Source organism: Calorimonas adulescens (genome assembly GCF_008274215.1).
Classification (GTDB): Bacteria; Bacillota; Thermoanaerobacteria; order Thermoanaerobacterales; family UBA4877; genus Calorimonas; species Calorimonas adulescens.
Genome location: NZ_VTPS01000005.1, coordinates 57,672 through 115,049, shown reverse-complemented (window position 1 = coordinate 115,049; position 57,378 = coordinate 57,672). Strand labels below are relative to the sequence as shown.

General features: G+C 41.5%; 63 protein-coding genes, 1 pseudogene and 1 riboswitch (2 of these 65 running past the window's edge). Of the genes and pseudogenes, 54 read left to right on the top strand and 10 right to left on the bottom strand.

Annotated elements, in window-relative coordinates; all coding sequences use genetic code 11:
• Both mobA and FWJ32_RS04870 read left to right on the top strand, forming a co-directional pair.
• Positions 1–448, top strand: partial view of a molybdenum cofactor guanylyltransferase gene (gene mobA / locus FWJ32_RS04875; RefSeq protein WP_149544851.1) — the 3' portion only. Its footprint begins 116 nt before the window's first position; 448 of the gene's 564 nt are visible here — the last part of the coding sequence; the start codon falls outside the window, past its left edge; its stop codon occupies positions 446–448.
• A gap of 6 nt (positions 449–454) precedes the next feature.
• A complete protein-coding gene (locus tag FWJ32_RS04870; RefSeq protein ID WP_149544850.1) occupies positions 455–1,267 on the top strand; it encodes a hypothetical protein in 813 nt (270 codons plus the stop codon).
• Here the strand turns inward: FWJ32_RS04870 and FWJ32_RS04865 are convergent.
• The gene (locus tag FWJ32_RS04865; protein WP_162523511.1) at positions 1,260–1,985 is read right to left on the bottom strand and encodes a lysophospholipid acyltransferase family protein; all 726 of its coding nucleotides are present in this window, start codon (positions 1,983–1,985) and stop codon (positions 1,260–1,262) included. The genes FWJ32_RS04870 and FWJ32_RS04865 overlap by 8 nt on opposite strands.
• A gap of 171 nt (positions 1,986–2,156) precedes the next feature.
• Between FWJ32_RS04865 and FWJ32_RS04860 the strand changes: the two genes are divergently transcribed.
• Genes FWJ32_RS04860 through FWJ32_RS04850 form a run of 3 tightly spaced genes read left to right on the top strand, consistent with a single transcriptional unit; the run spans position 2,157 to position 5,962 of the window.
• On the top strand, positions 2,157–3,713 hold the full coding sequence (locus FWJ32_RS04860) for a spore germination protein (protein WP_149544848.1): 1,557 nt from the start codon (positions 2,157–2,159) through the stop codon (positions 3,711–3,713).
• Entirely contained in the window at positions 3,714–4,823 is a 1,110-nt protein-coding gene (locus tag FWJ32_RS04855; RefSeq protein WP_149544847.1) for a GerAB/ArcD/ProY family transporter, read from the top strand.
• Positions 4,730–5,962, top strand: coding sequence for a Ger(x)C family spore germination protein (locus FWJ32_RS04850; RefSeq protein ID WP_149544846.1), 1,233 nt, complete (start codon positions 4,730–4,732; stop codon positions 5,960–5,962). Before FWJ32_RS04855 ends, FWJ32_RS04850 begins: the two co-directional genes overlap by 94 nt.
• A gap of 15 nt (positions 5,963–5,977) precedes the next feature.
• Here the strand turns inward: FWJ32_RS04850 and FWJ32_RS04845 are convergent, their stop codons facing one another.
• From FWJ32_RS04845 to FWJ32_RS04835, 3 genes are all read right to left on the bottom strand, one after another.
• Entirely contained in the window at positions 5,978–7,078 is a 1,101-nt protein-coding gene (locus tag FWJ32_RS04845) for a GerAB/ArcD/ProY family transporter (RefSeq protein ID WP_162523509.1), read from the bottom strand.
• Between the two features lie 25 nt (positions 7,079–7,103).
• Positions 7,104–8,198 (bottom strand): Ger(x)C family spore germination protein, encoded by a 1,095-nt coding sequence (locus FWJ32_RS04840; protein WP_162523508.1) that lies wholly within the window; start codon positions 8,196–8,198, stop codon positions 7,104–7,106.
• A gap of 99 nt (positions 8,199–8,297) precedes the next feature.
• Positions 8,298–9,782 carry a spore germination protein gene (locus FWJ32_RS04835; RefSeq protein WP_149544843.1) on the bottom strand — a complete coding sequence of 495 codons (1,485 nt, stop codon included), beginning with the start codon at positions 9,780–9,782 and terminating at the stop codon, positions 8,298–8,300.
• A 135-nt stretch (positions 9,783–9,917) separates the two neighbouring features.
• On the opposite strand from FWJ32_RS04835, the gene FWJ32_RS04830 reads away from it, so the two are divergent.
• The 7 genes from FWJ32_RS04830 (at position 9,918) to FWJ32_RS04800 (ending at position 14,526) form a co-directional block, all read left to right on the top strand.
• Positions 9,918–10,847: a dipeptidase gene (locus tag FWJ32_RS04830; RefSeq protein ID WP_149544842.1), complete on the top strand. Its 930-nt coding sequence runs from the start codon at positions 9,918–9,920 to the stop codon at positions 10,845–10,847.
• A gap of 273 nt (positions 10,848–11,120) precedes the next feature.
• Entirely contained in the window at positions 11,121–11,402 is a 282-nt protein-coding gene (locus tag FWJ32_RS04825) for a hypothetical protein (RefSeq protein WP_149544841.1), read from the top strand.
• Positions 11,387–11,896 (top strand): CRISPR-associated protein Cas4, encoded by a 510-nt coding sequence (gene cas4 / locus FWJ32_RS04820; RefSeq protein ID WP_162523507.1) that lies wholly within the window; start codon positions 11,387–11,389, stop codon positions 11,894–11,896. Before FWJ32_RS04825 ends, cas4 begins: the two co-directional genes overlap by 16 nt.
• Before the next feature lie 13 nt (positions 11,897–11,909).
• Positions 11,910–12,896, top strand: a complete 987-nt coding sequence (gene pdaA / locus FWJ32_RS04815) for a delta-lactam-biosynthetic de-N-acetylase (protein WP_203227582.1) — start codon at positions 11,910–11,912, stop codon at positions 12,894–12,896.
• 3 nt (positions 12,897–12,899) lie between these two features.
• Positions 12,900–13,193 (top strand): DUF7990 family protein, encoded by a 294-nt coding sequence (locus tag FWJ32_RS04810; RefSeq protein WP_149544839.1) that lies wholly within the window; start codon positions 12,900–12,902, stop codon positions 13,191–13,193.
• The gene (locus FWJ32_RS04805; RefSeq protein WP_149544838.1) at positions 13,193–14,131 is read left to right on the top strand and encodes an ArsA family ATPase; all 939 of its coding nucleotides are present in this window, start codon (positions 13,193–13,195) and stop codon (positions 14,129–14,131) included. The genes FWJ32_RS04810 and FWJ32_RS04805 overlap by 1 nt, the downstream gene beginning before the upstream one ends.
• 32 nt (positions 14,132–14,163) lie before the next feature.
• A complete protein-coding gene (locus FWJ32_RS04800; RefSeq protein WP_149544837.1) occupies positions 14,164–14,526 on the top strand; it encodes an ArsR/SmtB family transcription factor in 363 nt (120 codons plus the stop codon).
• On the opposite strand, the gene FWJ32_RS04795 is transcribed toward FWJ32_RS04800, so the two are convergent.
• Positions 14,527–14,916 carry a helix-turn-helix domain-containing protein gene (locus FWJ32_RS04795; protein ID WP_149544836.1) on the bottom strand — a complete coding sequence of 130 codons (390 nt, stop codon included), beginning with the start codon at positions 14,914–14,916 and terminating at the stop codon, positions 14,527–14,529.
• A 455-nt stretch (positions 14,917–15,371) separates the two neighbouring features.
• Between FWJ32_RS04795 and FWJ32_RS04790 the strand changes: the two genes are divergently transcribed.
• The 24 genes from FWJ32_RS04790 (at position 15,372) to FWJ32_RS04675 (ending at position 37,987) form a co-directional block, all read left to right on the top strand.
• The gene (locus FWJ32_RS04790) at positions 15,372–16,406 is read left to right on the top strand and encodes a lysylphosphatidylglycerol synthase transmembrane domain-containing protein (RefSeq protein ID WP_149544835.1); all 1,035 of its coding nucleotides are present in this window, start codon (positions 15,372–15,374) and stop codon (positions 16,404–16,406) included.
• A gap of 103 nt (positions 16,407–16,509) precedes the next feature.
• Positions 16,510–16,710 carry a zinc-ribbon domain-containing protein gene (locus tag FWJ32_RS04785; RefSeq protein WP_149544834.1) on the top strand — a complete coding sequence of 67 codons (201 nt, stop codon included), beginning with the start codon at positions 16,510–16,512 and terminating at the stop codon, positions 16,708–16,710.
• A gap of 445 nt (positions 16,711–17,155) precedes the next feature.
• Positions 17,156–18,028 (top strand): basic amino acid ABC transporter substrate-binding protein, encoded by an 873-nt coding sequence (locus FWJ32_RS04780; protein WP_149544833.1) that lies wholly within the window; start codon positions 17,156–17,158, stop codon positions 18,026–18,028.
• 13 nt (positions 18,029–18,041) lie between these two features.
• A complete protein-coding gene (locus FWJ32_RS04775) occupies positions 18,042–18,707 on the top strand; it encodes an amino acid ABC transporter permease (protein WP_149544832.1) in 666 nt (221 codons plus the stop codon).
• Positions 18,694–19,416, top strand: a complete 723-nt coding sequence (locus tag FWJ32_RS04770; protein ID WP_149544831.1) for an amino acid ABC transporter ATP-binding protein — start codon at positions 18,694–18,696, stop codon at positions 19,414–19,416. The genes FWJ32_RS04775 and FWJ32_RS04770 overlap by 14 nt, the downstream gene beginning before the upstream one ends.
• Positions 19,417–19,502: 86 nt before the next feature.
• Complete coding sequence (hpf, locus tag FWJ32_RS04765) at positions 19,503–20,036, top strand: ribosome hibernation-promoting factor, HPF/YfiA family (protein ID WP_149544830.1); 534 nt, start codon at positions 19,503–19,505, stop codon at positions 20,034–20,036.
• Positions 20,037–20,170: 134 nt separating this feature from the next.
• Positions 20,171–20,809: a hypothetical protein gene (locus FWJ32_RS04760; RefSeq protein ID WP_149544829.1), complete on the top strand. Its 639-nt coding sequence runs from the start codon at positions 20,171–20,173 to the stop codon at positions 20,807–20,809.
• Positions 20,810–21,025: 216 nt separating this feature from the next.
• Positions 21,026–22,312 carry an HD-GYP domain-containing protein gene (locus FWJ32_RS04755; protein ID WP_149544828.1) on the top strand — a complete coding sequence of 429 codons (1,287 nt, stop codon included), beginning with the start codon at positions 21,026–21,028 and terminating at the stop codon, positions 22,310–22,312.
• Positions 22,302–22,880 carry a DUF5317 domain-containing protein gene (locus FWJ32_RS04750; protein ID WP_149544827.1) on the top strand — a complete coding sequence of 193 codons (579 nt, stop codon included), beginning with the start codon at positions 22,302–22,304 and terminating at the stop codon, positions 22,878–22,880. The genes FWJ32_RS04755 and FWJ32_RS04750 overlap by 11 nt, the downstream gene beginning before the upstream one ends.
• Positions 22,846–23,352, top strand: coding sequence for a transcription repressor NadR (locus FWJ32_RS04745; RefSeq protein ID WP_149544880.1), 507 nt, complete (start codon positions 22,846–22,848; stop codon positions 23,350–23,352). Before FWJ32_RS04750 ends, FWJ32_RS04745 begins: the two co-directional genes overlap by 35 nt.
• A gap of 238 nt (positions 23,353–23,590) precedes the next feature.
• Positions 23,591–24,088 (top strand): ECF transporter S component, encoded by a 498-nt coding sequence (locus FWJ32_RS04740; protein ID WP_149544826.1) that lies wholly within the window; start codon positions 23,591–23,593, stop codon positions 24,086–24,088.
• 32 nt (positions 24,089–24,120) lie between these two features.
• On the top strand, positions 24,121–24,552 hold the full coding sequence (locus FWJ32_RS04735; RefSeq protein WP_238988791.1) for a DUF3842 family protein: 432 nt from the start codon (positions 24,121–24,123) through the stop codon (positions 24,550–24,552).
• A 35-nt stretch (positions 24,553–24,587) separates the two neighbouring features.
• Positions 24,588–24,713 carry an energy-coupling factor ABC transporter permease gene (locus FWJ32_RS13835; protein WP_149544878.1) on the top strand — a complete coding sequence of 42 codons (126 nt, stop codon included), beginning with the start codon at positions 24,588–24,590 and terminating at the stop codon, positions 24,711–24,713.
• Between the two features lie 42 nt (positions 24,714–24,755).
• On the top strand, positions 24,756–25,553 hold the full coding sequence (gene larE, locus FWJ32_RS04725; RefSeq protein WP_149544825.1) for an ATP-dependent sacrificial sulfur transferase LarE: 798 nt from the start codon (positions 24,756–24,758) through the stop codon (positions 25,551–25,553).
• Positions 25,553–26,299 carry a nickel pincer cofactor biosynthesis protein LarB gene (gene larB / locus FWJ32_RS04720; protein WP_149544824.1) on the top strand — a complete coding sequence of 249 codons (747 nt, stop codon included), beginning with the start codon at positions 25,553–25,555 and terminating at the stop codon, positions 26,297–26,299. The genes larE and larB overlap by 1 nt, the downstream gene beginning before the upstream one ends.
• Complete coding sequence (gene larC, locus FWJ32_RS04715) at positions 26,296–27,456, top strand: nickel pincer cofactor biosynthesis protein LarC (RefSeq protein WP_149544823.1); 1,161 nt, start codon at positions 26,296–26,298, stop codon at positions 27,454–27,456. Before larB ends, larC begins: the two co-directional genes overlap by 4 nt.
• A gap of 562 nt (positions 27,457–28,018) precedes the next feature.
• Complete coding sequence (gene secA, locus FWJ32_RS04710) at positions 28,019–30,703, top strand: preprotein translocase subunit SecA (RefSeq protein WP_149544822.1); 2,685 nt, start codon at positions 28,019–28,021, stop codon at positions 30,701–30,703.
• A 14-nt stretch (positions 30,704–30,717) separates the two neighbouring features.
• Positions 30,718–31,831, top strand: a protein-coding gene (gene prfB / locus FWJ32_RS04705) for a peptide chain release factor 2 (protein WP_149544821.1) whose coding sequence is annotated in 2 segments (ribosomal slippage) — positions 30,718–30,786 and positions 30,788–31,831 — 1,113 coding nt in all. Because the reading frame shifts where the segments join, the coding sequence is not laid out codon by codon here.
• A gap of 78 nt (positions 31,832–31,909) precedes the next feature.
• Positions 31,910–32,629 carry a gamma-glutamyl-gamma-aminobutyrate hydrolase family protein gene (locus tag FWJ32_RS04700; RefSeq protein ID WP_162523506.1) on the top strand — a complete coding sequence of 240 codons (720 nt, stop codon included), beginning with the start codon at positions 31,910–31,912 and terminating at the stop codon, positions 32,627–32,629.
• The gene (locus FWJ32_RS04695; protein ID WP_162523505.1) at positions 32,629–33,642 is read left to right on the top strand and encodes an asparaginase; all 1,014 of its coding nucleotides are present in this window, start codon (positions 32,629–32,631) and stop codon (positions 33,640–33,642) included. Before FWJ32_RS04700 ends, FWJ32_RS04695 begins: the two co-directional genes overlap by 1 nt.
• Before the next feature lie 371 nt (positions 33,643–34,013).
• Complete coding sequence (locus tag FWJ32_RS04690; protein WP_149544818.1) at positions 34,014–35,165, top strand: amidohydrolase; 1,152 nt, start codon at positions 34,014–34,016, stop codon at positions 35,163–35,165.
• Between the two features lie 69 nt (positions 35,166–35,234).
• A complete protein-coding gene (locus FWJ32_RS04685) occupies positions 35,235–35,579 on the top strand; it encodes an Asp23/Gls24 family envelope stress response protein (RefSeq protein ID WP_162523504.1) in 345 nt (114 codons plus the stop codon).
• 11 nt (positions 35,580–35,590) lie between these two features.
• Positions 35,591–37,141: a DAK2 domain-containing protein gene (locus FWJ32_RS04680; RefSeq protein ID WP_149544816.1), complete on the top strand. Its 1,551-nt coding sequence runs from the start codon at positions 35,591–35,593 to the stop codon at positions 37,139–37,141.
• A gap of 3 nt (positions 37,142–37,144) precedes the next feature.
• Positions 37,145–37,987, top strand: a complete 843-nt coding sequence (locus FWJ32_RS04675) for a DegV family protein (protein ID WP_149544815.1) — start codon at positions 37,145–37,147, stop codon at positions 37,985–37,987.
• A gap of 66 nt (positions 37,988–38,053) precedes the next feature.
• Here the strand turns inward: FWJ32_RS04675 and FWJ32_RS13690 are convergent, their stop codons facing one another.
• Positions 38,054–38,188, bottom strand: coding sequence for a hypothetical protein (locus FWJ32_RS13690; protein ID WP_275266248.1), 135 nt, complete (start codon positions 38,186–38,188; stop codon positions 38,054–38,056).
• A 70-nt stretch (positions 38,189–38,258) separates the two neighbouring features.
• On the opposite strand from FWJ32_RS13690, the gene FWJ32_RS04670 reads away from it, so the two are divergent.
• A complete protein-coding gene (locus FWJ32_RS04670) occupies positions 38,259–38,912 on the top strand; it encodes a nitroreductase family protein (protein ID WP_149544814.1) in 654 nt (217 codons plus the stop codon).
• 21 nt (positions 38,913–38,933) lie between these two features.
• On the opposite strand, the gene FWJ32_RS04665 is transcribed toward FWJ32_RS04670, so the two are convergent.
• The gene (locus FWJ32_RS04665; RefSeq protein ID WP_149544813.1) at positions 38,934–40,082 is read right to left on the bottom strand and encodes a THUMP domain-containing class I SAM-dependent RNA methyltransferase; all 1,149 of its coding nucleotides are present in this window, start codon (positions 40,080–40,082) and stop codon (positions 38,934–38,936) included.
• Positions 40,083–40,461: 379 nt separating this feature from the next.
• Between FWJ32_RS04665 and FWJ32_RS04660 the strand changes: the two genes are divergently transcribed.
• The 11 genes from FWJ32_RS04660 to spoIIID all read left to right on the top strand — a co-directional run bounded on the left by FWJ32_RS04660 (position 40,462) and on the right by spoIIID (position 51,065).
• Positions 40,462–40,839, top strand: a complete 378-nt coding sequence (locus FWJ32_RS04660) for a GntR family transcriptional regulator (protein ID WP_149544812.1) — start codon at positions 40,462–40,464, stop codon at positions 40,837–40,839.
• Positions 40,832–41,530 (top strand): ABC transporter ATP-binding protein, encoded by a 699-nt coding sequence (locus FWJ32_RS04655; RefSeq protein WP_149544811.1) that lies wholly within the window; start codon positions 40,832–40,834, stop codon positions 41,528–41,530. The genes FWJ32_RS04660 and FWJ32_RS04655 overlap by 8 nt, the downstream gene beginning before the upstream one ends.
• Complete coding sequence (locus FWJ32_RS04650) at positions 41,527–42,303, top strand: hypothetical protein (RefSeq protein ID WP_149544810.1); 777 nt, start codon at positions 41,527–41,529, stop codon at positions 42,301–42,303. Before FWJ32_RS04655 ends, FWJ32_RS04650 begins: the two co-directional genes overlap by 4 nt.
• A 117-nt stretch (positions 42,304–42,420) precedes the next feature.
• Positions 42,421–42,534: riboswitch (FMN riboswitch) on the top strand.
• 62 nt (positions 42,535–42,596) lie between these two features.
• Positions 42,597–43,193: an ECF transporter S component gene (locus tag FWJ32_RS04645; RefSeq protein ID WP_338028690.1), complete on the top strand. Its 597-nt coding sequence runs from the start codon at positions 42,597–42,599 to the stop codon at positions 43,191–43,193.
• Between the two features lie 61 nt (positions 43,194–43,254).
• Positions 43,255–44,283, top strand: a complete 1,029-nt coding sequence (gene spoIID / locus FWJ32_RS04640) for a stage II sporulation protein D (RefSeq protein WP_149544809.1) — start codon at positions 43,255–43,257, stop codon at positions 44,281–44,283.
• Positions 44,284–44,332: 49 nt separating this feature from the next.
• Positions 44,333–45,151 (top strand): M23 family metallopeptidase, encoded by an 819-nt coding sequence (locus FWJ32_RS04635; protein WP_162523503.1) that lies wholly within the window; start codon positions 44,333–44,335, stop codon positions 45,149–45,151.
• 297 nt (positions 45,152–45,448) lie between these two features.
• Entirely contained in the window at positions 45,449–48,160 is a 2,712-nt protein-coding gene (locus FWJ32_RS04630) for a sigma-54-dependent transcriptional regulator (protein WP_149544807.1), read from the top strand.
• A 92-nt stretch (positions 48,161–48,252) separates the two neighbouring features.
• Positions 48,253–48,666 carry a PTS sugar transporter subunit IIA gene (locus FWJ32_RS04625; protein WP_162523502.1) on the top strand — a complete coding sequence of 138 codons (414 nt, stop codon included), beginning with the start codon at positions 48,253–48,255 and terminating at the stop codon, positions 48,664–48,666.
• Positions 48,657–49,130, top strand: coding sequence for a PTS sugar transporter subunit IIB (locus FWJ32_RS04620; RefSeq protein ID WP_149544805.1), 474 nt, complete (start codon positions 48,657–48,659; stop codon positions 49,128–49,130). The genes FWJ32_RS04625 and FWJ32_RS04620 overlap by 10 nt, the downstream gene beginning before the upstream one ends.
• A 12-nt stretch (positions 49,131–49,142) precedes the next feature.
• Positions 49,143–50,714, top strand: a complete 1,572-nt coding sequence (manZ, locus tag FWJ32_RS13685; protein ID WP_149544804.1) for a PTS mannose transporter subunit IID — start codon at positions 49,143–49,145, stop codon at positions 50,712–50,714.
• 78 nt (positions 50,715–50,792) lie between these two features.
• Positions 50,793–51,065: a sporulation transcriptional regulator SpoIIID gene (spoIIID, locus tag FWJ32_RS04610; protein ID WP_149544803.1), complete on the top strand. Its 273-nt coding sequence runs from the start codon at positions 50,793–50,795 to the stop codon at positions 51,063–51,065.
• 37 nt (positions 51,066–51,102) lie between these two features.
• Here spoIIID and FWJ32_RS04605 read toward each other — a convergent pair whose 3' ends face one another.
• Positions 51,103–51,366, bottom strand: a complete 264-nt coding sequence (locus tag FWJ32_RS04605; RefSeq protein WP_149544802.1) for a YkuS family protein — start codon at positions 51,364–51,366, stop codon at positions 51,103–51,105.
• A gap of 176 nt (positions 51,367–51,542) precedes the next feature.
• Between FWJ32_RS04605 and FWJ32_RS04600 the strand changes: the two genes are divergently transcribed.
• Positions 51,543–52,427, top strand: coding sequence for a DMT family transporter (locus FWJ32_RS04600; protein WP_149544801.1), 885 nt, complete (start codon positions 51,543–51,545; stop codon positions 52,425–52,427).
• On the opposite strand, the gene FWJ32_RS04595 is transcribed toward FWJ32_RS04600, so the two are convergent.
• Both FWJ32_RS04595 and FWJ32_RS04590 read right to left on the bottom strand, forming a co-directional pair.
• Positions 52,396–54,042 carry a nucleoside kinase gene (locus FWJ32_RS04595; RefSeq protein WP_149544800.1) on the bottom strand — a complete coding sequence of 549 codons (1,647 nt, stop codon included), beginning with the start codon at positions 54,040–54,042 and terminating at the stop codon, positions 52,396–52,398. The two genes, FWJ32_RS04600 and FWJ32_RS04595, sit on opposite strands and share 32 nt — an antisense overlap.
• Positions 54,011–54,406 (bottom strand): DUF4129 domain-containing protein, encoded by a 396-nt coding sequence (locus FWJ32_RS04590; protein ID WP_162523501.1) that lies wholly within the window; start codon positions 54,404–54,406, stop codon positions 54,011–54,013. The genes FWJ32_RS04595 and FWJ32_RS04590 overlap by 32 nt, the downstream gene beginning before the upstream one ends.
• 77 nt (positions 54,407–54,483) lie before the next feature.
• On the opposite strand from FWJ32_RS04590, the pseudogene FWJ32_RS04585 reads away from it, so the two are divergent.
• From FWJ32_RS04585 to FWJ32_RS04570, 5 genes and pseudogenes are all read left to right on the top strand, one after another.
• Positions 54,484–54,570, top strand: a pseudogene (locus FWJ32_RS04585) (IS200/IS605 family transposase); the annotation flags it as partial.
• A gap of 384 nt (positions 54,571–54,954) precedes the next feature.
• Positions 54,955–55,674 (top strand): hypothetical protein, encoded by a 720-nt coding sequence (locus tag FWJ32_RS04580; protein WP_149544798.1) that lies wholly within the window; start codon positions 54,955–54,957, stop codon positions 55,672–55,674.
• Positions 55,675–56,219: 545 nt separating this feature from the next.
• Complete coding sequence (locus FWJ32_RS13285) at positions 56,220–56,357, top strand: hypothetical protein (RefSeq protein WP_162523500.1); 138 nt, start codon at positions 56,220–56,222, stop codon at positions 56,355–56,357.
• A gap of 56 nt (positions 56,358–56,413) precedes the next feature.
• Complete coding sequence (locus tag FWJ32_RS04575) at positions 56,414–56,788, top strand: hypothetical protein (protein WP_149544797.1); 375 nt, start codon at positions 56,414–56,416, stop codon at positions 56,786–56,788.
• Positions 56,789–56,963: 175 nt separating this feature from the next.
• On the top strand, positions 56,964–57,378 hold the 5' portion of the coding sequence (locus FWJ32_RS04570; protein WP_149544796.1) for a hypothetical protein. Its footprint extends 80 nt past the window's final position; only the first 415 of its 495 coding nucleotides appear in the window; the start codon lies at positions 56,964–56,966; its stop codon lies beyond the right edge, outside the window.

The window sequence follows — 57,378 nt, the reverse complement described above, 5'->3', positions numbered from 1 at the left end:
TTTTAATGAGATTATTGTAGTTTCCTCTAAGACATATCCCTATGAAGTAAAATATGTATCAGACATCTATAGTAACACTGGACCTCTGGGTGGTATACTCTCAGGTCTGGTTGCCTCCAATGACCTGTATAACTTTATAACTGCAGTGGACATGCCCTTTATAGATATACGACTGATAAGATACATGCAAAAAATGGCTGAGGGGTATGATATAGTTGTACCAAAAAATGGCGAACTCTTAGAACCGCTCTGCGCAATATACTCAAAGGCCTGTATAGATGAAATTGACTGCATGATAAGGAATGGGCAAAAAAAGATATCCCTGCTCTTTAACAAGGTAAAAACTCTATATATTGGGTATAATGATAATATATGTAACAAATACTGCTTTTTCAACATAAATAATGAAAAAGACTATATTGAAGCTCAAAAAATAAAGGATGGGTGAATCAGAGTGAAGAAAATCCTTTTTACAGTAATTCTGTTGAGTATATTTCTGTCATCATGTGGTTTTCAGCAGTCTGTAGTACCTGAAGATGTCCGAAGTATTACGGTTGGCCTAAGCTATCCCTACAGTGTTATTCTGGAAAAAATAACAGACAGAGAAAAAATATCAACAATTGCAAATATAATAAACAAAGATTCAAGAAACTCGACGAAAACAGCAGTTGAAAACCATGATATGAAGATGATAGTGAGCGGTGCCAATGCAGAAAAAATAGTTATAGAAAGGCTGTCTACCAATACATTTTTACTTAGCGGAAAAAAAGACAATATCTTTAAATCGGAGGCCCTTGAAAAATACTTTACTGAACTCAAGACGGGAGGTATTCAAAAACTAAAAACCAATCCACCAGTTGTAAGGTTTGATATACTCAATTATACAAAGCAGGACGTAGACAATATAAAGATAAATCCTCCTGATGAAATCTCAAAGTTCTCTAGCATATATAACATATCCGACACCATACCTGAAATAAAGAGGGAATGTGAAGAGGTAATAGAGAAAAAAGCCATGGAAGAGGGACTGGATATGGGCAACTCCCTTGAGGTTGTCTCAAATGAAATGGATCTTGACCCTTACCTTCCGGTATACAATGTATATGCAGACTTTGATAATAAAAAAGCCTGGATAATAAGCGTTATATACACAGGATATCCCTCTTCAAACAATAATTTAGAGGATGAGCTGAAAGCAAACTCAAATCTAAAAAAAATAAGGAGTTTTGTTGTAACTCCCGATGGTGAACTTCTCTATTCTAATTAGCATTCTCCTTGCTGTATACACCACGATAACGAGGGGAGACCAATGCAGCAATCCTGTACATGGCATCGTTGGTAATCCTCCTGAGCCACTGGTCTCTGTCCTCGTTCTCGCCCTGCTTATCTATATAGAAAGGTTTTCCTATGGTTATCTTTGCTGTGCCTCTTTTCTTGAAAAATTCCTTTCCTATGTCATTATCGTTTATAGGGAATATGTCATCCACCCCTTCGATTCCTATTGGCACTACCGGCACGTTTGCCTTGCTGGCTATGACAGCGAACCCTGGTTTTGCCTCTATCATGGACCGTACCCGACTCCTTGTACCTTCAGGGAATATAAGTATTGAACCACCTTTTTTCAGATAATCTATAGCCGCCTTAATAGCCCCCACATCTGCTGTATTTGGGGTTATTTTTATGGTCCTCACTGTCTGCATTACCTGGTAGGTGATGATGTTTCTCGTCAGCTTTACCCCCGCTATAAAGGCAACCCTATTCTTCTTGAGGACCTTGTTCAGTAAGATGGCGTCCATGTTGCTCAAATGATTACATATATATAATGCCGGTTTTCCCTTCATTTCTTCCAGTATTTCTTTGTTATAAACCTCAAGCTTGATGTATTTTTTCAAATAAAACTCCAGGATGACCCTTATGATTGGTGTCCTTATAAATGAGGGCATCTTGGAAAATATAAGCATCGGATAATAAATGTATATAGGCATGTTCATCCTCCTCCTATTATTTATTATTTTACCACATTTTTAAAGAATTTGTTATACATATTATAAAAATCGGGCTAATTATGTATCATATATTAAGGCAGTGTTTGAATAATAAATTCTGCAGAATTTGAAAACAATAACATATAGACGAAATCGCATGGAGGTTTATGTATGTCCCTACTTGACAGATTATTTAAAAACAATAATCAAGAAAAACATCCGGAAGAAAAAAATGAGAAGATAGATAAATCTGTTGATAACAACATAAAAGAAGTAAAGAAGACCCTGAATGAAAACTTTGATGTCATAACAAGAAAGTTCTCACTGGGTGGAAAAGCAGATACCTATGCCGCTGTCGCCTATATTGACGGGTTGGTTGATAAGAGGATTATCAACCTTAATGTAATAAGGCCAATTATGCTAAAGGAAGTTGATGAGGAAAAGTTTAATTCTGTTGGAGCTTCCAAATATGTGAGCCAGTTCATGATAACGGCCAATGATGTACGTGAGGTAGACAAGTTTAGTGAATGTATAAACTATATACTAAACGGTTCTACAGTTGTCTTTATAGATGGTTCTGACAGGGCCATTATGTGTGAGACCAGGGGATGGAAGGAACGCAGTATAGACGAGCCTAAAAATGAGGCTATTGCCAAGGGTCCACATTCCGGTTTCACGGAGACCATGCTTACCAATGTCACACTGTTAAGGAGATATATTAAAGACCCAAACCTTCATTTTGAACCGCTTACAATTGGAAGATCCAGCAGGACAAACGTTATTATCGCTTTTATAGACGGAATATCCGACAATAAGATCGTTGAAGAGGTAAAAAAACGTCTCAAGGTGATAGATATAGATGCTATAGTGGACTCCAGCTATATTGCAGAATTTATAAGTGATGCACCCTTATCGCCATTTGCGACAATTATGACGACCGAGAGACCGGACAAGGCTGTTGCCAATCTATTAGAGGGAAAGGTGGCAATAATAGTGGACGGTACACCGGTGGTGCTGATAGTCCCGTTTCTTTTTATGGAGTTTGTACAATCACCGGACGACTATTATGAAAACAGCATAATATCAAGTGGAGTAAGGGTCTTAAGGATTTTAGCACTATTTATTGCCATATTTCTTCCTGGATTTTATATTGCTGTGGTAACATTCAATCAGGAAATGCCGCCGACAACACTCGCCCTGAGCATAATGAGCGGGAGGTCCTTTATACCATTCTCTCCATTTGCTGAGATACTGATCCTGATGATACTGATTGAAATCTTAAGAGAAGCGGGTATACACTTTCCAGGTACCATTGGCCAGACGATCAGCATTGTAGGGGCACTGGTTGTAGGGCAATCTGCAGTGAGCGCCGGATTGGTCAGTCCTTTTGTGGTTATTATTGTTGCCGCTACGACACTGGCGTCCTACGCTGTTCCGTCATATACAGCATCTTATATGATGAGGCTTTTGCCTTATCCTGTCTTGATAATAAGCGGGCTTCTTGGCATATACGGTTTTGCATGGTGTGTCATAATGTTATTGGCACATCTGGCCTCACTGGAATCATTTGGGGTACCATATCTTACTCCGTTGGCTCCATTTGACTTAAGGGATAACAAGGATTCTATATTACGGCTGCCGCGATGGACTATGCTATACAGGCCCAATTATATAAAATCAGAAAACAAGAAGAGGATGGACATAAAGCAGAAAGGGGAGGGCAGGTAAATGGATAAAACAGGAGACACTAAAAGAGTATCTTTAAGTCCAAGAGGATTCATGTGGCTTATGATAAATACCCTTGTAAGCCTTTCGGTGTTTTTAAATCCTTCACCTACGGTAGAAGTAAGCAGGCAATATGCATGGATTTCAGTCCTGATAGGGACACTACAGGCCCTGATGGTAGGGTATATAGTGATGAAATTGGGGCTGAGATACCCGGATAAGACTGTAGTGGAATACAGCCAGGAGATAGTCGGCAAATTTGCAGGTAAGGTAGTAGGGTTAGTGTTTATCCTTACATATCTCAGTATTGTGGTGATAGTATTGAGAGAGTTTACCCTGCCTTTTCAGAGTTTTGTGACTGTTAATGTCCCATTGATTGTCATTTTGATTCTGACCATGGTGCTTATTCTGTACGCTGTTTTAAAAGGACTTAAAACCATAGGCATCTGCAGTGATGTGGTTATGCTGTTTCTGGTTATATTTATATTGCTTTTATTTATTATGCCGGTAAAAAACATCAATACATTGAATATAAAACCCATTATTCCCCATGACATAGGGATGGCAGTCAGAGGTTCATTTATCAGTGCCTCATTTTTGGCTGAGGATATCATAGCCCTTATGATTATACCCTATGTGAGCGATAATAAGAAGCTCATGAAATACAATCAGACAGCAATATTAGTAAGCGGTATATGCTTGAGCTTAGTTGTTGCCATGGAGATAATGACAATGAGCTGCGAACGAGTAGACTCCACCATATTTTCAACCTTTATGCTTCTTAGAGAGGCTCAGCTTTCACAGTCCATGGAGAGATTGGAAGCGATAGCTATAGCCATGTGGACAGGACTGGTTTTTATTAAATTAAGCATTTATTTTTTTATAACGGTTGATGGATTAAGACAGTGGCTGGGGCTTAAGGATTATAAGGTGATAGCGTATGTACTGTCACCGATAGTTATATTTCTTGCGATGTTGCCGGAGAACATTAGTGAGGTCCTTGTATTCCCGTCAAGGATATGGACCCCTATCGTTTATCCTGTAGTACTGTTTGGGCTCCCACTGCTACTGCTTATTATAAGTATTATAAAGGAGAGTGTAGTGAGACGGTGAAAAAATTTTTGATTTTTTTTCTTTTAGTATTGAATATGTTAAGTTACGGGTGTTCAATGCCTATAGAGAATTACAATATGGTACTCCTTTTTGGTATTGATAAGGATGTGAGGACAGGAGGATATGAAGTGACTTTTCAATTGCCTAAAATGGGAAAAGGCAGAGGTGAAAGCCTGTCCTTGGGCAACGAGACAATCACAGTTTCTGGCACTGGCGATAGTGTGGAATTGGCTGTAAAAGACGCCTATATAAAGTCCTCCAGGGTTCCGTTTCTGGGTCATATTCAGGCTGTTCTGATAGGAGAAGATATGGGTAGAGAGGGGATAACCGAGCTGGTAAACCTCTTCAAGAGGGACCCTAAATATACTCTTACTCCGTGGATGTTTACAGTAGATGGTAGAGCCAAAGATGTACTTGAGGCAAACTTTGAATATGATACCATGCCAGCATTTGCTATAGTGCATATAACAAGGGATATCTCAAAGTATAGCCTTAAGTTTTATGCGGTGCAGTTGAACAAATTTTTGGAGAATATAGAGGCTCTTCCCCATGCAGCTTTGATGGGACGCATAAGGTTGGATAAGGACGGGGATAAGGAGGTGATGAGGGTTTACGGTGCAAGCATATACAAGGATGGAAAACTTATAGGTATGCTGGATGAGGGGGATACTGTGGCGTGTAATTGGCTGTTTGGAAGGGTTAAGAGTACCGATATAGTAACCAGACTCCCTTCAAGCGGAGCTACGGTAAATGTGGGTATAGAGGAGGGAAGGACAGTCATAAAACCAATCGTAAGGGATAACAGTCTGGTCTATATGATAAATGTTAAAGTTACTGGATATGTTGAACAGAGTACATTATACCCTGATTTTGCAAATGACCCAACCATAATGTACGAGATAAACAATGAGGTAGGCAAGAGTATTGAAACATATATTACCAGCATTGTAGAAAAGGCACAGGAACAGAGGGTGGATTTCCTGGGTTTTGAAAAAGTACTGGAACACACCAACCCGGTGGTCTGGGAACAGACAAAAGAGGACTGGGACAATATATTCCCCAGCATATTGATAGAGGTCAGGGCAGAAGCATCAATTAAGGATACAGGTTGGATATTAAATAATCCTGAGGTTTATTAAATGGCAGCCTTGCCTTTATTTTTTTATATGTCTTGAGTATGACCTTAGGGACTCTGCAATACTAAGGCATATGGGGATTGCTATACTGCATGCAATACCAAGGTAATTAAGAACCTTGATAAAATTTATTGTCTGGAAGGCGTTGCTGGGTAATAGTGACAGTATGTACACAATGGGAGCAGCTATTATCACTACAGTTCTATAATTTTTTAGCCCCCACAAACCTGAAAATGTGAGTGCCCCTCCCAGATAGAAGCCGGTCAGTGTGGTAAATGAAGTTAATATCCAAACTACCATTGCAACAATGCCGAGCCTTTCAAATATACGGCCAGGCCCTGAAATACTCATCATGAGGGTCATGCTGGGCCATATGCATTGTTTTGTCTGCTCTAAACCAAGTGATGAGATTACCAAAACTACCACATACAGGTACACTGGTATGAGCATCATGAATGTGTATTTAAGTATATATTTCCCGCTGTTCCTGTCTTTGAGACTTGGAGCTATAAACAAAAGCAGTTCAAAGCCCAGATAACTGTATAGGGTATTGTAAGTACCTAATGCCAGATCCTTAAAAGAAGAGTTTAAGAAAGGCAAAAATTCTGTAAAATCGGCCTTGTGCAGTGTGAGTGCGTATATCAAAATAATGGAAAAAATGAGTATGGGCAGGAGGATATAGGATGTTTCAACAGTAGGTTTTACCCCTGAGATTGTAAGGTAGACAGTGAGCAACAACATTAAGATAATGACAAATGCTTTTGGTGTTTCCCTAAATATGTATGTACAAAGCACATTGGCGAACACCTGTAAGGTTGATATTGAGATGAGGAAACAATAGACTGAGTATAGCAGTGCTATGATGGTGCCCAAAAACCTACCTGCACGGTTTATAAGGTACTCAGAGAATGATTTTTCATCCATATATTTTATTACATATGCTATAGGGAGGCTGAATAAAAACGAAAAAAATCCACCTAAAATGACACATATCCAGCTGTCAGGCCCGGAAGATTTAGCTACATCTCCTGGCATACTGAGCACGCCTGTTCCAATGATTACGGAGATAAGAAATGCTACAGATTGATATGAGGTTATCTTTTCGTTATCACCGTTCATACTCAATACCTTCCTCTGCACTTTATCATATACTGCCGACTTTTTGTATTGTAGAGTCCACATTTACTATGAACCTTACATTCGGGAATATCTCATTCCAGTCTTGTTGATATTTCTTCCAAATATCTGGATAAAATTTGTACAGAAACTCGCCCAGTTGGATAGCGTCAAAACCATACTCGTTTTGAATGGTATCCAAACTTTTATATACAATTGACTTTATGCGCGCAGAAATTATGCCTTCTGCTGCTTTTATTTTTTTCTCATCTGTTGGCGATAATTCAACAGCTTCAAGTATGTTACACCTTACCTTTATGTCTATGCCTATGGTTGGCACATAACTTGATATGACTGATAGCTTTGCATGGCTGTTTGATACCTCAAATGTGATGTTGTCACATGGTATAAGTGGATTTTTAATCTTATTTTTAATCAGGTTTATACCCAGGGTTTCTTCTGCATCCAGCCATCCAACCATTTTGTTATCTTTTATCACAGCTGCTCCACCTATATACGCATCATTGGGTCCGATTTTTACCTTGCTCATGAGCATGTTGCCGCCTGTAGAATGCATCATGCGTATAAAATCATTTACATCTTGATGGACAAAGTAGCCGAGTGAGTTTCTATTTTCATATATAGTATCAAGATACACGGAGGTCTGCTTTTCTAATTTTGAATGAAGTTTTTCTATGTTTTCTGCCTTCCCCTCTGAGATACTTATCTGGGCACGCCTGTTTACACTGGCAAACCTTTCTAAAAATTCTTGTATTGGTTTTAAATCATCTCTTGCAGTGTCCTCACCGATGAGTATTACCGAGGTGTGTGAGAAATCTATCATTCTGTTTATCCTGAGTGACAACTTATCCAATGCCCCATATATCGTGCTGGATTCTTCCCTAAAAGATGGGACGGGGGCATCCTGATTTTGATTTGACCCTGTGCTGCCCGTTGTCAGGTTGGAAGGGACTGTAAGTGTAACGACAAAATTATTATCATCCTTATCTATAGCAAACGAAGCTACAAAAAGCCTTTTGTCTATATCGGCCAAATCCCAGCAACCTGATAGTGATATAGACATAAGTATAATGGTCAAGGTGAGCAAAAGAGTTTTTTTCATGGTTTTTCGACTCCACTTAAAAATCCAATGAAACATAATACTATTGGAACACCTGTGATAGGTGTCATTTTGTTCAAACTGTATGGCCTCCTGTTCCTATTAATGCTTTTTCATCCTATCTTTGTCGAGGGGCATGGTATAGTCTGGCCTTTTGGTGAGTTGATGGAACGGAGCTCTGTAGAATGTATCTATACCATCACCGATTTTAAAGTTAACGAATGGCGAGAGATAGCTTACTCCCACACTCTTAAGTTTTACAAGGTGTATTATGAGCGCCAGAAACCCTATGTATACCCCGTAAAGGCCTGCGACTGAAGCTAAAAGGATAAATATGAATGTCATCAGCCTGAAACATATGGCAAGGTTAAAATTGGGGATAGCAAAGGATGATATAGCATTTATTGATATTATTATGACCATTATGGGGCTGACAATTCCGGCCTGCACAGAGGCCTGGCCGAGGACAATGCTTCCAACTATACCTATTGTCTGACCAAAAGGCGCTGGTAGTCTCACACCAGCTTCTCTTAATACCTCCAGCGTTATAAGCATCAGGAGTGCTTCTATTGGTGTGGCAAATGGCACGTTCTCTCTTGACGAAGCTATGGATAAAACCAGGTCTGTTGGCAGCATGTCGGGATGATACGACGTTGAGGCAATATAAAGGGCAGGTATAGTGACGGCAAAAAATGCGCTTAAAAATCTGAGTGCCCTGATCAAGGTGGCTATATACCAGTTGGAACTGTAATCATCAATGGACTGGAACAGTCCGATCAGTGTAACAGGTGCTATCAGAGCATAGGGTGTGTTATCACAGAGGATTACCACATTTCCCTCCAGGAGCGCACCACACGTCTCGTCAGGACGTTCTGTGTGCCTGAACTGGGGGAAAGGAGACATTGGATTATCCTCTATCAACTGTTCAATATAGCCGCTCTCCAGTATCCCGTCTATGTCGATTTTACTTATCCTCCTTTTAAGCTCATCTATAATTGCAGGGTTTGCTATGCCATCGATATACATAAGTCCAACGGTTGTTTTGCTGCGTTTTCCTATCTCAGTTGAAAAATACTTTAGGTTAGGGTCTTTTATCCTCTTTCGTATAAGAGAGACATTTGTCCCGCAGGACTCAATAAACCCCTCATGAGCACCCCTTATGGCGACCTCAGTTTGAGGCTCTTCAATGTTCCTCTTTTCCCACCCCTTTGAATATATGACGATACCCCTGTCAATTCTGTCTACAAAAAGAGCCGTATTGCCAGAAAGGATGGCTGCCACTATCTCACCCATATTGTCCTTTTCTTCCAGCCTGTATGCCGTTATGAGCTTTTCCTTTATCCTATCAAATAGCTGCCTTCCAGGGTTACGCTCTATTGTAAGGTAATCTACCTTTGTAAGGGGTTTTATTATGTTATCCTGTATGAGCGCCCTGTCTATCATGTTTTCAAAATAGATGAGTGTTACCTTGTGTGTAAAGGCCTGGTTTCCAATATGAAACTCTCTAAATATTATGTCGTCGCACTCTTTAAAGCGATTTTTAAGCTCCTCAATATTTTCTTTCAGGTCCTTTGATATATATTCCATCTATCATCACCACTAATTATTTTTCCTAAACTAAGAAAAATTATTTGTGCCTATTTTATTTTGTATAAGTCGAGAAATTTATAGGTGAGTATGATACAATTAATGATACAATAATGATAAAAGGGGGGTGTTTGCATGTTTATTGATTTTCATTGTGATACCCTGATGGATACGGTGGATGGAAAGCGGAGTTTAATGGATGATGGAGAAGGCCATATCAACCTTCCTGCACTGGAAAGTTCAGGGGTATTGATGCAGGTCTTTGCGTGTTTTGTTGACGACATGTACGTGAGAAAAAAAGCGGCGGACAGGGTTTTTGCCATGATTGATAGCTTTTACAATGAGGTGGATAAAAGCGGAGGCAGACTGGAACCTGTATATAGATTCGATGACCTGAACAGGATAAAGGAGAATGGTAGGGTTGGCGGTCTTCTATCCATAGAGGGCGGTGAGGCTTTAGAGGGCAGCATGTATCTGCTGAGGGATTTTTACAGGCTTGGTGTCAGGGCGATTACACTGACATGGAGCAGGAGGAACGAACTGGGAGACGGCATTGGAGAGGATTCGGGAAGCGGCTTGACTTCTTTTGGCAAGGACGTAGTGAAGGAGATGAACCGGATAGGTATGATTGTGGATGTATCCCACCTGAATGAAAGGGGTTTCTGGGATGTTATCAATGTCGCCAGTGCGCCGGTTATTGCATCCCATTCTGACTGCAGGGCACTCTGCAGCCACCCAAGAAATCTTACTGACGAGCAAATAAGGGCAATTGCTGATACCGGCGGGGTTATAGGCATTAATTTTGCTGCTGAATTCTTGAGTGATGGCCAGGCCAGCATGAATGATATAATACGCCACATTGACCATATTGCAGATGTAGCCGGCATAGGGTGTGTAGGTTTTGGATCGGACTTTGATGGGTGCACAATACCTGGAGATATGAGCGGCGTATCCGACATGCTGTTAATCCGTCAAAATCTGATTGATAGCGGATACAGTATAGAGGATGTGGATAAGATATGTTATAAAAACTGGGAAAGGGTGATAAAAAAAGTCCTTGGTTAACCAAGGACTTAAAAGATTTATATTAAAGGGGGAGTCAAATCTTTTGACCACAGTATATTATACGCATGTTGGATGGATTTATCAAGTACCCCAACTTAAAAAATCAATAAAACCTACACAGAAATATCCTTAATGGCTATATTTGATGTCATGGCGGTATGTAAATTTTTATCAGAATTTCAAGTTTTTTTATTATATATGTAAAAAGTTTTGAGGAGCTTTAATATCCGTTAAATTAGATGTATAATGGTCTTGTAGCGGGTGGTGTTGCACATGGAACAAATTGGAAAAAACCATGAGGAGGCCGGGAAATATATATCTGCGGAAGACGTTAACAGGTTTTGCTATTGCCCTTATCAATATTACTACAGCTTGACCGTAAACAAAATACCGCGGGGAACGAAAAAAATTTCTAAAAGGTTTAAAAAAGGGAAAAAATATCATAAAGCATATGACAGGGGGCTTAAGATGCAAAACTTTATCAGGATTGTAGCCGGGCTGGCTTCTGCCGTACTTATCTTATGGATAGGGTGGAAGATATGGTCATTGCTCTGATCATTTTTATAGTTGGCCTGGCCATCATCCTTCTTGATAAGGAAACGTCGTTAAGGATACGGGAGATTAAGAGGACTGTTGGAATAAAAGGCTATAGGTCTATTTACAGTGATGCAAAAGGGGATGGAACACTGCTGAAATCAGACACATATATGATTTCCGGAAAGCCCGACTATATCTTCAAGAAGGGTGATGATTTAGTACCGGTGGAACTCAAATCAACCACAACAGACACACCTCTTGAAAAAGATGTCATGCAGCTTGCCGTATATTTTCTTCTTGTTGAAGAAAATTATGGCATTCGCCCTGGTAAGGGGAGATTGATATATGCCAATAAAGCCTACGAGATTGACAACAATTATTATATAAGGGAAAAGGTAACAGAAATAATTAAAGAAATGCAAAGCATCAGAAATGGCGCAGTCCATAGATACCGTGTTGATAAAAACAGATGTCACACCTGTCTCTATAGAGACATCTGCCAATACACATAAGGAGCTGGCTTAGATGGAATCAAGATTGATCACATTATTATTGGTACTACTGCTTGTCATGGGTGGATGCAGCTATAGGCAAAAATCGCAGGAACCTGCTAAACAGCCTGTACAGTCAAAGGCAAACAGTGAAGCAGAGACTCGGGTAAACCAGAGTCAGACAAATGATGCCGGCAGCAGTGAAGATAATCACACCGTTGAAAATGCAGAGTCTGATTTACAAAAGGATAATGTACCACAGGACGTGGAGAAAGACGACAGCGTGAAGCAACCGGAGAAAGAAGAAAGCAAAAAAACAGAGCCGGTAGAGACACCAATAGGATGGGGTATGGTACGTAACAGCGAGCATAAAACTCCAACCATATCTAAGACCGCCAGGGAACTGATAGACAAGTATGGTGCTATTTTTACCGGAGATGAATCATCAAAGGTAGTCTATCTGACATTTGATGAAGGCTATGAAAATGGATACACACCAACTATACTGGATATTTTAAATGACCGGAATGTAAAAGCAGCCTTTTTTGTCACAGGCTCTTATGTAAAGCAGCACCCAGACTATGTAAAGAGAATGGTTGAAGAGGGCCATATAGTGGGCAACCACACAATGACACACCCCAGCCTGCCAACAATTACCGATGATAGGATTAAGGAGGAACTAAATGGGGTGGATGAATTGCTGATGAAGGATGTGGGGATAAAGACAAAGTATGTAAGGCCACCCATGGGAGAGTATACGGAAAGAACGCTAAAAGTGACAAAAGAACTGGGATATACAACGGTATTCTGGAGCCTTGCCTTCAAGGACTGGCTCCCATTACCTGGAGGGCCGCAAGAAAGTTACGATACTGTTATGGACAATTTGCATCCGGGGGCAGTTATCCTTCTCCACGCTGAATCAAAGGATGATACCGAGGCATTGCCTAAGATTATTGACTCAATCAGGGATGAAGGTTATGAATTTAAGACTCTTGATGATATTAATAAAAGGGGGAACTGAGATATGAATAATGAGAGGTTGATGAAGACTTTAGACTTCACCAAAGAATTCATTAAAGGTGCCTTTTCGGCTGACTACAACTCCTCAAGGATTATGAGGGTTGAGGCCTATGAGAAATTAGACAATTTCATGATCCTGTGCTATGGTGAGCTGCTTGGACTGCCATTGCCATCCAGTTATTATTCTATAGAGCTTTTGCCCTATCTTGCCGAAGACCTCACGACATGGGAAAAAAGAATGCTTGACCGTAAGGAGGTCTTGAGTGAACGCTGGGGCAAATATGACTGGTGCTGCTGATGAAAAATATAGTTTTCTTTGGTGGCAAGGGTGGTGTTGGCAAGACCAGCAGTTCGGCCTCTTACAGCCTTTTTTGTGCACAAAGGGGTTATAAGACGCTTATCGTCTCTACAGATCCTGCCCATTCTTTGGGAGACATCTTTGAAGTAGAGATTGGGAATAAAATAAGAGAGCTGGATAATAATCTCTTTGGTCTTGAGATTGACCCAGAAAAGGCCAGCGATGATTATATAAAGAGGACAAAGGCCGAGATGCGCAAGACCTTAAGCCCTATAATAATAGAAGAGATAGAAAGGCAAATAGATGCAATGGTGGTATCTCCTGGTTCTGAAGAGGCGGCCATATTTGACGAACTGGTGAAGATCATAATAAATTATACCTCAGATTATGATGTCATCATTTTTGACACTGCCCCTACAGGTCACACGATAAGGCTACTGTCTTTGCCGGAACTTATGGGTGCCTGGATGGATTCGTTGATTTCAAGCAGGCGCGAGGCTGTAGAGCTTATGAAGATGTCAACTGTCGGGAATAAAGAACTCCATGACAAGTATACCAATGATCCCGTATTGAATATACTGATGAGACGGAAAGAAGAGTATGAAAAAGCCAGGGAAATATTAATAGACAGCAGGAAGGCGTGCTTTGTGTTTGTGTTAAACCCAGAGAAATTGCCGATTATAGAGACGCAAAAGGCGATATCCATTCTTGCAAAATATGGGATACAGATAGGCGGAGTTATAATAAATAAGGTTCTGCCCGATGATATATCTGATGAGTTTTTGCTTAAGCGGAAACAAACTGAGAGGTTTTATATGGAAGAGATTTATAGGAAATTTAAGGACATGATCTTAATGGAAATACCACTTTTCCCGGATGACATCCAGGGCAAATTATACCTCGAGAAGGTATCGTTGCTGTATACTGATGTGATTTGAATTAACTTACCAAAGGAGGCCTGCTCACAATTATGGTGGATGATAATATAGAGTTGTGCGATGAAAATGAGACACATCAGCAAGAGATTGATAATGTATTAAACCACAAACTGGACGACACGACCATTAGTGAACTTACCGACCTTTTTAAAATACTTGGTGACCCAACCCGTATAAAAATATTATATTCACTCAGCCTTGATGAATTATGTGTCTGTGATATAGCAGAAATTCTTAATATGTCGCAGTCAGCCATATCTCATCAATTAAGGACCTTAAGGGCTGCCAGGCTTGTAAAATTCAGAAAAGCAGGCAAATCCGTCTTTTATTCTCTAAATGATGAACACATACTGACATTGTTGAGACAGGGACTGGAACACGTTGGGCATAATTAATTAAGATTTATTAGTACCTTTTGATTCTTTCTCCTTTGTACGCATTAGTTTGATTGCGTACAGATGAACAGCAAGGCTCTTTATTTCCTCTTCTGACATGTTTTTTAACTCTTTGAAAGCCTGAGTTATATCTGGGTCTTTTAGTACCTCGGATATATAGTCGGGTATTTTGTAATCGTTTGTGGAAGTATTACCCACCTCTCTATCGAGGAGATAGTCAAGAGAGACGTTAAAAAAATCAGCAATCTTTTTTAAAGTAGCGAAATCTGGTTCTCTTTTGTTTGATTCATACAACGAGAGAGCGCTTCTTGAAATAGACAGTTTATCTGCAAGTTCTCTCTGGGTAAGATGTTTCTCTTTTCGTAATCTGTGCAACACATCACCAAACATGAATTCACCTCCTTCTAATGATTATAGTTTGATTTAAATATTGAGTAAATGATAGTTACGAAAAGTAGAGGAATTTGCACTATTAGCAATTATTTGTTACATTTTGTCGCATTGTAAAGGCAGTATTGCATCTTCTCAGCGAATGAAAACGCAATAAAATACAAAAAAGAAGATACTCCGACAAGTACCTTCCATATACACAAAACATCCTGTATAATGTTTATATTAAGGGATTGACACGATAGGTTTCCAAAGGCGGTTTGTGATGCATAGAAGACAGCCGTGGGCAATTAATCTATACAATCCAAAATACTGTAGAAAAATTTAAGAACGGTTGTAAGAAAAACAATAATATGGTATAGGGATAGTGAAGTAAAAGAGGGAATGGGAGTAAACCGGGAGTGTATCACCAGGGGTTGACTCTGATGGCAAACCTTGACATGTGGAGGTAGAAGATGAACCTGCTAAATAGAAAAAACCTGATATGGCTTTTATCGTCAGTCCTGATAAGCTTTGTGACAATAATTATAATTATATACTTTACAGTCAGTCCTGATGAGATAGACAGGATACTACATATTAGAATTGAATACATTGTGCTGATGGTCTTGATGATGTTTGGGACGTGGGCTGTTGACACATTAAGGATACAGAACCTCCTTGGGATTATGGGTGAGCGTACCTCATTTTTTTATCTGTTTGTATCTAACATAGCCTCACACTTTATTGGAGCCATAACGCCCTTTCAATCCGGGGCGTTACCTGCACTGGTATACTATCTGAGCAAGAAGAATATAAAGATAAATAAAGGGATAACAGTGGTGACAGGCAGACTGCTTTACTCTTTGCTTTTTTTCGGCATCTTTCCACTGTTTCTTACGTTATTTTTTTATAACAGAATAGGGTTAAATATTTATCTGAGAGTTCTGGCTGTAGGTGTATCTTTGTTTTTATTTGTGCTTCTTATAGGGTGCTGGTACTTAATGATAAATCCACATTTTATTGAATTGCTGGCAGTCAAAATCGGTTATTCTTCCATGATTAAGAGAGTTACATTTAAAAGGTCAAGAGATAAATGGATATGGAGGATAGTTAAAGGACTAAGGGAATATAAGGAAAATTTCAAAGTAATACTTTCGTATGGCGTTAAGGTGACCGCAATCCAGATGATTTATACTGTACTTTTCTGGTTTATTTTCTTTAATTTTGCTACAGTTATAATGCTGGCAATGGGCTTACATATCGATTGGTTTAATGTGCTTGCAAGGCAAACCATTTTTTATAGCATACTTACATATAACCCAATACCCAGTGGCAGCGGGGTAATTGAATTGGGATATGCAGCGATTTTTTCCAATATTGTGCCGACTCAGAATCTCGGCGTGTTTATAGGCATCTGGAGGTTTTTTAGCTTTTATATGTATGTAATAGTCTCAGGAATCATATTTTCTTTTACATTGAGACACATCGGCAGGCCACAAAATTTTTAAAAAAGTATTGCTTTTTTTAAGCTTTTACCATATAATAATAATGGCCTGTATATTAAAGTGGAATATAGGCAAACAATATCTTTAAAGTGAGGGGATTATCCGTATGTATGAGGACAAGGTGTTAGTTTGTAAGGACTGCGGAAAGGAGTTTGTATTTACCGCAGGAGAGCAAGAGTTTTATGCTGAGAAAGGTTTCCAGAATGAACCCGTAAGGTGCAAGGAGTGCAGAGATGCTAAAAAGCAGAGATATGACAACCACGGGAATGGTGGCAGATCATCTCACAGAAGTTTTAATCGTGGTTAATCCCCTTACGTAATAGTAAAGAGGATTATCAAAGGGACACTTAGGGTGTGTCCCTTTTAATTTTTATTTATGTACTAAATAATATTGACGGGCCATTAATAAAATAATACATTAATAAAATAATAACAATTAAAGCAAGTATGAATAAATATGTAGTGTGTTCTCCACAGGCCTTTCAACATTGTTAATCCATCAGTCATGCTAATAGAGGGACTTATCCACATTTTCCACAGTTTTATACTGTAGTTTTCCACAGACTGAACATATATAAAAGAAAATTGTATATGATCCAGGATCAATTTTACCGTAAAAATTAATAAGCGAGGTTAGAAAAACATCGAGGCAAGCCATCTTAATTTAAAAATAAGATATTTTTTTGACTACATATTGATTTTATATGCATTATGCTCTATAATTATACAAAAAAGAAGGGAGAGGTCTTTGGATGAAGAAGGTTGTAGTTGTTTTGCTTACTGTATTTTTGGTGCTGGCTGTTGCAGCCTGTGGAAGCAATAGCAGTCAACCTGCGGCACAACCTCAGGCTCAAAATGGTTCTGGCTCACAGTCTCAGACTCAAAGCAGTTCTGATTCACAGTCTAAGGATAACACGGGAAAAACAAGCAAAGTTGATGAGATAAAGGCAAGAGGTGAACTTATAGTAGGGCTCAGTGCAGACTACCCTCCATATGAGAGCCATGAGATAATCAACGGCGAAGATAAGATAGTCGGGTTTGATATTGACCTGGCACAGGCTATAGCCGATGAACTGGGAGTGAAGTTGCATATAGTTGACACTTCCTTTAATGGGCTTATACCCATGCTTCAGGCGAATAAAATTGATGTAATAATATCCGGTATGACTGCCACAGAGGAAAGGGCAAAGAGTGTGGACTTTTCCGATATATACTTCTCCGGGAAAAATCTTGTCTTGGTCAAAAAGGACTCTAATATTGCAACAATTGACGATTTAAAGGATAAACTGATTGCTGTGCAGTTGGGTACGACTCAGGAAGCTGCAGCCCAAAAGGCGGGAATGAAAACAAAGCCTATAAACCTTCTGACGGATGCCGTAATGGAGCTTAAAAACGGCAAGGTTGATGCAGTTCTGGCTACTGAGGTAGTGGCAAAAAAGTTTGTCAGCATGAATGACGATATAAAATCTGTATATATTAAAGAGCTGGCAGATGAAGGCGGCGGTTCTGCAGCAGCAGTGGCAAAGGGAAATAAGGACCTGGTAGAGGTAATAAATAAGGTTTTAAAGGACCTGAAGGATAGCGGCAAGTACGACGAGATGGTAAATAAGTGGTTTGGCGCATAAGGGAGGTATAACTTTGAATCTTGATTTTTCTAGGATCTCCTCATACAGTCCCCTTTTTGTAAAGGGGGCTGTTACTACCATTGAACTTACATTAGTTTCTGTGATTTTTGGGATAATACTCGGTCTTGTGGTGGCTTTATTGAAGATGTCCAGCTTTAAGCCCCTAAGCTTTATAGGGAGTGCATATGTGGAGCTTATAAGGGGGACGCCGTTACTTGTGCAGTTATATATAGTTTATTACGGACTGCCACAGCTTATAGGTCAGGATATACCAAGCTTTCCGGCAGCAGTAGCTGCCCTTAGTATAAATAGCGGTGCGTATGTGGCTGAGATTATCAGGGCAGGAATACAGGCAGTGGACTATGGACAGATGGAAGCTGCCCGGTCTCTGGGCATGAGTTACGGCCTGGCTATGCGCTTTGTGATTATTCCCCAGGCAATAAAGAACATTCTTCCTGCGCTGGGCAATGAGTTTGTAGCGCTGCTCAAAGAATCAGCCGCTGTCTCTGTTATAAGCATGAGCGACCTGATGAGGCAGGCTGATATAATAAGAGCAGCCACGTATACAGCCTTTGAACCATTGATTGTGGTTGCGCTCATTTATTTTGTGATGACTTATATATTCTCTACTTTTCAGAGAATCCTGGAGAGGAGGCTTAAAGCCAGTGATTCGCGTTGAAGACCTCCACAAAAATTTTGGCAAGCTGCATGTACTAAAGGGTATAAATGCAAAGGTGGACAAGGGGGATGTAGTTGTAATCATTGGACCGAGTGGCTCGGGGAAAAGCACCTTTTTAAGATGCATAAACCTGCTGGAGTATCCTACCAGCGGCAAGATATATATAGAGGGGGAGCTGATAGACAAAAAGACGGATGTCAACCGCATAAGGCAGAAGATTGGTATGGTTTTTCAGCACTTTAATCTGTTTAATAACCTTAATGTGCTTGGCAATATAACCCTTGCCCCTATGAAGGTAAAGGGACTTAGCAAGGATATTGCCGAGGATATTGCATTCGAGTTCCTGAAAAAGATAGGTTTGGAGGACAAAATATATGCTTTTCCATCTCAACTGTCAGGCGGACAGAGACAAAGGGTGGCCATATGCCGTGCCCTGGCTATGCAGCCGGATATAATGCTTTTTGACGAACCCACGTCGGCCCTGGACCCTGAAATGGTAAAAGAGGTTCTTATGACCATGGAGGGCTTAGCTGAGGAGGGTATGACCATGGTGGTGGTTACCCATGAGATGGGATTTGCCAGAGAGGTGGGCGACAGGATAATATTCATGGATGGAGGCCAGATATTGGAGGAATCAACTCCCGAACAATTCTTTTCTCATCCAGAAAACAGCAGGGCTCAGGAATTCTTAAGCAAGGTCCTGTATTAGAGAAAAGTTTTGTAATAAAAGAAGGAAAAAAGGGAAGAAGATAGAATATAACTATATGCATCCTAAAAATGAGGGGAGTTGATGATATGCAGGTTGCTGTAACAGGCAAAAACATGGATGTTACTGATGCATTAAAGGAGAGAGCAAAAAAGAAACTCCAAAAGCTTGACAAATATTTCTACAAAGAGCTCGAGGCAAGGGTATTGTTGGAGGTAGAAAGGGGATTTCATAAAGCAGAGATATTAATACCATTCAGGGATATACTTTTCAGGGCAGAGGAAGCCACACCGGATATGTATGTTTCCATTGATAATGCGGTTGATAAGATTGAAAAACAGATACTTAAATATAAAACCAGATTGGAGAAAAGATTCAGTAGCGGAGATTCCATAAGATATGCCGATTTACCTCAGGGGCCTAAGGAAGAGGAGGAAGGCTTCGAGGTTGTAAGGACAAAAAAGATTAGTATCAAGCCCATGTCAGTTGAGGAGGCTATACTTCAGATGAACCTCCTTGGACATGACTTCTTTGTCTTTACCAATGAGGAGACCGATGATGTGGCTGTGGTCTATAAACGGAAGGATGGAAGGTATGGCCTTATAGAGCCAAATGAGGAATAAAGATAATAGTTTATTTATTGATATTTTTATTTAAAGATGGAGGAGATCCATCCATTTTTTTTATTATTTAAGAAGGAATTAGCAAAAATAAGTAGAATAATTTAATATATGTACAATTGGAAGGACGGATGCTAATGGAAACAGATAAAAACCTTCTTGAAGAAATGGAAAAGACATTAAACCAGCTTGGAGGAGTAATATCCAGCAAGATAATAAAGAATGACCGTGGCGAAATTGTAGAGATACATGTACTTGCAGATAAGAGCAGAAATCCTAAACAGATTTCCAGAGACGTACAGTCGGCTCTCATGGCGAAGTTCAATGTTGATATAGATTACAAGGTTATAAGTGTAGCTGAAATAGAGAACGATGGATTACCCAATGATGACGAGCGGTTAAGGATAAGAAGCCTGCAGTACAGTCTTGAAGGAATTAGGGGAAGCGCACGGGTCGTTCTTGAAAAGAACGATATTGCGTATGAGGGTGAATACAGCGGAGTCCATTCCAGTGGTTTTTTACCGACTGCTTTTATAAATGCAGTGGTTTCTGCATTGAATAAGTACATATCGGATGAAATCGTCCTTGTTGTTGAAGACTATAAGTTTATAGACATAGCCAATTTGAAGGTGCTGGTTGTGGTGCTCAGCGTCATGAATACAAGACATAAGGAACTATATATTGGAAATGCAATTGTCCATGAGGAGATTGAGGAGGCATGTGTAAAGGCTGTTTTAAATGCAGTCAACAGGGTAGTCAATACACTTAAAAAATAGAAAAAAAGGCCGGTATAAACGTAGCGTAGCGGCCTCCTGTCCCGTAGCGTGGGATAGAGAAAAACATAAAGGGGGGCTTAGGGATGAAGGCAAGGATAATATCTATTCTTTTAACCTTAATGGCTCTGGCAGTAGTTGGCGGAGCAGGTTTTAAGTGGTCACCATGGTAATCTAAACTGTTTATACCGGCCGTTTTTATAGAAGGGGGACAATCGTTTGAGCAGACAGAAGTTACTTTTTGCATATATATTGACCTTATCTGCTGTAGCCTTGCTGATACTGGGTAGGGGTATAAGCACGGTATCTGATAGTGGGTTTGATATAGGCAGGCTTGCTGTTTTTTTTGCTGTCCTTGTCATATCAGAGTCCCTTACCTTGGAGTTGGGTAATGGTACTCTGGTCTCCTTTAGCTTAGTGTCTCAGATTTTAGCCATATCGGTTCTGGGTATTGATAAAGCGGTATTTATAGTAGGATTAGCAGAGTTTTTCAGTGTCTACTATAAGAAGGGTGAGTCTAAGTTTGTCTTTAACAGGCCGTTTAAGGTTACCGTATTTAATACAGCTTCTACTGTTATAAGTTTCTATATATCGGCGCATATTGCCTATAACTATATTTATGTGGCATTGCAGATACATGGTATTTTGGGATATATAAATCAATTCATAACTACAATGATGTTTTCTTTTATTTTTCTGCTTATAAATGATCTGTTGATAAGCCTTGTTATCTATTTTGACAAAGGGATTGATTTTTGTAAAACCTTTAAAGAAAATTTCACTTTGGGACTACCAAATTTTGTATCTATGGGGTTTATGGGGTTTTTGCTGAGCGTGGCGTATGATCTGTATGGCTACATAAGTCTTGCGTTTTTCTTTTTGCCTATTTTGATAGTCAGGTATACAGTACAGATCTATCTTGATTTAAAAAAGACGTATTATGAGACTATACAGGCCTTTGTGGACGCCATAGAGGCAAAGGATAAATACACCAAAGGCCATTCACAGAGGGTAGAAAAATATGCAGAGACTATAGCTAAGGAGCTTGGTCTTCCGGATGCCAAAATAGAAAAGATTAAGATTGCAGCTCTCCTGCACGATGTCGGCAAGATTGGGATAGATGAGGGCATATTAAATAAGCCTGGCCGCCTGACACCGGAGGAGTATGAGAAGGTCAAGGAACATGCTGAGATAGGTTACAGAATAGTAAGGAATATAGAGTTTTTGGAGATGGAAGCGCGGTGGATACGATATCATCACGAGTGGTATAACGGTAAAGGATATCCTGAACAGCTGGGGGATAAGATACCCTTAGAAGCAGGCATACTCGCCATTGCAGATGTTTATGACGCCCTGACTTCAGATAGGCCCTACAGGCAGGCTATGAGTGAAGATGAGGCGTATTCTGTGATAGTCAATGAGCGTGGCCATTTTATACCTACTGCACTGGAGGCATTTAAAAAGGCATTTGCCAATAACAGGGAGTTGTTTATACGTGTTTATTGATGTTGTGGTCATTTCTTTAATCATAGCAATAATAAGAGGCGTTGATATAAAGGCTGCGGCCCAATATGAGATAAGGGGCTCATACCTGTTTGCACTGGGCCTGCTTATAGAAACGGTCAGTGTATTGTATGCGAAAGAGATTGGACATTTAAGGTACTGGCTGTACCTGTCCTCTTTTGCATTTCTTATGGTTGCGGTTTATATGAACAGGGATAACAGGGTATTCTGGCCAGTGGGCATTGGGGTTTTCCTGAACATGGTGGTTATAGCTTTAAACGGCGGCAGGATGCCGGTACTTTTGAAAGCGGCAAGAAAAGCTGGTTTTACAGAACTTGCAGACAGTCTTGCCAGGGGAGGCCTTATTTCTCATGTGATGATAACACCGGGTACGCCCTTATGGATTCTGGGAGATATAATATACATACCAAAACCCTATCCGAGACCGGATGTGCTGAGTATAGGTGATATATTTATTTGCATAGGACTATTTTTTCTCATTCAGGACATACTGGTAAAGAAGGCAGGTGAAGGCAGTGGATGCAGCGGCAAGAAGGTGCAGGATAATTGAAATGTTGGAAAATGGAGGGGTTATCTCCGGGAGTGAGCTGTCAAGCCGGCTCGGAGTTAGCAGACAGGTGATTGTCCAGGACATCGCAATCATGAGAGCTGAAGGGAAAAAGATACTCTCCACGCCTCAGGGTTACAGGCTGGAAGGAAACATGCAGAGGAAGACGAGAATTTTTGCCTGCAGGCATGGTATGGAAGATGTCTATGAAGAGCTCTCCACCATAGTAGATTACGGGGGAAAGGTACTGGACGTTATAGTTGAGCACCCGGTATATGGTGAATTAAAAGGATACCTCATGATATCATCCAGGTATGACCTTGACAACTTTATAAGGAGCATAAAAGAGAGCCAGGGTAAGCTTTTGTCCTCACTTACTGAGGGAGTACACCTGCATACCGTAGAAGCTGAAAGTGAGGCAGCGCTGGAAAGAATAGAGAAAGCCCTAAGAGAAAAGGGCTTTATAATGGATTGAAAATATATATGAAAATTTAGGAGGGGAAGGTTGAGGGGACTTACCTTCCATATTAAGTTGTGAGGGATATTGCCCTCGTGTAAGACCACCATCTTCAGTATAGCACCACCTATAGATTTTTGTATTAAATCCATGTTAAATCTATGTTTATTTTTTGTTAACACTTGCAGCTCTTTTCAGCAGGTGTTATAATATCTTTACAGATGTAAAGACAACTGTAAAGATAGGAGGAATATAGATGAAAACTCACGAACTTACTGCTGGTGCTGTGCTTACAGCCCTTGCCATCATGATACCTATAGCTTTTGGAGGTATACTGGGTGTTGTAATACCACCGTTTTCAGCAACCCTTACGGCACATGTGCCTGAGATGCTGGCAATGCTTGTAAGTCCTTCAGCAGCGGTTATGGTCGGGCTGGGTTCCGCTTTTGGATTTCTTTTGAAGCTGGGGCCTGTTGTTGCAGCCAGGGCTCTCACCCACGCTGTATGGGGAGCAGCAGGGGCGATGCTTATCAGAAGGGGCATGAGTTTTAATAAGGCTGTCTTTGTTGTCCTTCCAGTACATGCCATTTTAGAGGGACTTATAGTCATACCTTTTGGTATAGGTACCTATATGGCCGGTGTGGTGGTCATAGGCACTGTACTTCATCACACTGTAGATGCATTGATATCCATGGCCTTAGTCTATGCCCTTATGCCTGTTATTAAGAAGGGAGCATCTAAAGATATCTATTGACAGTACTGTGAAATGTGTGTAGAATTAAAAATATGAAGAGAGATAATCTGTATATAGCGGTAATTGATGGTCAGGGTGGAGGACTTGGCCGGGCTGTCATTGAGAGGATAAGGCAGGAGAGGTTGCCTGTAAAGATAATAGCCCTTGGCACCAACTCCACAGCTACGTTTAATATGTTAAAAGGAGGCGCCGATGAAGGCGCTACAGGCGAGAACGCCATAGTAGTAAATGCTAAAAAGGTGGATTTAATAATAGGTCCCATAGCTATAATCATATCCAATTCACTAATGGGTGAGCTTACCCCAAAGATGGCTGAGGCAGTGTCTTCCTCGGATGCAATGAAGCTTTTAATTCCATCTTCGCGGTGTAATGTGAAGATTCTTGGCACCAAGGAGGGCGCTATGCAAGGTTATTTGGATGAACTGATAACAGAATTGAAGGAACAGGTAGGTCATGAAGACTGATTCTTCATGATTTTTTTATTGAAGGAGGGTAAAAAATACATATACCTGATGGTTTTATCAATGTTAGGACAGCTGCAGCCACATATGCTGTCTCAGCAGCGTTTGTCGGTTATTCAATGAAAAAGGCAAAAAAGACGATGGAGAATAAGAACATACTATAAGTTTAAGGTTTATAAATCCGTACTATGGAGGTACTGCTTATTATGAGTGAAAAATACAATAAACTTCTGGAGTATTTAAAGAGCCTTGACAGTGTCCTTATAGCGTTTTCAGGCGGTGTGGATTCTACTCTTCTGGCCAAGGCATCTTATGATGCCTTAGGTGACAGGGCGCTGGCTGTCACTGCAGTCTCTTCTACATACCCTGAGAGGGAAAGGGAGGAGGCAAGAAAATATGCCGGTGAGATAGGCATAAGGCATATCTTTATTGAGTCAGAGGAATTGAAGATTGAAGGTTTTGCCAAAAACCCTGTCAACCGGTGCTATTACTGTAAGAGGGAACTTTTTAGCAAGTTGAAAAGTATCGCAGACAGCGAGGGCATAAAGTTTATCCTGGACGGCACCAATGCTGATGACCTGAGCGACTACAGGCCTGGCCGTAAAGCGGCGGAAGAGATGGGCGTGGTGAGTCCGTTTCTTGAGCTGGGTCTTACAAAACAGGACATTCGCAACATATCAAGAGAGCTTGACCTGCCCACATGGGACAAGCCAGCTTATGCCTGCCTATCATCAAGATTTCCATACGGTGAGGAGATAACCAGTGAGAAGTTAAAAAGGGTGGAGAAGGCTGAGGACTATTTGCTATCACTGGGCTTTAAAGGGTTCAGGGTAAGAAACCATGGTGACATGGCCAGGATAGAGCTTGACCCTCAGGATATTTCCAGGCTCTTTGACGAAGATTTGAGGTTAAAGATTGTAGAGAGGCTAAAGGAGATTGGCTACAGGTATGTGGCTTTGGACCTGCAAGGATATAGAAGAGGAAGCATGAATGAGGTGTTATGATGGGCAAGAGAGAGATACTGGAAATGGTCAAGGACGGCAGTATATCCATAGATGATGCTTTAAAAGAACTTGGAGGAGAAGGATATAATGACCTTGGCTATTCAAAAATAGACTATGACAGAAAGAGGAGAAAGGGTTATCCGGAAGTAATTTTTTGTCAGGGAAAGTCCATAGAGCATGTTAGGGGCATTATAAAGGATATGTTAGAACATGGGGAGGACATACTTGGCACGAGGGCAGACAGGACGATGTATGATGAACTTAAAAGGGATTTTCCTGACCTTAAGTATAATGAAGATGGCCGGATAATATATCTGAAGCGTTCTCATAGCCAGCCTGTAGGCAGGATACTGGTAGCGACCGGCGGCACATCAGATATTCCGGTGGCCGAGGAGGCAGCGTGCGTTGCTGAATTTTTTGGAAATAATGTGGGAAGGCTTTATGATGTCGGAGTGGCCGGGCTTCATAGATTGCTCAGTCATATGGATGAATTGAGGAGAGCAAAGGTAATAATTGCTGTTGCTGGAATGGAGGGGGCTTTGGCCAGTGTGGTAGCAGGTCTTGTATCATGTCCGGTGATTGCTGTGCCTACAAGCGTAGGATACGGTGCAAACTTTCATGGGCTTTCGGCCCTGCTCACTATGCTCAATTCCTGTGCCAGCGGAGTGGCTGTGGTAAATATAGACAATGGATTTGGAGCGGCATATATTGCCAGCATAATAAACAGAATGGGAGAGAAGATATGAAAATACTTTACTTTGACTGTTTTTCAGGCATAAGCGGCGACATGACCATATCATCTCTCTTGAGCCTTACTGGTGAAAGAGAAAAGTTCCTGAAAAGGCTTGAGGGCATTGCACTGCATGATTACGATGCAGAGATAACAGAGGTTGTCAAAAAAGGAATACATGCCTTGGGGTTCAAGGTAAGCTATGACGAGAGGCATCATCACCAAAGAAATCTTAACGACATATATGAGATAATTGACAATAGTGAGTTGGAAAATAGGGAAAAAGAGCTTGCCAGAGAGATATTTAAAAATCTTGGCCGGGCAGAATCGAAGGTACATAATGTGTCCTTAGAAGAGGTGCACTTCCATGAGGTCGGCGCTGTAGATTCCATTATAGATGTAGTAGGCACATCCATACTGATAAACATGGTAAAGCCTGACAGGATAGTCTTTTCACCAGTACCGGTAGGTGGAGGCTATATACAGGCTGCCCATTGCAGACTTCCAGTGCCTGCCCCGGCCACAGCAGAACTTTTAAAAGGTATACCGGTATATGACAACGGCATACGGTCCGAGCTGGTAACGCCTACAGGGGCAGCCATAGTGAAGACCCTGGCTGATGAATTCGGCGGAATGCCTTCAATGGTTGTGAAAAACACAGGATATGGCAGTGGAGAAAAAGACCTGGAAGTCCCCAATATTCTGAGGACATTTTTGGGAGAGGCTGCGGGCTATGAAAGAGACCAGGTCTATCTCCTTGAAACGAACATAGATGACATGAACCCAGAGTCCTATGAATATGTTATTGACAGGCTATTCGCCGAGGGTGCCCTTGATGTCTTTATACAGCCAGTCATAATGAAAAAGTCAAGGCCAGCCGCTGTTCTTTCTGTTATATGCAAAAGAGAGGACATCATTAAGGTGGAGGAGATAGTATTTAGAGAGACCACCAGTTTTGGGATAAGAAAGCTTCTTGTGGACAGGTCTAAGCTCAAAAGGGAGATAAGAACAGTTGAAACGGAGTATGGACCTGTAAATATAAAGTATGGCTATATAGATGGTGAAACTGTAAAGGCTGTACCGGAATATGAGGATGTGAAAAGAGTAGCGCAAAAAGCAGGTAGGCCATTTAATGCTATTTACAGCGAGATATTGGCTTTGATGCGAGACTGACAGGTAACCTGTCTCTTGGTCATAGTATTGAAATAGGTATTAATTCTCTCTTTAATGATATATAAAGAGGGAGAAAAATTTTACGTAAGGTGATGCAATAACTTGAGAGATGTGGTATACTGAATATGAAGGATTAATGATAAAAACCGGTATTACCGGTTTTTATATAAATTCTCCATAAACTTTCCCTTTAAATTTGGCAGGATTCTAATCCTGCCTTTTTAATATCATGTTTATGTAGTATAATAAAATTTGTAGCGCAGAGCTTGCGGTGAGGTGTTGAATAGGTTTGGAGCAATGAGGCTTACTGGATATCTCGTCCTGAAAATGTAAAGATACCGGATATATTGAGACCAATGAACTATTACAGGATATATGGTTTGAAGAATTATGCGGTCAAGGAATATTCAAAGATAAAGGCGGAGAAAAGGGATGTCTATTACTGCAGTGACTGTGGCAGGTGTATAGATGTAGGATGATTTTCCCATTCCCTTGAAGGTTTATATCCACTCTGATATAATAAACCTTTAGGGATTATTTTTTAACCGAGAAGGTGATTGTATTGTTAAAGATATTTGAAAAGATTGCTGGGAGCTTTAATGAAAGAGAGATAAAAAGGCTCTGGCCCATAGTGGATAAGGTCATGGGCTTGGAAAATGATATGAAAAAGCTCACTGACGAAGAGCTCAGGGGCAAGACAGCTGAATTTAAACAAAGGATAGTGAATGGTGAGTCCCTTGATGATATACTGCCTGAAGCCTTTGCTGTGGTGAGAGAAGCATCAGACAGGGTGCTGGGCATGAGGCATTTCAGAGTACAGGTGCTGGGAGGCGTTGTGCTGCACCAGGGAAGGATAGCCGAGATGAAAACAGGTGAAGGTAAAACCCTTGTTGCTACTCTCCCTGCATACCTCAATGCGCTTACCGGTGAGGGTGTCCATATAGTGACAGTGAACGACTATCTGGCAAAGCGTGATCGCGAATGGATGGGAAAGGTGTATGAGTTTTTAGGCCTGAGTGTGGGCCTCATCCAGCATGATATGGACAACGCTCAGAGGAAGCTGTCCTATGCTGCGGATATAACCTATGGGACTAATAATGAGTATGGCTTTGACTATCTGAGGGATAACATGGTCATATATAAAGATCAGATGGTCCAGCGGGGATTAAATTTTGCCATAGTGGATGAGGTGGACAGTATACTTATAGACGAGGCTCGTACGCCTCTCATCATATCTGGTATGGGTACAGAATCGACAGATAAGTATTATAAGGCGGATAGGTTTGTAAAGACACTTGGTTCCGATGACTATACCATAGATGAGAAGGCCAACACCGTGGCCCTTACCGATTCAGGTGTAAAAAAAGCTGAGCGCTATTTTAACGTGGAGAATCTGGCTGATATGGATAATATGGAGTTGAATCACCATATCATTCAGGCACTCAAGGCCCATACCCTCATGAAGAAGGACAGGGATTATATAGTTAAAGATGGAGAGGTAATAATAGTAGATGAATTTACCGGCAGGCTGATGTTTGGCAGAAGGTATAGTGACGGTCTCCATCAGGCTATTGAGGCTAAAGAAGGGGTGAAGATTCAGAATGAAAACAGGACCCTGGCCACAATAACATTTCAGAATTACTTCAGGATGTACAAAAAGCTTGCAGGAATGACCGGTACGGCTAAGACTGAAGAGCAGGAGTTCCGTGAGATATACGGCCTTGACGTTGTGGAGATACCGACCAATAAGCCTATGATAAGGGTGGATAACCCTGACGTTATATACAAGACAGTAAACGCCAAGTATAGGGCAATAGTAAATGAGATAGAGGAGAGCTATAAGAAGGGTCAGCCTGTCCTTGTAGGCACAATCTCCATTGAAAAGTCAGAGATACTGAGCGGGATGTTGAAGAAAAAAGGGATACCCCATCAGGTATTAAACGCCAAGTATCATGAGAAAGAGGCCGAGATAATTGCTCAGGCTGGCAGGAAGGGCACTGTCACCATTGCCACCAATATGGCAGGCCGTGGTACTGATATAATGCTTGGCGGCAACCCTGAGTTTCTGGCGAAGCAGAGAATGAGAGAGATGGGGTATCCAGATGAGATAATAAATGCTGCGGCGGGATATGCGTCGCTAACGGACCCGGAGGTAGTTAAGGCCCGTGAGGTATATAAGGAGATTTACAGGGAAGAAAAGGAAAAATGTGACAGGGAGCACGATGAGGTTGTTGCTCTCGGTGGTCTCCATATCATAGGTTCGGAAAGGCATGAGGCAAGACGTATAGATAATCAGTTGAGGGGCCGTTCTGGCAGACAGGGAGACCCGGGGTCTTCAAGGTTCTATGTGTCCCTGGAGGATGACCTGATGAGGCTCTTTGGCTCAGAGAAGGTTATGAGTATAATGGATGCACTGGGTGTGGAGGAGGACATGCCTTTAGAGAACAATATCCTTACCAAACAGATAGAATCTGCCCAAAAAAGGGTAGAAAGCAGAAACTTTGACATAAGGAAAAGAGTCCTCCAGTTTGATGATGTTATGAACAAACAGCGTGAGGTTATATATGGCGAGAGAAAAAAAGTGCTGGATGAGGAAAATCTGAGGGAGAACATTATGTCTATGGTTGAGGCCATTGTTGATGAGTCCATAGAGATTTACACAGGAGTGAGTAAATATTCGGAAGAGTGGGACTACGATGGCCTTTTTAATCACCTTAACCAGTATTTCCTGCCGAAGGGAAGCATAATAGTAGAGAATAAGGAAGAGGTGACAAAAGAGGGCTTAAAAGAGGCCATAATGGAGATCGCCGAAAGGGAATACAGAAAGAAAGAGGAAGAAATTGGCGAATCCAATATGAGGGAACTGGAAAGGGTAGTGCTCCTGAGGACAATAGATTCCAAGTGGATGGACCACATCGACGCAATGGACGATCTGAGGGATGGTATCGGCCTGAGGGCATACGGGCAGGTAGACCCTGTGATAGAGTATCAAAAAGAAGGTTATGAAATGTTCCAGGAGCTTATTCGCAACATACAGGCTGACACGGTAAGGATACTTTACCATATCTCTCTTCAGAAGGAGGCACCGAAGAGGGAACAGGTGGCAAAGCCGATAATGGACAATTCTGCACCATCTGAACCAGTGAGAAATAAGGGTAAGAAGATAGGAAGGAATGACCCCTGCCCGTGCGGCAGCGGTAAAAAATACAAAAATTGCTGTGGTAAGAATGTTAAAGAAGCAGTATAAAGGAGCTGATATAATTGTTACAGGACTACAGGATAATGCTGAATGAAATTAAAGGGGATTTAGATGAATTGGGTGTTTCCCTTTGACGTGGCCGGAGCAAAAGCAGAGATAAAGAGATTGGAAGAAGAGATGGCCAGGCCGGGATTCTGGGATGACACATCGAGGTCTCAAAAAATAAATAAAAGGATAAAGATACTGCGTAATAAGATTGAAGGGTTTGAGGAACTGCAGAGAGAATGGGAAGATATAATGGCTCTGGTAGAACTGGGTATAGAAGAAAATGAGGAGAGCCTTGAATCAGAGGTAAAGGAAGAATATGAGGCATTTAAGGAAAAACTTGAAGACCTTCGTATTAAGACATTCCTTGACGGTCCCTACGATATGAATAATGCCATAGTTACCCTTCACTCTGGTGCCGGCGGTACAGAATCTCAGGACTGGGTAGAGATGCTGTACAGAATGTATACACGCTGGGCTGAGAAAAAAGGTTTTGATGTTGATGTTTTAGACTATCTACCGGGTGAAGAGGCGGGTATAAAGAATATAACCTTCAGGGTGTCAGGCGATTATGCATACGGGTATTTGAAGGCGGAAAAAGGAGTTCACAGACTGGTAAGGATTTCACCTTTTGATGCAGCAGCCAGGAGGCATACCTCCTTTGCCCTTGTAGAGGTGCTGCCAGAACTGGAGGATGATGTAGAGGTGGATATAAGACCGGAAGACCTGCGGATAGATACCTACAGGTCCAGCGGAGCCGGCGGCCAGCATGTAAATAAGACCGAATCGGCTATCAGGATTACCCACCTGCCTACCGGCATTGTGGTAAGCTGTCAGAATGAAAGGTCTCAAATATCCAACAGGGAGACAGCCATGAAGATGCTTAAGGCAAAACTGCTGGAGATAAAGGAGCAGGAGCGCCTTGAAAAAGTAAGTGAGATCAAGGGTGAGCACAAGGATATAGGATGGGGCAACCAGATCCGATCCTATGTGTTTAACCCATACAGCATGGTCAAGGACCACAGGACGGGTGTCGAGGTTGGCAGCACTCAAAAGGTAATGGATGGGGATATTGATATTTTCATTGATGCATACCTTAAAGCACAGAAAGGGGTTAAAATAACCGGGTAACTGCCCGGTTATTTTTAATGTAAATGCACCCGGAATATAGTATAATAAATGTATAATGTATATAAGAGGGGGACAGTTATGAAACCTGTCATTGGCATAACCACATCCATAAATTATAAAGAGAGTCTTTACCAGTTGCACTTATCCTATGTCAATGCGATTACAGAAGCTGGAGGCACGCCATTGGTAATAACACCTCAGCCTGAAAGGAGTTATGCAGCAGAGATATTAAGCAGGTTAGACGGGCTGCTGATTACAGGTGGCGGCGATGTGGACCCGGTCTACTTTAATGAAACAAACTCTGGCTACAGCAGGGGAATTTCGTTGGAACGTGACGTTACAGAGTTAGAGATAGTAAAACTGGCGGCAGATATGGACATGCCTGTACTGGGTATATGCAGGGGATGCCAGGTTATAAACGTAGCGATGGGGGGCAGCCTTTATCAGGACATATCTTTAAAACCTGATGCTATAAACCACAGACAGGATGAGGGGACACCAAAATGGTATCCGTATCATGATATTATCTTGGATAAAGAGTCAATCATTTATGATATTTTTGGCGAGAGGATAGTGGGTGTGAATAGTTTTCATCATCAGGCCATAAAGGAAATCGGCAGGGGTTTGAAAGTCACAGCGGTTGCTAAGGATGATATACCGGAAGTAATAGAAGGCGTGAATCATTCATTCATATTGGGAGTGCAGTTTCATCCGGAGAGAATGTTTGAACATGAAAGTAAATTTTTGTCCATCTTTAAGGCATTGATAGTAGCTGCCAGAAACAGGGAGGCGTCATGATGTCTGAGAATCTTGTCGTGGTGTACCGCGGAGAATTAATTGAAAACATACATAAGGGAGATATAGCAGTTGTTGATTCTGATGGCAGGGTTGTAGCATCTGTTGGAAATATTGGCAAAAAGAGCTATATGAGGTCAGCGGCTAAACCAATACAGGCGGTCAATGTTGTCTTGAGTGGGGCACTGGAGGAGTATGGTTTAACGGAAAAGGAGCTGTCCATAATGTGTGCATCCCACAGGGGCGACAAAGAGCATGTAGAGACAATAAATGGTATTCTTGAAAAACTTGGCATAGACACTACATACCTGAAGTGTGGGGTATTAAAACCATTAGATGAGGTCAGGGCCAGCGAAATGATAAGAGATGGCCTGGAGTTTGATGAGGTGACGTGCAACTGCTCCGGCAAGCACTCTGGTATGCTGGCTGCATGTCTTAAAAAGGGATACCCACTTGAGGATTATACAGACCCCGATCATCCGCTTCAAAGAGAAATTTTAGAAATAATATCCATGTTTACTGAGATGAAGATAGAGGATATTGCTATTGGAATAGATGGATGTGGAGTTCCTGTGTTTGGTATGCCGATTTACAACATGGCCATAGCGTTTGCAAAGATGGCAAACCCCTCAGCGCTGGAGAGTCCATTTAGGGAAGCGTCGGAAAGGATTGTCAATGCTATGGTGAGTTATCCCGAGATGGTTTCGGGCGAAGGTGGTTTTGACACGGTTCTTATGCGGGTGGCCAAGGGGAGGATATTCAGTAAGATGGGTGCGGACGGGGTATTCTGTGCTGGTATGCGTGACAGAGGATGGGGCCTGGCCATAAAGATAGAGGATGGAGAGGCGGCATCGGCATACTCTGCAGCATGTGAGGCACTGTATCAACTGGGTGAACTGAACGAAGAGGACTTAAGAGACTTGGAGCCTTTTTATCATAAGGACGTGTTTAACAATCATAAGATAAAGGTAGGGCAGTACACCCCTGATTTTAAATTGACACTGTTTGGCTTTTGAGCATGATTCACTGCATACTTTTTGATATACAACCGGCGTCCATGCCGGATGCGCCGTCTACACTTGCCACGAATTCAAGAGTATCATAGACTCTCTTTAAGGTTGCATTTGATGTTGCGTATTATTTTTTATTGGGGTTCTTACACCTAAATCAAGACTGGTTGCCAGCAAAATGTTTCAAATTTTCCTTTGGCTTTGATAATATGACAAGATTTGATACAATATAGAATATAGCCCTATTTGGAAAGAATATACTCCAATGTGTTTTTTACTTAGAATTACAGCAACAAGACGTCAATGGCTATATCCTAATATTAAACAAAACTATTGCAGTAAAATGCAAAATTAAGTACAAGAAGGGGGAAGACACAATGATATTATTGAAGAATGGTAATATATATACCATGGCAGGTGAAGTCATAGAGGGTGGCGATATCCTCATAAATGATGGCAGGATAGTTGAGGTGGGGCGAAATATAGACCCATCCGGTGCAGAGATAATGGACGTATCTGGGAAGTTTGTTATGCCAGGCATTATAGATGCCCACTGTCACCTTGGAATGTGGGAAGACGCTGTGGGGTTTGAGGGGGACGATGGAAATGAGGAGACAGACCCGGCCACTCCCCATCTAAGGGCCATAGATGGCATAAATCCCATGGACAGAAATTTTGAGGAGGCGTATCAGGGTGGCGTAACCACTGCGGTCACAGGGCCGGGCAGTGCCAATGTCATTGGTGGACTTTTTACCGCCATTAAGACCTATGGCAAGAGGATAGATGACATGATAATAAAGGACCCTGTGGCATTGAAGGTGGCTTTTGGAGAAAATCCAAAGTGGGTTTATGGAGAACAGAAGAAATTGCCGAGGACGAGGATGGCCATAGCGGGCATTCTCAGGGAGGAGCTTACTAAAGCAAAGGAGTATATGGAGGGCCGTGCCAAAAAGGAGGATGAAGATAAGCCTGAACTTGACCTGAAGATGGAAGCTATTGCTAAGGCTTTGAAAGGGGAGATACCCTTAAAGGCTCATGCCCATAGAGCTGATGATATCTTCACGGCCATAAGGATTGCTAAAGAGTTTAATGTGAGGCTTACCCTGGATCACTGCACAGAAGGGCATCTGATAGTTGATTATCTGAAGGAAGAGGGTTACCCGTGCATAGTGGGCCCATCTCTCTCTGAAAGGTCCAAGGTGGAGCTTAAAAACCTGACCTTTAAGACGCCTGGGATACTTTCGAAGGCGGGCATTCTTGTGGCCATAATGACAGACCATCCTGTGATTCCATTGCAGTACATAACACTCTGTGCCTCCCTTGCGGTAAGAGAAGGTATGGATGAAATGGAGGCACTGAAGGCAATTACAATAAATCCTGCAAAGATAGTCGGTATTGACGACAGGGTGGGGAGTTTAGAGCCGGGCAAGGATGCAGATATAGCGATATTTGACGGGAACCCGTTGGATATAAGAAACAGGTGTTATGCTACCATAATAAACGGAAGAATAGTGTATAAGAGGGACTGATAATTTTAGCTTGAGTATTATGATAGGAATATTGTAAAATATAAAAAAGGGTACGAGGAGGTGTTTCATGTGCCGCAGAGTACTTCACTGGGTAAAATTGATATTTCTGATGAGGTAATAGAGCAGATAGTAGGGGCAGCAGCATCTGATATATATGGCGTGAAGAATATGGCAAGCAAGGGAGCCATGGATACAATTACAGGCCTGGTTCGAAGGGATAACCCTGCCAGGGGGGTCAAGGTTACAAGGAAAGAAGAGGGACTGCTGATAAATATCCATATCACAGTAGACTATGGTGTAAATATGATAGCTGTTGGCAACAACATTATAGAACGGGTCAAATATACTGTTGAGAAAATGACCGGAGAAACTGTAGATAAGGTAATTGTAAATATTGATGGCATAAGAGTATAAGGAGGATTCATTTGATAGACGCAAGGAAATTCAAGAAACTTTTGGAAGGGGCATGGATGGGATTATCCCAGAAAAAAGATTATGTAAACTCGCTAAATGTCTTTCCTGTACCTGATGGTGATACAGGTTCTAACATGCTTGCCACTTTGGAAAGGGCATTGAATGAAGTTAGAAAGAACGCAGAGGGTAATGTGTCGTCTCTGGCAGAATCCGCAGCATTGGGGTCGTTGATGGGAGCAAGAGGTAACTCGGGTGTGATTTTATCACAGCTCTTTAGGGGCTTTGCTGATGGGTGTAAGGGCAAAGAGGCGCTTGAGATAAGAGACCTCGCTCTCTCTATAGACAGTGCTGCGAAAAAGGCATATAAAGCAGTGAATAAACCCATAGAAGGTACGATGCTCACGGTGGCAAAAGAAATAGCTGCCAGGGCAAAGGCATTGTCACATGAGACTGACCTTGACACCTTCCTTAATGGAATTTTAAAAGCGGCGAGAGAGGCTTCCCTTAAAACTCCAACCCTGCTGAAAGCATTGAGGGATGCTAATGTTGTAGATGCAGGTGGAGAGGGGCTTGTAGCTATGCTGGAGGGCATGCTGAAGGCCTCAGGGATGGAGGGCTTTCAGGTTATGCCTGTTGAAACAAAATCAGAATATTATAATGAGGATATTAAATACACATACTGCACGGAGCTCATAATAAATTCTGGTGAAGACAAGGTTGATTATCTTAAGGGCAGGCTTTCACGATTGGGTGACTCTATGATTGTGGTGGGAAGCAGCGGCATAATCAAGGTCCATATCCATACCAATGAGCCAGGAAGGGTTATAGATATATCCAAGGGTCTTGGTGAACTCTATGATATAAAGATAGACAATATGAGAAGACAGCATAGGGAAACCCTGTTTCGTGAAAGGGTTCCCCATGGTTTTGTGATAGTGGCAGAGGGCGAAGGTTTTGTGGATATGTACAGGAAGATAAAGAATGCCTTTGTGGTGGAGGGCGGGATAACGTCAAACCCAAGCGTAGAGGAATTGAAGTCTGCCGTGGACAGCCTTTATGCCAGTGAGGTATATATATTCCCGGGCAATAAAAATATTATCATGACTGCCATGAAGGTAAAGGAACTGAGCGAAACTCCTGTATATGTAATACCCACAAAGAATATATCAGAAGCAGCGGTGGCCCTGTCGGTTTTCAATCCTGCCATGGATGCTTCCTACAATGAAAATAAAATGATAGATGCGTTGAAAGGCGTTACGGTTGGCGGTGTTGCTACGGCGTCGAAGGACGCACTGATAAATGGTTTTAACCTGCAAAGGGGGGACTATCTGGCTATCATTGGGGATGAGATTGTGGGCCAGGCCGAAAAGGATGAAGAGGCGCTCTATCTTTTGCTTGATAGGATGATAGATGGGGATGAATCTCTTGTGACAATTTATTACAAGGATAGGGGAAATGAAAAGATACAGGATGGTATAAAGGAAAAATTTCCCGATGAAGAGATAGCCTTTGAGTATGGTGGCCAGCCGCTGTACGACTATATTGTATGCAAGGAGAGCTAAACAATGGGTATATGTATTGTAACAGATAGCTGTTCAGACCTTCCCAAATGGGTTATAGACAAATATAAAATAGTGGTGGCCCCACTTACAGTCCATTTTGGAGATATGTCATACAGGGATGGCGTTGACATAAGTTCAGCGGAGTTCTATGAGATTTTATCAAATACAAAGGTAATGCCAACGACCAGTATGGTAACGCCGGGGTATTTTAAGGAGCTTTTTAATGGACTAATAAATAGATATGACTCTATTATAGGACTGTTTTTCTCATCGAAGTTAAGCGGAACTTATAACTCTGCTGTAACTGCTAAAGGTGAGTTTCCTGATGCAGATATAACCGTGATAGACACACTAAACGCCACGCTTGGCCAGGGGCTTATTGTTCTTAAAGCTGCGCGCATGGCAGAAGAAGGTGCTTCAAAGGATGAGATAATAGGCGAGGTACACCGTATGATGGCAAACATAAAGTATGCCCTTGTCTTCAGTGACCTTGGCTACCTGCACAGGGGAGGTAGGCTCTCTACAGCACAGACTGTTGTTGGAAATATCCTGAATATAAAGCCTATTTTGGGAATAGAGGACGGAGAAATCAAGGTTATAGAGAGGGTAAGGGGCAAGAAAAAAGCTTTCAAATGGATTGTTGATTATATCAAGAGCTTTAATGTAGACCTTAGCAGTAAGACCATAGGGATAAACCATAGCAATTCTCCAGAAGATGCTGATGAACTGGAGAAAATCATAAAGGAAAACTTCAGTGTGGGAGAAATAATAAAGTCTCAGGCTGGCGCTGTAATAGGCACCCACGCTGGCCCGGATGCAGTAGGGATATACTTTGAAAGGGAGTGAGGACATCTTCACTCCTTTTTAATCAGTAAATTTTTCGTTGTTCTTGCATCAATAGCTGCAGATTAATCATATTGCAGCCTCTATCTGCTGAATTCCGACAAACTCAGGGATATTTTTTCTTTCTTCTAGATTCATTTCTTCAAGGCATAATCCTATTACCTCTCTTAGCTTGGGTTGTAGCTTATCCAACGTATCAGCCATGTAGATTATTCAAAGGGTAATCTACTATTTTTGTGATATAATATATAAAAAATGGAGAGGGAGACCATACATGGATTTAACAGAACTTGAGGAACTGATAAAATCACGTCGCTCTATAAGGGCATGGGAGGATAGGGATATACCCGATGAACTTATAAGAAGGGCACTGGATATAGCGACATATGCCCCGAATGCCGGCAACCATCAGTCGTGGAAATTCTATGTGGTGAAAAACAGGGATGTGATTAATAAGATTGCAGATGCTGTCCAGAGGAGTGCTGATACTATTGCGGCCTGGCCGGAGGCAAAAGAGATAGGTGACACCATAGAGAGGTGGAATAAGATATCGGCATTTTTCCGCACAGCACCCTGCCTCATAGCAGCCTGTGCAGGAGCATATTCATCCACAGCGGATAGCCTCATGAGGTCCAGAATGGAGTTTGACGAACAGGCTAAAAAGATGGTAAAGGCGCGAGATATGGCCTCATCGAGGGTGCAATCGGTAGCAGCGGCAATTGCCTATATGCTCCTTGCCTTTCATCAAATGGGGCTTGGAGCAGTATGGATGACAGGACCTGTCCAGGCTCAAGAGGAGATAGAAAAGATACTAAATATCCCTGATGACCTTGATTTTATAGCCTTGATTCCCGTAGGATACCCAGCAGAGACACCAAGGCCCAAGCAGATGAGGCAATTGGATGAGGTGGTTGAATTTATAAAGTAAGAAAAAGGACACGGTCAGGCTTTATATCTTGCCTGGTTGTGTCCTCTCTTCATTATTATAATACTGATAGAGGTAGCATTTAATCATCCCATTGTACAATTTCCTCTTCTTATCTGCTCTTTGACCGAACAGCTTTTCAAACTCCTCATGGGCGCTGAGTATAAAGTAAGACCAGCCGTCAAAGTCTTTAAAAACCATGCCCATATCCCTGTATAGATTTTCTACCTCATCCTTTTCTCCCATCCTCTCACCATAGGGTGGATTGCAGATGATATATCCGTTCTTATCCCTGAGGAATATGTCCCTTATATCTATGCGTTTAAAAGAGATGTATTTTTCCATGCCAGCCTTTCTGGCATTGCTCCGCGAGAGTTTCACGGACTGGCCATCTATATCAGACCCCATAATATTGAGCTTTGAATCCGGCCGCATGAGGGACAGGGCCTCCTCCCTTGCACCCTTCCACAGTCTTTCTGGTAGCCGTTCCCATTTCTCCGATATAAACTCTCTGTTAATCCCCGGGGCAGTATTTGTACCGATGAGCGCAGCCTCTATGGGTATAGTCCCCGAACCGCAGAATGGGTCTGATAGTGGTATTTCCGGCTTCCACTTGCTTATTTCAATCATGGCAGCGGCTAAGGTCTCGCGTAGGGGTGCCTCGTTGGAGATCTCCCTGTATCCCCTCTTGTGAAGGCTTGGCCCGCTGGTGTCTATCATAAGCGTGGCCCTGTCCTTGATTATCCCGAAGTGTATCTTGTACTGCGGGCCGTCCTCCTCGAACCACTCCTTCCTGTACCTCTTCTTCATGCTTTCCACTATGGCCTTTTTGACAATAGCCTGGCAGTCCGGTATGCTGAATAGCTTTGACCTTAAAGAATAGCCATTTACCGGGAAGGCGGCATTGACAGGAAGCCAGTCAGCCCAGGGCATGGCCTTTGTCCCCTCAAACAGTTCGTCAAAGGTCTCTGCCTTAAATTCTCCCAGCTTTACAAGGACTCTCTCGGCACTCCTCAGCCACAGGTTGGCCCGGCAGATAGCCATCTCATCCCCGGTAAATGTTACCCTGCCGTCCTCCACGGTTACATCTTTATAACCCAATTTCCTTATCTCTTTTGCTACAATGGATTCAACTCCTAAAAGTGTTGTCGCTATAAGGTCTATTTTTGCCATTTCATCCTATCCTTCCATTACCCGCATGGGGTATGATCTTGCCAGATAAAGTATACTTACTTGCTTATATACCCCTTTGAAAAACCCTCTCCCAGTTTTTCACGTGTGAGCCCCTTTTCCTCTCTCAGGGATTTTATCCTTTTTAACATCTTTTCCCTATTCATACAAATACACCTCTGAATAGATTATACAGTAATTTGCAGGGCAAATAAAGTTGAATATATCCAAGACTGATAATGAGTGATAAATAATTTTTAAATATGTCTTTGGAGGTTATAAATCACTAATGACTGAGCGAAGAATTTAATAAAAATTTTGATTGACATATGCGTAACATTAGTGTACTATATAACTAATACAGTAGTATTGGAGGTGAAACATGAACAGTCTGGATGAGCATTATCCTATATATCTGCAGATAATGAACGATATTAAGAAAAAAATAGCTAAAGGAGAGATTAGTCCGGGGGAAAGACTGGCATCTGTCAGGGATATGGCCATCGTATATACAGTAAACCCCAATACAATGCAGAGGGTATATCAGGAACTGGAAAGAGAGGGAGTGATAAATACGAAGAGGGGGATGGGAAGTTTTGTTACAGAGGATGAAGGTCGTGTAAGAAATATAAGAGACAGTATGGCCCGGGAGCTCATTGAAAACTTTATAAAAGAGATGAACGGCCTGGGGTTTGCCTATAAGGAAATAGCTTCAATGATTGAAATATATTGCAGAGAGGAGATGGGGACCAATGAGTGATTTCTTAAAGGCGGTCAATCTCAAGAAGAGATACAGCAGCAAATGGGCATTGAGGGGCGTGGATTTAAATATTGAAAAAGGAAGGATAGTTGGACTTTTAGGACATAATGGAAGTGGCAAGTCTACCCTCTTAAAGATAATTGCTGGTCTTTTAAAACCTACGGAGGGTGAAGTGTTGATCGATGGGAAGAGGCCAGGCCTTGCCACAAAAGGCATAGTCTCTTTTATGCCGGAGGGCAGCCATCTATATAAATGGATGAGAATAAAAGATGCTATCTCCTTTTACAGAGAAATGTTTGATGACTTCAATGGAGATAAAGCAGAAGATTACTTGAAACTGATGGCCTTAAACCCTGAGGATAAGATTACCTCACTATCAAGAGGCATGATGGAAAGGCTAAAACTGCTCCTTGTTCTATCCAGGAACGCTGAGATATACCTTTTGGATGAACCCTTAAGCGGTATAGACCCCCTTTCGCGGGACAAGATAATCACCGGGATACTGGAAGGTTACAGAGAAGGCGAAAGTTCAATCATTATATCCACGCATATGGTGTCCGAGATTGAAAAGATATTTGACGAGGTAATATTCTTGGACCATGGAGAGGTGATGATGTCTGGCAATGCAGATGAAATGAGAGACCAGAGGGGAAAATCCATCGAGGATATCTTTAAGGAGGTGCTTCAATGAAGAGGTTATATTCTCTGCTAAAAAATGAATATCATACGGAGATTTATCGCTTTTGCATATCCATAGCTGTACTTGCAGCGTTCTATATCTTTCTCTTGACAAGGGTAGCGGCCTGGCCTGAAGGCGCCCCCACAGCCGTATCGCTTATCCCGGTATTTGGATTTGCCCTGGCGGCAGTGGTAGGCAGCTTTACTGCAATGGGCGATGAGTATAAGCATGGGACGATATACACCCTTATGTCGCTACCTGTTAGCGGCTATATGGTGATAGGCGCTAAATTTCTTTTGGTGTTTGTTAAGTTTGTCATCTATAACCTGTTGATGCTGTCAGGCTTTCTGACTGTATTAAACAGGGATCTCATCGTGAGGGTAGCTCAGGTGCAGGCTGTATACGCAGGACAACTGTGGAATGCAATCCTTAAGGACTCGATAAGCTTTTACCTTCTTGGCACAGGATTTCTCGCGTTTGGAATAATTACCGGTATATTTTCCTACACTGTATACAGGTCTATAGATATACCCTTTATCAGGTTTCTTGCAGCATTTATAGCATATATACTGCCAGGCTATATAGCACAAAAATTGTCTGAATGGACGGTGGATATCCTCCCGCCAATCTGGATGAAGATCTATGGGTTTTCTACTTTGAATTCGGTTTTTAACCCGGGTAGCGTTTCAATATCATTGACTCCAGGTATATTCTATATATTAATAGCAGTCCTTATGTTTATTTCGGCAGGGTGGCTATATGAAAATAGAATGGAGGTATTATAGTGAGATACAGAAATCTGGTAATTTTAGTTGCACTCTTCAGCGAACATCTTTGACTCAAAAAGCTGTTGATTTTTTAACATATATGTGCTAATATATAGTCAGAACTTAATAAGAAGGCAGTAACTTCAGGGCAGGGTGCAATTCCCGACCGGCGGTAAAGCCCGCGAGCCGAAAGGCAGATCCGGTGAAACTCCGGAGCCGACAGTATAGTCTGGATGGGAGAAGTGTTTTTTTGTTGGGTTTAAAATCCTGAAGGTTATTGCCTTCGGGATTTTTTGATAGGAGGGGTCTAAATGGAAATGGTTCATAAAAGGACAACAGTACTTGTAAAGACTGGTATGTTAGCTGCTATAGCTACTGTACTTATGTTTATTGAATTTCCACTGCCTTTGTTTCCAGCATTTTTAAAGATGGATTTGAGCGAGGTGCCTGCACTATTGGGGAGCTTTGCTTTGGGGCCTGTGGTAGGCGTACTTATAGAACTCATAAAGAATGTGCTTCATATAGCTATTAAGGGCACGACTACTGCAGGTGTGGGAGAACTGGCAAACTTCTTAGTTGGGAGTGCATTGGTAGCTACAGCCGGTGTTATGTATCGAAAGCATAAGACAAAGCATGTGGCCATAATATCGATGATGTTGGGTACGCTGTTTATGACTGTATTGGGATGCCTTTTTAACTACTTTGTGCTCTTACCCCTATATCAGACAATGATGGGGATACCGATGGATGCTATAGTCAAGATGGGCAGTGAGGTGAACTCTTTAATTGTGAATGTAAAGACCTTAGTGGTGTTTGGGATAGCTCCATTTAATATCTTAAAAGGACTGGCAGTATCACTGATTACTTTGCTGGTATACAAGAGGTTATCGCCTATACTTCACAACTAAAAATTGGCCCTCATACTTTCTTTACCCGACTCATATACATAGTATTTGGAGGAGGAGGGGTATGAGGGTCTTTATTTTTTTGCTTATAATAGCCCTTGTATTTACATATGGGTGCGGCAGCCGTGTGACAGAGGAGAAGGTGGAGGTACAGGAGCCGCACCATGTAGATCCTGATAGTACAGAGGCGGGTGGTAATGGGGCTCAAAAGGATGGTGGGGTACTAATGATAAGTGTCTATATGACCAAAAGCAATAAGATTGTTTCTATACCATTTGAGGAATATGTTAAAGGTGTGGTGGCGGCCGAGATGCCGGCGGCCTTTGAGATGGAAGCATTAAAGGCTCAGGCCGTAGCTGCCAGGACATATGCCCTGGCAAGGCTTAGAGAGTTTGGTGGGCCCGGATGTGAGCTGCATGAGGGGGCTGATATATGCACTGACTTCACCCACTGCCAGGCCTATGCAGAAAAGAGTGATATGGTATCTACATGGGGTAAGGATACAGACTATTACTGGGATAAGATATCCAGGGCCGTTGAGGATACAAAAGGCGAGGTGGCCATGTATGAGGATCTTTTGATAGATCCCGTATTTCATGCGATATCAGGAGGCAAGACGGAGAATTCTGAGGATGTCTGGAGAAACAGTATACCATACTTGAGGAGTGTAGACAGCCCCTACGAAGAGGGGGCCCCAAAATTTAAGACAACTGTGGAGTATTCCAGGAGGGATTTTGTAAACATACTTAAAAGAAACGTGCAGGGGCTTAAGATAAACCAGAATAAGCTTTCTTCGGAAGTTAAAATAATTGACTACACGGCAGGAGGCAGAGTAAAAGACATAAAGGTGGGCAATAAGATAATATCTGGACGGGACTTCCAGACATATATGGGTCTGAATTCTAATAATTTTGTCTTTAAGTTTGATGGTGATACCGTCAAGATTGTTGTTACAGGTTACGGACATGGTGTGGGCATGAGCCAGTACGGGGCAAACGGCCTGGCCAAACACGGCTATACATACATTGACATATTAAAACACTATTATCAAGGGATAGAAGTAACCAACATGTGGTGGGTATTAGAAAATTAGATGTATAAACCTCCAACAAATGGTTATACTACCTGTTGGAGGTGGAAAAATGAAACGAATTTCGGAGTGGTGGAAAAAGATATATGGAGTGATAAACACCCAGAGTTTTTTTGTGCTATTATTTGTATGTATTGTGGCGGTAGCGGTGACTGCCGTCTATGTCACTACATATAACAGGAATAAACTGTCGCAAGAACCGCTAAGCGATGTGCAGAATCTGGACAATACCTTAAAAAGCAACGATTCAAAGATAATAGTTACGGACTCACAAAAAATGGAGGAGACGAAAGAGTTTAATGAAAAGGTAAAGGAAAATATGACAGAGGGTAACACAGCTACTAGTCAGGGGACACATGAAGAGACAGTGAAGGATAAAGCCTCAACCCCCAAAAAGTCTGATACGTCTCCAAGTATAAAACCTGTGTCATCGCAGGAGTTATCAAGTGATCAGACAAAAACCAGTGCATGGATAAAACCGGTTGATGGTATAGCTGGCAACGGATTTGCTGTTGACAGTATGGTATACTCAGAGACTTTAAAGCAGTGGACAACACACAATGGGATGGACATAAAGAGTGAGTTTGGCAACGATGTAGTGGCAGTGGAGGATGGTACTGTAAAAAGGGTCTACACGGATGGGAAATTAGGTGTAACGGTAGAATTGGATCTGGGGGACGGAATAACTGTCCGCTACAGTAACCTGGATAACAGTGTAGATGTGGAGGAAGGACAGAATGTAAAGGCAGGGGATGTTATAGGGAGGATTGGAAATACTGCGCTGTTTGAGATAGCTGATGGTGACCACCTGCATTTTGAGGTGCTGAAGGATGGAAAGAATGTTAATCCTGCTGATTATGTAAAATATTAGGCGAATTAATTGGCCTGGCGGTGATGCCGGGCCTTTATTTTTTACATTAAAAATCAACATTGTTCATATCAGTATGCCAGCAGCATCTATATGCCTGGGTATTCGTCTTGACACTCTATAATTCTGTCTGTGTTCCGTCGGGTATGCTTCCATGCGGATACCCATGCTGCGTTTGCCCCTCAATAAGAGTATAATGGACTCGCTTTAAGAGTGCGTTTGATGCGGTCATGGCATATTAGTTGTTACACCAGAATAAACATTCTGATATAATATAGATATAGTTGGGGAGGGGAGCACATGAGCAGAAGAGACAAGGTATACGAAGCACTGCGTGGCCTTCAAAGAACGGATAACCACTGGTACACCACAGAGGAAATAGCTGAAGAGGCTGGTATAAGCCGCAATAACTGCAGTACTGAACTTAACTACCTGGTTAAAGAAGGAAGGGTCAAAAAGAAAAGGGGTAGGCCGGTACTCTACTCCATAGCAGAAAATGTTGTAAGTGATGATCAGCCATTAAGGGTGAGGATACTGGATAAGAGTTTACCGTCCTTTGATAATCTCATAGGTACATCGGGCAGCCTCGCTTCAGCCGTTGAGCAGGCAAAGGCTGCCTGTATCTATCCGCCACATGGGCTGCCCACGCTTATAGTGGGTCCCACAGGGGTTGGGAAATCGCTTTTTGCAGAACTCATGTACAACTACTCCAGGGAAGCCGGGGTTATAAGTAAAAACGCTCCGTTTGTGACTTTTAACTGTGCGGATTTTGCCAACAACAAGGAGCTGTTGATGGCCCACCTCTTTGGCAGTTCAAAAGGGGCGTATACAGGAGCGGACAGCGACAGGCCAGGCCTGGTGGAAAAGGCCAACGGCGGCGTGCTTTTCTTGGATGAGGTTCACAGGCTTCCACCCGAGGGTCAGGAGATGCTTTTTTATCTTATGGATAAGGACGAGTACAGGAGACTTGGTGAGACTGCTTTGAGAAAGGCCAGCATTATGATCGTGGCCGCTACCACCGAAGACCCTACCTCTTTACTATTGGCCACATTTTTGAGGAGGATACCGGTGGTGATAAGTCTGCCAGCCCTTGCAGAAAGGCCGATTGAGGAAAGGCTGGAACTGGTAAAAGATATTGTAAGCATAGAATCTGAGAGGATAGGTAGTCCTATAGATATGGTAGACGATGCAATGAAGGCTTTTCTTGTATATCAGTGCAGCGGAAATATCGGCCAGCTGAAAAATGATATACAGGTGTCTGTCGCAAAAGCATTCTTAAAATACAAAACCGGCATAAAAGACAGGCTTATTATCACAACCGACGAGCTACCGATTCATGTTAAAAACAGCCTGCTTAACATAGACAGCAGAAGGGATATACAAAGAGTCCTCCGGGAGGCTGATAAAAGAGAAAGAATAAGTGTTCACGGGATAGATTTCTTAAAGACAGATTTCTACGAAAAACTTGAGGATAGGATTGAAAAGCTTAAATCACAGAATTATCAGGACGATGACATAGAGAAAATACTGGATATAGAGATAGAATCATATTATAATCAGCTTTCGATTGAATTTAAAAAGAACCTGGGCAGCGAAGCGTTAAAGAAGCTTATAGACCCATCCCTTTATACAATCATAGATGATATTGTTGACATAGTTTCAAATTCGGTTGAAAATGTTAGTGAGAGGCTGTATTATGCCATTTTTCTCCATATAAATTCACTGTTTGAAAGGTTGAAGGGCGGCAAGACAGTAATCAACAGCCACCTTACTACCATAAAAAAGAAATATGCAGATGAATATAAGATTGCGGAGAAAATGGTAGAACTCCTGAATAACAAGTTTCCACAGTTTAAAATTCCAGACGACGAAGCGGGATTTCTGGCTGCTATCCTGGGTGTTCTAGGTAACATGAAGTCAGAACGATGGATAGGTGTTGCTGTGATTGCCCACGGTGATACTACTGCATCCAGCATGGCGAGGGTTGCCAATACGCTTTTGGGTGTAGATTTTGTCAGGGCTATTGACATGCCTCTTGATATGAGTCCTGAACTGGCCCTGGAAAAGGCGGTGAACATGGTGCTTTCATTGGATGCGGGGAGGGGGTGTCTGCTCCTTGTAGATATGGGCTCACTCACCACATTTGCTGATATAATAAAAAAGAGAACAGGGATAGATGTAGAGGTCATCGATATGGTCAGTACCTCCATAGTCATTGAGGCAGCCAGAAAGGCTATGATGCCTGAGGTTACATTAAAAGAGCTAAAAGATGCCATTTGTGAGCATATACCCTATGTGAGGAAGGGTAAAAACAGAATAAAATCCATAGGGAACGGCAAATATATAGTCACCTCATGCATAACAGGTGAAGGAACGGCATCCAATCTTAAAAATATGATAGATGACTTTCTGCATGAAAAAGGATATACTGGTATAGAGGTTGTTGCTGTAAGCGGACTTGATGGTGATACAAGTCATTTAAAGGATAGTGGGAGCGTAATTGCAGTGGTGGGGTCTATGGATCTTGGAATAGGTGTACCCTTCATACCACTGGAGGAAATTATGGCTGGAAACGGTTTTGAAGCCCTGGAGTCCATTCTGAATGAGGGGAGCACAATCGTTACGGAGGAAAACGTGGATGAGATTCCAAGGCATAGACTTATAGATTATATAAGGGGTGTCCTGGATGAGTACCTTACCTTTGTAAACCCTGGCAAAGCCTTAAATAGTGTTTTAAACTCCATTGATTTTATAGAGAACAAACTGTCTTTTAAGATGAACAACAGCATCATAGTAAAGTTTTCTGTTCATGCCTGCTGTATGATAGAGAGACTCATGCTGGGCAACCTGTATACTTATTATAATGATAAAGAGGATGTAAAATTGAGATTTCCTTATGAATACAGCATTTTTAAAGAATCAATGCAAATAATAGAAGCTGATTTTGGTATAAAGATACCAGAGGATGAGGTGCTTTATCTTCTGGGACTGTGTAATTTTGCAGTGCTTTAATCTGTCTTAAAATAAACCGAGAAACCTTGCCATAAGTATTGGTACAGATCTTGCTTCTTTTATGGTGAGTCTTATTTGTGGAGGTATCTAAAGTGACCAGAATAATCATAGCAACACATGGAAAACTTGCACAGGAGCTGGCGAACGCAGCAGAAATGATATGCGGCAGGCAGGAAGAGTTAATAACGATATCTTTTATGCCATCTGACGGGATCGAAGACCTTACATCAAGGCTTTATAAGGCGCTTGATGGTTTAGAGGATGAGGCCATAATTTTTACTGATGTCTTTGGAGGAAGCCCTTTCAATGCAGCCAGCGTAGTCTCATTAAAGACACAGGGTCTCTATCATGTTACTGGTGTGAATTTGCCTATGCTTTTAGAGGTACTGACGACACGGGAGGGACACACGGCGGAGGAACTGGTAGAAATATGTATAAAAGCAGGGAAAGATGGGGTTATTGATACGAGAGGGTTATTTTCCAGGGGGAATGAAAGGTGTCGTTAAGCCTTATCAGGATAGATGATAGACTTATACACGGGCAGGTGGTCTTGAGCTGGTCCAGATATATTGGAGCCAACCTTATACTGGTTGCGGACGATAAAGTGGCCAGGGATATGGTGAGGAAAACGCTTTTACAGGCAGTGGCTCCTCAGGGGATCAGGGTAGATGTCCTTCCTGTAAGTGATGCTGCAGATAGGATAAAAGGTGGCAGCTATGACAGATATAATGTGCTGATGCTTTTTACTACCCCCGGGGATGTCTTGAGGTTTGTGGGTAAGGGCATTTCCATAAAAAGTGTAAATATAGGCGGGATAAGCTATAAGGCAGGCAAAAGGATGGTAACCAAATCCGTTGCTGTGGATGATGAAGACATTGAAGCCTTAAAAAAATTAGGGGAGATGGGCATTGAGGTTGAGGTAAGGGTTTTGCCCGAGGATTCTAAGATATATATCCTTCAAAGGATTTAAGGGGGTAATGCCATGCTATTGAGGGCATTATTGATTGGAATTATTGGCGGGGTTACGGGGATGGCCAGTGTGATTGATGAGCTTCAGATTCACAGGCCCCTTATTGCATGTACCCTGGTTGGCCTGGCCATGGGTGATATAAGGACAGGTGTAATAATAGGCAGCACACTTGAGTTTATGGCACTGGGGTGGATGAACATTGGGGCTGCACAGTCACCGGATACAGCCCTGGCCAGTGTGGTAGCCACTGTGCTGGTTATTGGTACAAGTCAGCCCATAGCCACCGGTATAGCCATTGCTGTGCCCGTGGCAGTTGCGGGACAAATGCTCACTTTTTTGGCTAGGTCACTTTCTGTTTATTTTCAGCATCTTGCCGATAGATATGCCGATCAAGCCAATATATCAGGGATTGATTTTGCACATATCTCATCTCTTTCACTTCAGTTTTTGCGTGTGGCCATACCAGCTTTTTTAGTTGCGTTGTATATAGACACCTATGCAGCAGAGTACATCCTGAATATTATTCCTGACTTTATAATAAAGGGGCTTATGGTGGCCAGTGGATTTATTGTGGTTATAGGCTATGCCATGGTACTTAACATGATAAAGGTCAAAAACCTCTGGCCTTATTTTTTCATAGGCTTTCTTTTTGCTGTATTTACAAATTTTACTCTTGCCGGGCTTGGTATACTGGCGGTATGTTTTGCCATACTTCATGTCAGTCTGTTCAACCGTGATAATGTATTTAATGAGGAAACATCGGAGAGCAGAGTGGTTGTTAGAGAGAGAATACTGACCAGAAGAGACCTCATCTCTGTGTTTATAAGATCCAATATTGTACAGGCGTCCTGGAACTATGAGAGGATGCAGGCCCTTGGCTTTTGCTATACCATTGTACCCGTCATCAAAAGGCTGTATAAGGGAGAGGAGGATATAAAGGCAGCCCTCAAGAGGCATCTGGAGTTTTTCAATACCCAGCCCTTTTTTGCCGCCCCAATATTTGGTGTGGTGGCTGCACTGGAGGAAGAAAAGGCGTCGGGTGGCGATGTTGATCCATCCACGATTAACGCCATAAAGGTCGGCATGATGGGCCCTCTCGCCGGTGTGGGCGACTCCATATTCTGGGGTACATTGAGACCGATAACTGCTGCGTTTGGCGCATCTCTGGCATCATCGGGAAGCATTCTGGGTCCTGCAGTTTTTTTTGTAAGTTTTAATGCGGTAAGGCTGCTCACACACTGGTATGGACTTGTCTATGGATACAGGGCAGGGCTTAATATAGTGAAAGATGTCAGCGGTGGAGCCTTAAAAAGCTTGAATCAGGGGGCAACAGTGCTGGGTATGACTATAATGGGTACACTGGTGGCAAGATGGACAAAGATCTCCACACCTGTAGTGCTCACCTTTAGCAGTCAGTCTATCAATCTTCAGCAGGTTTTAGACAGCCTGCTTCCAGGACTGATGCCGTTGGGTCTTACCTTTTTATGTCTTTACCTCCTTGGGAAAAGGATATCCTCTGTCTGGATCCTTGTAATACTCTTTGCCATAGGTATTATAGGGAGCTATCTGGGGATACTGGCATAAATGAGCTGTGTGCCCTGTTCTACCCGGCCGCTTAAAGGCATATAAATATAGCGATGCTGGATAGAAGGGGGCCGATCAATGAAGGATTACATAGAAGAACGGGTTCTGGAGATAGCGAAATACATATTGAAAACCAATGCTACTGTCCGTGAAGCTGCAAAGGTGTTCGGAGTGAGCAAAAGCACGGTACATAAGGATGTGACTGAGAGACTGGAGTCGATAAACCCGTTGATATATGAAGATGTAAAAAAGGTATTGGAAAAAAATAAAGCAGAAAGACACATACGGGGAGGAAGGGCAACACATATAAAATATAAGGCGGAAAGGAAAGATGGGGTCAGTCTACCATGAGGTAGACTATCTTTATTTATAAGGGCATGAGCCGGGCCTATACCCGGCGCTTTAAATCCTCCAGCCTTTTATACACATCCTCTACCGTCAAACCTCTTGCCTGTATCACAGGGGCCTGAGTCCTTATGTCTTCCATGCCCATGGTGTTGCTGTCAAGCCCTGTGGCGACTATAGCGTCATACTGAACATTGGATATAGATTCTGGTGAGTTGTCAGATATATCTATGACCTCATATCCTTTTTGAGAGAGATAATTTTTTACATCGGTCAGTGAGCTCTCTACAGCTACTCGCTTTGCCATGTTTTCACCTCCATGATTTCTACAGTAGATATTATCTCCATTTTAAGTTATACTATGAGCAACATTTAGTTAGAAGCCGGTATGCCGCTGCCATATATAAAAGAATTGTTTTATAATACTGATTGTGATTCTATGATATAATGGTCGCATAGATAAAAAATAATGGGGTAGAGATTATGGAGGATTCAAAAAGGGGTTTGCTGCTGACGCTCATAGGCACTTTCTTTTTTGGGACCAGTGCCATTTTTACACGTCTGGCTGTTGGGATTCCGGCTGCTGAGATTGCGTCCTTAAGGCTTTTTGCCGGTTCATTTTTCATATACATTGCAGCAAGGTTCACCGGGATTCACATGTCGCTAAAGAAAGAGGAGTACACAAAGTTCTTTATCTATGGCCTTATAACGGCTTTTCATTTTTATTTTTACAATCAGTCATTGTTTTATACCACTATAGCCCATTCATTGAGTCTGGTCTATCTGTCTCCAGTGTTTGTGACAATTTTGACTGCTTATATACTTAAAGAAAAGCTGCCGGCATACAAGTACGCCGGCATAGCTGTTACACTGATAGGAATGGTGGTGCTGGCTGGATTTGAGGCTACCATAAACATCAAGATGCTGATGGGAGATTCCATGGCTGTGATTTCTGCTATATGCTATGCTCTATATTCAGTTGCCGGAAGGAGAGAGAGAAATAATTATCCACTCCTGAAATATGTGTTCTGGGTGTATCTTTTTGCAGCCATATTCTTGCTCCCATTCTCTCTCGTGGGCTTTGTGATCCCATTGAGAGCTGTCCACATAGTATCAATAATACTTCTTGGGCTCTTGCCTACGGCCATGGGCCACACGCTGTACAACGCAGGTGTCAGGTATGTGCATCCTACCTATGCCAGCCTTATATCCACCCAGGAGGTGACGTTTGGGGTTATACTTGGGGCACTGGTCTTAAACGAAGTGCCCAGCCCTAATTCAATAGTTGGTATGCTCATCATGTTTGCTGGTCTGGCCATGACCCTTGTTGACCCGCCTAATAAACGTCGAAGCAACTCCCGCCAATAAACTCCCTCAGTATAGAGTTATGAGGTATGAAAGACTCATCATCCATGGGAAGGAAAAAGGACAGTATATTAAGGAGCGTAGAGGCTATAGAATATTCCGGTACTGTGTCGGGCACTGATATGAGCAGTGGTTCTGCATATCTTTTTAATACCGGAAGCTCATATGGCAGTGAGGAGTTGAACATTACGTCGGCCTCCTCCTGGTAAGGAAATATGTTTTTTTCCTCTCCCTTTCTTACCTCATCCCACATCTTAAGTGTCTCCAGGGCTGAGGCACCCCTGAACTTATAATCCCTTACTATTCTGCGTATCAGTCTGCTGTATGTAGTGGGTATCCTGTTGGTCTCATCAATATTTATCTGAGTCAGCGCACTTATATATATCTTAAATTTCATGTTTTTGGGTATGGAAGAGGTCAGTCTTTCGTTTAGTCCATGGATTCCCTCTATAATTATTGGCTGGTTTTCATCGATTCTTATGGGGTCGGTAAACTCTCTTATGCCGGACTTAAATGTAAAGACCGGTAGCCTCACCTCATTCCCCTGTATGAGCGACTTCATGGTCTCGTTAAAGAGGTTAAGGTCGAGGGCCTCAATGGACTCAAAGTCATACTCACCATTTGCATCCCTTGGACATAATTCCCTTGGGAGGTAAAAGTTATCAAGGGATATGGGGAGCGGCCGCAGACCATTAACACGGAGCTGTATGCTGAGCCTTTTGGAAAAGGAAGTCTTTCCAGAGGATGAGGGCCCTGCTATACATATCAGCCTTGTACCTTCGCTATTTCTGGATATCATGTCTGCTATCTCAGCTATCTTTTTTTCATGGAGTGCCTCGGAAATAAGGACGAGGTCTTTGGCCTGGCCTGTTTCAATATCCCTGTTCAAAGATGCTGCATAGCTTATATTAAGTATCCTTCCCCAGTTTTCACTCTCTTTAAATACTGCTGCCAGCTTCGGCAGGTCCCTGAATGGGGGTATTGTATCCGGGCTATCCCCGTGGGGATAGAGGATTAAAAGTCCGGGGAGATAACACCTGAGCTTGAATAGCTTCAAATAACCGGTGGACGGTACGAGTGGGCCGTAAAGACAGTCAGTATAGCCGTCTATAGAGTAAATATCAATAGATTTCTTGCTGGAATATCCTATTATTTCGGCCTTCTCACGGGAACCTTCCTTTGAAAACCGTTCTATTGCCTCATCAACAGGGACGGTCTCTGGAATCAACGGGATATCCTGTTTTACGATTTCAGCCATCCTGGCCTCCAATTTGCTTGCTATTGTCTCCGTTATCCTGACATTGTTTATTTCACAGTACAGACCATTACCAAGGGAGTGCTCTACGGTAAGGGTACCCTCAGGATAAAGGTCCTTGACAGCCTTAGAGAGTACAAAGGCAAGGCTCCTGGCGTATATCCTTTCGCCGTTTTCACCTGAGAGGTCAATAAACCCTATGCTGCAGTCCCTGTCTACCTTTTGATGGAGATTTACAAATCTGTTGTCCAGTGTGGCTGCGAGTACCTTTGTGTATTTGTCCTTTAATACCTCTCTTGCCATATCTATGATTTTTGTACCTGCAGGAAATTCATAATCCCTGTTTTCTATCATCACGTGCATATTTTACATCTCCTTTTGTGTCAGGTGATATTATAAAACTTTTTATGTTGTCGAAAAGGGTCTTGGCATACTTTAGCTCCTCGGCATCCATGGTTTTCTTTTCATATCTCAACTTTTCGTAGCAGTCTGTGAATACAGCTATGTCATCCGCTGTATCGGGCCATCTGTCAGACACCGCTGCCATGATATTCCTCGACGTCATTGACGTTTTTAGCGGAAGGCAGGTACCGTTTAACAGGGTCAGGAGTTCAAAGTAGAGCCTTCTCACGGTGTCTGAAGGCGGGAGGCGGCCAGGCCTCTTTTTGTATATGAATACCCCTGGTTCGGCCAGGGGTTCAGTGAAGCTTTGGCGATGATTCTCCAAAAATAACCTCCAGGTGATAAAATAGATTTGTGGTCTGTCAACTACAAATTAAAAATCACAAGAAGGTTATTATCATTATGAATAATGATATTCATAGTTTATCACATACCAAATGGAATTGTAAATATCACATAGTATTTGCTCCGAAATATAGAAGAAAAGTATTCTGATAAAAATAGAGGAGAAGCATATCGATTTGTATTAAAATTAAGTTTTAAATCATTGATAATAAACGACATTTTTCATTTAATTTTACCTTTGATCTACCGTTCATACCTCGAAATCGAACAGTTGTTCCAAACATGCAGGAAAATAAAAAGTTATGTAGAATAATATAAATATGAAAAGTCAAAAGGAGATGGGTCCAATGGGTATCTATAATTGACTATAATTACATGTATTATTATACAACATAACACAATATTTTAAGGAAAGAGGGATGAAAATTGAGGATTGATCATTAAAACGTAATTTGTCTAAGCATAAGTATGGTCGTAAATCGATAGACCTAGTTTATATAAATTTATTAGAATGAAAAGGGGAAAGACATGTTTAAAAAATATAAAAAACTGTATGGTGTGATTTTTGCAATTGCGTTAATTCTAAGCATAATTTCAGCAAATTTTAATATGGAGGTTTATGCAGCAGATAAAGATTTAGATAAAACATATTCTGTAGATACTATAATCAATACGCCAACTGTTTCTCACGAAAGCAACACGAAGTCAACTAATCCATTTGATTATGCTCCAAATACAGAAGAAAGATATATTGCAAGTATAGCTCAACAAAAAGGAATTACTTTTGAAGAAGCAAAAAAAATTAACGATGAAGAAATATATTCGTTACTAAAAAATAGCCCGATGGTCCAGGATGAAGAAATAAGATATAAAACGATTGATAAAAAAGCAGGAGATATCAATAGCAATAAAAAAGTTTTCAGAGTTAATATTGCAACCGAAGTAAAATATCTTTGGAGCAATGCGTATAACAAACCAATTCAAATTGAAAGCATTGGACAACCCATAATGTATATACCAGGTTTTAGCGTTGCAGAAATAATTGGTGGTGGATTTAATATCGAAAATACTTCTACTTCTGCAAGAATTAGTCAAACCGCTGTTCTTAAATATTCTGTTAGTGCATCACTCGGAATTACCAAAGGACTTGACATCGTAGAGGTTAGCGCCGCAGTTAGCGGTATGGTTTATCTTACCACGAAAGCTAAGACTTATGCAATAAATATTGGTCTAACTGATTTATATTAGCTGTATTTAGCAGTAAGGGTTATTACATAATGGGCACAGAGTTCAATATATAATAACCCTTAGTTATATTTTAAATATTATAGAATGATTTATGATAATTTACAATATATAATGTATTATATATAGAATACTATAATTTGATTTATTATTGACATTTCTCCTTGATATTAAGAAAAGTTTAATCTAATAAGATAAATCTGTTTTAAAAAAATAATTATAACTATGTAAATGATAGTATATGCAAAACCTTAATAATAAACACCGATTAACGTATTTGTGAGTATTTATCATAAGCAGTTTTAGTCACAAAGATAGTTATCGATGAAGGGTTTTAATATCCTGCCAACAAAAGCAGCATAATTAGCCACAGCTTGATGAGGCACCCGATATTATATATATAATACAAGACAGAAGCTTTCTACCTGGTACTCAAACCATAATTGATATAATATGTAAAAATAAGATCAAAGACATACTTAGGGTTTCTGATATGAGGAAGATCAGTAGAAGAAGGCATAGAAGGGTTTGTACATAGAAGTAAGGTTATGGACATAAAAAGGGCAATGCATATTTACACAGATATAAACGAAGAAATTCTTACGGTCACGCTTTTTGGAAAGAGGTTTGCCGCAATAATAGGGGGTAAAGGCATACGCATAAGCAAGATATATAATGTAATATAGATCATAGCATATAAATACTTTTAACACTACCTTAAAAAGGAGGGGGGAATAAGTGAATGAAAAATAAGTTATTAATTCTTTGCGTTGTAATAGCCTTAATTTTGGCAGCATTATATTTTATCTTCGGCTCCGCCATATTTCGGGAGGGCAACCCAATACCTATATTCAGAGGTATCATTAATCTCCTGCTATCCAATAATAATGTAGTACCGATAGATTCAGCAAGGTATATAACAAAAACAGATGGTGGTGCCGATTCAATAATTTCATTTATAGAAAGCAAAGGGTTTAAATATAGAGGTCAATACAATGGTGGCTATGTTTTTCAAAAGCAAAACAATTCTATGACATCTACTATTAGCATCAGTGATACACAATATTCTAAATATTTTACTATATGGAAGACAATCCCTGGGAGTCTTTCTGAGTAAAGCTTTCTACGCTTTTTGTATAGAATTCTCCTTTCAATTTGAGTTCGGTTATATTCACAATATATATACCCAAAATGAGGAGAATCCAGCCATTTCAATATATAAAAATGTAGCATCTATGCGAGTTGTAGTGTTCTGCAACGAGCTAGCAATAGATTTACTTGGGGGGCTTATCATGTCTAATTTATCAATTAAATTAAAAAACTATATATACTTAAAGGATAACAAATTAGCTAAATTATATTTATTGATCTTCTATGTTTTAAATGCAATTTATTTATATTTAGAGGTTTCAAAAAATAAGCTGTTTATATTGTTTAATACATATCCAGAACAGCAAAAATTCTATTTTGAGAAAGCGCACAATATTACAACTCTAACCTCGTTTATGGACAATCTATTAATTATAATTAATGTAATGTATTTGGTATTAAACATTATTAAGTATAGAAACAAAAAATATAAAGGTGTTAATGAATACTTAATTATAAGTTTTATTTCTTTGTTGTCTATTATAATCGTTAGTATTATTCTTCATGTTATATTTTCTACTTATTATTTACTAGAACCAACTTTTTTAGTTGCTGAAA

Bases quoted from the DNA above. Each gene is read 5' to 3' on its own strand.
- FWJ32_RS04780 (WP_149544833.1), top strand. From the start codon at position 17,156: ATGAAGAAGGTTGTAGTTGTTTTGCTTACTGTATTTTTGGTGCTGGCT.
- FWJ32_RS04855 (WP_149544847.1), top strand. From the start codon at position 3,714: ATGGATAAAACAGGAGACACTAAAAGAGTATCTTTAAGTCCAAGAGGA.
- FWJ32_RS04580 (WP_149544798.1), top strand. From the start codon at position 54,955: ATGTTTAAAAAATATAAAAAACTGTATGGTGTGATTTTTGCAATTGCG.
- FWJ32_RS04790 (WP_149544835.1), top strand. From the start codon at position 15,372: ATGAACCTGCTAAATAGAAAAAACCTGATATGGCTTTTATCGTCAGTC.
- FWJ32_RS04655 (WP_149544811.1), top strand. From the start codon at position 40,832: ATGAGTGATTTCTTAAAGGCGGTCAATCTCAAGAAGAGATACAGCAGC.
- FWJ32_RS04735 (WP_238988791.1), top strand. From the start codon at position 24,121: ATGAAGAGAGATAATCTGTATATAGCGGTAATTGATGGTCAGGGTGGA.
- FWJ32_RS04800 (WP_149544837.1), top strand. From the start codon at position 14,164: ATGGTGGATGATAATATAGAGTTGTGCGATGAAAATGAGACACATCAG.
- hpf (WP_149544830.1), top strand. From the start codon at position 19,503: ATGCAGGTTGCTGTAACAGGCAAAAACATGGATGTTACTGATGCATTA.
- FWJ32_RS13690 (WP_275266248.1), bottom strand. From the start codon at position 38,188: ATGGCTGATACGTTGGATAAGCTACAACCCAAGCTAAGAGAGGTAATA.
- FWJ32_RS04595 (WP_149544800.1), bottom strand. From the start codon at position 54,042: ATGCACGTGATGATAGAAAACAGGGATTATGAATTTCCTGCAGGTACA.
- larB (WP_149544824.1), top strand. From the start codon at position 25,553: ATGGGCAAGAGAGAGATACTGGAAATGGTCAAGGACGGCAGTATATCC.
- FWJ32_RS04810 (WP_149544839.1), top strand. From the start codon at position 12,900: ATGAATAATGAGAGGTTGATGAAGACTTTAGACTTCACCAAAGAATTC.
- FWJ32_RS04690 (WP_149544818.1), top strand. From the start codon at position 34,014: ATGATATTATTGAAGAATGGTAATATATATACCATGGCAGGTGAAGTC.
- FWJ32_RS04575 (WP_149544797.1), top strand. From the start codon at position 56,414: ATGAAAAATAAGTTATTAATTCTTTGCGTTGTAATAGCCTTAATTTTG.
- FWJ32_RS04860 (WP_149544848.1), top strand. From the start codon at position 2,157: ATGTCCCTACTTGACAGATTATTTAAAAACAATAATCAAGAAAAACAT.
- FWJ32_RS04825 (WP_149544841.1), top strand. From the start codon at position 11,121: ATGGAACAAATTGGAAAAAACCATGAGGAGGCCGGGAAATATATATCT.
- larE (WP_149544825.1), top strand. From the start codon at position 24,756: ATGAGTGAAAAATACAATAAACTTCTGGAGTATTTAAAGAGCCTTGAC.
- FWJ32_RS04665 (WP_149544813.1), bottom strand. From the start codon at position 40,082: ATGGCAAAAATAGACCTTATAGCGACAACACTTTTAGGAGTTGAATCC.
- spoIIID (WP_149544803.1), top strand. From the start codon at position 50,793: ATGAAGGATTACATAGAAGAACGGGTTCTGGAGATAGCGAAATACATA.
- pdaA (WP_203227582.1), top strand. From the start codon at position 11,910: ATGGAATCAAGATTGATCACATTATTATTGGTACTACTGCTTGTCATG.
- FWJ32_RS04845 (WP_162523509.1), bottom strand. From the start codon at position 7,078: ATGAACGGTGATAACGAAAAGATAACCTCATATCAATCTGTAGCATTT.
- FWJ32_RS13285 (WP_162523500.1), top strand. From the start codon at position 56,220: ATGGACATAAAAAGGGCAATGCATATTTACACAGATATAAACGAAGAA.
- FWJ32_RS04605 (WP_149544802.1), bottom strand. From the start codon at position 51,366: ATGGCAAAGCGAGTAGCTGTAGAGAGCTCACTGACCGATGTAAAAAAT.
- FWJ32_RS04635 (WP_162523503.1), top strand. From the start codon at position 44,333: ATGAAACGAATTTCGGAGTGGTGGAAAAAGATATATGGAGTGATAAAC.
- FWJ32_RS04835 (WP_149544843.1), bottom strand. From the start codon at position 9,782: ATGGAATATATATCAAAGGACCTGAAAGAAAATATTGAGGAGCTTAAA.
- FWJ32_RS04795 (WP_149544836.1), bottom strand. From the start codon at position 14,916: ATGTTTGGTGATGTGTTGCACAGATTACGAAAAGAGAAACATCTTACC.
- FWJ32_RS04785 (WP_149544834.1), top strand. From the start codon at position 16,510: ATGTATGAGGACAAGGTGTTAGTTTGTAAGGACTGCGGAAAGGAGTTT.
- FWJ32_RS04675 (WP_149544815.1), top strand. From the start codon at position 37,145: ATGGGTATATGTATTGTAACAGATAGCTGTTCAGACCTTCCCAAATGG.
- FWJ32_RS04630 (WP_149544807.1), top strand. From the start codon at position 45,449: ATGAGCAGAAGAGACAAGGTATACGAAGCACTGCGTGGCCTTCAAAGA.
- FWJ32_RS04805 (WP_149544838.1), top strand. From the start codon at position 13,193: ATGAAAAATATAGTTTTCTTTGGTGGCAAGGGTGGTGTTGGCAAGACC.
- FWJ32_RS04850 (WP_149544846.1), top strand. From the start codon at position 4,730: ATGGACCCCTATCGTTTATCCTGTAGTACTGTTTGGGCTCCCACTGCT.
- FWJ32_RS04830 (WP_149544842.1), top strand. From the start codon at position 9,918: ATGTTTATTGATTTTCATTGTGATACCCTGATGGATACGGTGGATGGA.
- FWJ32_RS04700 (WP_162523506.1), top strand. From the start codon at position 31,910: ATGAAACCTGTCATTGGCATAACCACATCCATAAATTATAAAGAGAGT.
- FWJ32_RS04660 (WP_149544812.1), top strand. From the start codon at position 40,462: ATGAACAGTCTGGATGAGCATTATCCTATATATCTGCAGATAATGAAC.
- FWJ32_RS04760 (WP_149544829.1), top strand. From the start codon at position 20,171: ATGGAAACAGATAAAAACCTTCTTGAAGAAATGGAAAAGACATTAAAC.
- FWJ32_RS04645 (WP_338028690.1), top strand. From the start codon at position 42,597: ATGGAAATGGTTCATAAAAGGACAACAGTACTTGTAAAGACTGGTATG.
- FWJ32_RS04600 (WP_149544801.1), top strand. From the start codon at position 51,543: ATGGAGGATTCAAAAAGGGGTTTGCTGCTGACGCTCATAGGCACTTTC.
- FWJ32_RS04865 (WP_162523511.1), bottom strand. From the start codon at position 1,985: ATGCCTATATACATTTATTATCCGATGCTTATATTTTCCAAGATGCCC.
- FWJ32_RS04670 (WP_149544814.1), top strand. From the start codon at position 38,259: ATGGATTTAACAGAACTTGAGGAACTGATAAAATCACGTCGCTCTATA.
- FWJ32_RS04695 (WP_162523505.1), top strand. From the start codon at position 32,629: ATGTCTGAGAATCTTGTCGTGGTGTACCGCGGAGAATTAATTGAAAAC.
- larC (WP_149544823.1), top strand. From the start codon at position 26,296: ATGAAAATACTTTACTTTGACTGTTTTTCAGGCATAAGCGGCGACATG.
- manZ (WP_149544804.1), top strand. From the start codon at position 49,143: ATGCTATTGAGGGCATTATTGATTGGAATTATTGGCGGGGTTACGGGG.
- FWJ32_RS04840 (WP_162523508.1), bottom strand. From the start codon at position 8,198: ATGAAAAAAACTCTTTTGCTCACCTTGACCATTATACTTATGTCTATA.
- cas4 (WP_162523507.1), top strand. From the start codon at position 11,387: ATGGTCATTGCTCTGATCATTTTTATAGTTGGCCTGGCCATCATCCTT.
- spoIID (WP_149544809.1), top strand. From the start codon at position 43,255: ATGAGGGTCTTTATTTTTTTGCTTATAATAGCCCTTGTATTTACATAT.
- FWJ32_RS04650 (WP_149544810.1), top strand. From the start codon at position 41,527: ATGAAGAGGTTATATTCTCTGCTAAAAAATGAATATCATACGGAGATT.
- FWJ32_RS04740 (WP_149544826.1), top strand. From the start codon at position 23,591: ATGAAAACTCACGAACTTACTGCTGGTGCTGTGCTTACAGCCCTTGCC.